This window comes from Neisseria subflava (assembly GCF_024205705.1).
GTDB lineage: Bacteria > Pseudomonadota > Gammaproteobacteria > Burkholderiales > Neisseriaceae > Neisseria > Neisseria subflava_D.
This window is the reverse complement of sequence record NZ_CP073115.1, coordinates 1152114-1205408: the sequence shown is the minus strand read 5'-3', so window position 1 is coordinate 1205408 and position 53295 is coordinate 1152114. Positions and strand designations below refer to the sequence as shown.

General features: G+C 48.7%; 72 protein-coding genes and 4 pseudogenes (2 of these 76 running past the window's edge). 23 read left to right on the top strand and 53 right to left on the bottom strand.

The window, feature by feature from the left end; translation table 11 throughout:
- Positions 1-1300 carry the 3' portion of a threonine ammonia-lyase, biosynthetic gene (ilvA, locus tag KCG54_RS05865; RefSeq protein WP_254324946.1) on the top strand. 224 nt of this gene lie to the left of the window's left edge, so only the last 1300 of its 1524 coding nucleotides appear in the window; its start codon lies beyond the left edge, outside the window; its stop codon occupies positions 1298-1300.
- A gap of 59 nt (positions 1301-1359) precedes the next feature.
- Here the strand turns inward: ilvA and trmB are convergent, their stop codons facing one another.
- The 3 genes from trmB to KCG54_RS05850 form a co-directional block, all read right to left on the bottom strand.
- Entirely contained in the window at positions 1360-2076 is a 717-nt protein-coding gene (gene trmB / locus KCG54_RS05860) for a tRNA (guanosine(46)-N7)-methyltransferase TrmB (RefSeq protein ID WP_254324945.1), read from the bottom strand.
- Positions 2077-2213: 137 nt separating this feature from the next.
- Positions 2214-2870 (bottom strand): response regulator, encoded by a 657-nt coding sequence (locus KCG54_RS05855; RefSeq protein ID WP_004520571.1) that lies wholly within the window; start codon positions 2868-2870, stop codon positions 2214-2216.
- Positions 2867-4627, bottom strand: a complete 1761-nt coding sequence (locus KCG54_RS05850; protein WP_254324944.1) for a histidine kinase — start codon at positions 4625-4627, stop codon at positions 2867-2869. Before KCG54_RS05850 ends, KCG54_RS05855 begins: the two co-directional genes overlap by 4 nt.
- A gap of 260 nt (positions 4628-4887) precedes the next feature.
- Here KCG54_RS05850 and mobA point away from each other — a divergent pair, with 260 nt between their 5' ends.
- Complete coding sequence (mobA, locus tag KCG54_RS05845) at positions 4888-5469, top strand: molybdenum cofactor guanylyltransferase MobA (RefSeq protein ID WP_101755441.1); 582 nt, start codon at positions 4888-4890, stop codon at positions 5467-5469.
- Positions 5470-5597: 128 nt separating this feature from the next.
- On the opposite strand, the gene KCG54_RS05840 is transcribed toward mobA, so the two are convergent.
- The 4 genes from KCG54_RS05840 to KCG54_RS05825 all read right to left on the bottom strand — a co-directional run bounded on the left by KCG54_RS05840 (position 5598) and on the right by KCG54_RS05825 (position 8127).
- Complete coding sequence (locus KCG54_RS05840; protein ID WP_254324943.1) at positions 5598-6437, bottom strand: NAD-dependent epimerase/dehydratase family protein; 840 nt, start codon at positions 6435-6437, stop codon at positions 5598-5600.
- A gap of 37 nt (positions 6438-6474) precedes the next feature.
- Complete coding sequence (locus KCG54_RS05835) at positions 6475-6957, bottom strand: DUF2269 family protein (RefSeq protein ID WP_254324942.1); 483 nt, start codon at positions 6955-6957, stop codon at positions 6475-6477.
- Positions 6954-7343 carry a DoxX-like family protein gene (locus KCG54_RS05830; protein ID WP_254324941.1) on the bottom strand — a complete coding sequence of 130 codons (390 nt, stop codon included), beginning with the start codon at positions 7341-7343 and terminating at the stop codon, positions 6954-6956. Before KCG54_RS05830 ends, KCG54_RS05835 begins: the two co-directional genes overlap by 4 nt.
- A 265-nt stretch (positions 7344-7608) precedes the next feature.
- Positions 7609-8127, bottom strand: a complete 519-nt coding sequence (locus tag KCG54_RS05825) for a GbsR/MarR family transcriptional regulator (RefSeq protein ID WP_049333867.1) — start codon at positions 8125-8127, stop codon at positions 7609-7611.
- 238 nt (positions 8128-8365) lie between these two features.
- Here KCG54_RS05825 and ygiD point away from each other — a divergent pair, with 238 nt between their 5' ends.
- Positions 8366-9151 (top strand): 4,5-DOPA dioxygenase extradiol, encoded by a 786-nt coding sequence (ygiD, locus tag KCG54_RS05820; RefSeq protein ID WP_254324940.1) that lies wholly within the window; start codon positions 8366-8368, stop codon positions 9149-9151.
- Between the two features lie 145 nt (positions 9152-9296).
- Here the strand turns inward: ygiD and KCG54_RS05815 are convergent.
- Positions 9297-9789 (bottom strand): annotated as a pseudogene (locus KCG54_RS05815) (hypothetical protein).
- Between the two features lie 217 nt (positions 9790-10006).
- Positions 10007-10993 (bottom strand): GlxA family transcriptional regulator, encoded by a 987-nt coding sequence (locus KCG54_RS05810; RefSeq protein ID WP_254324939.1) that lies wholly within the window; start codon positions 10991-10993, stop codon positions 10007-10009.
- Positions 10994-11090: 97 nt separating this feature from the next.
- On the opposite strand from KCG54_RS05810, the gene KCG54_RS05805 reads away from it, so the two are divergent.
- Complete coding sequence (locus tag KCG54_RS05805; protein WP_254324938.1) at positions 11091-11942, top strand: MBL fold metallo-hydrolase; 852 nt, start codon at positions 11091-11093, stop codon at positions 11940-11942.
- Positions 11943-12031: 89 nt separating this feature from the next.
- Here the strand turns inward: KCG54_RS05805 and KCG54_RS05800 are convergent, their stop codons facing one another.
- The gene (locus KCG54_RS05800) at positions 12032-12514 is read right to left on the bottom strand and encodes an SRPBCC domain-containing protein (RefSeq protein ID WP_254324937.1); all 483 of its coding nucleotides are present in this window, start codon (positions 12512-12514) and stop codon (positions 12032-12034) included.
- A gap of 239 nt (positions 12515-12753) precedes the next feature.
- On the opposite strand from KCG54_RS05800, the gene KCG54_RS05795 reads away from it, so the two are divergent.
- The 3 genes and pseudogenes from KCG54_RS05795 (at position 12754) to KCG54_RS05785 (ending at position 16419) form a co-directional block, all read left to right on the top strand.
- On the top strand, positions 12754-13098 hold the full coding sequence (locus KCG54_RS05795; RefSeq protein WP_254324936.1) for a hypothetical protein: 345 nt from the start codon (positions 12754-12756) through the stop codon (positions 13096-13098).
- Positions 13029-13550, top strand: a pseudogene (locus tag KCG54_RS05790) (LysR substrate-binding domain-containing protein). The gene KCG54_RS05795 and the pseudogene KCG54_RS05790 overlap by 70 nt, the downstream one beginning before the upstream one ends.
- 145 nt (positions 13551-13695) lie before the next feature.
- Entirely contained in the window at positions 13696-16419 is a 2724-nt protein-coding gene (locus tag KCG54_RS05785) for an ATP-dependent DNA helicase (RefSeq protein ID WP_254324935.1), read from the top strand.
- Between the two features lie 365 nt (positions 16420-16784).
- Here the strand turns inward: KCG54_RS05785 and KCG54_RS11975 are convergent, their stop codons facing one another.
- Complete coding sequence (locus tag KCG54_RS11975) at positions 16785-16910, bottom strand: hypothetical protein (RefSeq protein ID WP_283254585.1); 126 nt, start codon at positions 16908-16910, stop codon at positions 16785-16787.
- A gap of 19 nt (positions 16911-16929) precedes the next feature.
- Between KCG54_RS11975 and KCG54_RS05780 the strand changes: the two genes are divergently transcribed.
- Positions 16930-17373: a LysR substrate-binding domain-containing protein gene (locus KCG54_RS05780; protein ID WP_254324934.1), complete on the top strand. Its 444-nt coding sequence runs from the start codon at positions 16930-16932 to the stop codon at positions 17371-17373.
- 30 nt (positions 17374-17403) lie between these two features.
- Positions 17404-17544, top strand: a pseudogene (locus KCG54_RS05775) (IS5/IS1182 family transposase); the annotation flags it as partial.
- Between the two features lie 138 nt (positions 17545-17682).
- Here KCG54_RS05775 and KCG54_RS05770 read toward each other — a convergent pair.
- The 13 genes and pseudogenes from KCG54_RS05770 to KCG54_RS05710 form a co-directional block, all read right to left on the bottom strand.
- Positions 17683-18456 (bottom strand): annotated as a pseudogene (locus tag KCG54_RS05770) (DNA adenine methylase).
- Entirely contained in the window at positions 18429-18605 is a 177-nt protein-coding gene (locus KCG54_RS05765) for a Com family DNA-binding transcriptional regulator (protein WP_254322204.1), read from the bottom strand. The pseudogene KCG54_RS05770 and the gene KCG54_RS05765 overlap by 28 nt, the downstream one beginning before the upstream one ends.
- A gap of 179 nt (positions 18606-18784) precedes the next feature.
- Positions 18785-19210, bottom strand: a complete 426-nt coding sequence (locus KCG54_RS05760) for a hypothetical protein (protein WP_254321743.1) — start codon at positions 19208-19210, stop codon at positions 18785-18787.
- Positions 19211-19277: 67 nt separating this feature from the next.
- The gene (locus KCG54_RS05755) at positions 19278-20048 is read right to left on the bottom strand and encodes a hypothetical protein (protein WP_254324933.1); all 771 of its coding nucleotides are present in this window, start codon (positions 20046-20048) and stop codon (positions 19278-19280) included.
- 69 nt (positions 20049-20117) lie between these two features.
- Positions 20118-21578: a phage tail protein gene (locus tag KCG54_RS05750; RefSeq protein WP_254324932.1), complete on the bottom strand. Its 1461-nt coding sequence runs from the start codon at positions 21576-21578 to the stop codon at positions 20118-20120.
- The gene (locus KCG54_RS05745) at positions 21578-22156 is read right to left on the bottom strand and encodes a phage tail protein (RefSeq protein ID WP_254324931.1); all 579 of its coding nucleotides are present in this window, start codon (positions 22154-22156) and stop codon (positions 21578-21580) included. The genes KCG54_RS05750 and KCG54_RS05745 overlap by 1 nt, the downstream gene beginning before the upstream one ends.
- Before the next feature lie 3 nt (positions 22157-22159).
- Complete coding sequence (locus tag KCG54_RS05740; protein ID WP_349306439.1) at positions 22160-23302, bottom strand: baseplate assembly protein; 1143 nt, start codon at positions 23300-23302, stop codon at positions 22160-22162.
- Positions 23303-23304: 2 nt separating this feature from the next.
- Entirely contained in the window at positions 23305-23613 is a 309-nt protein-coding gene (locus tag KCG54_RS05735; protein WP_349306438.1) for a GPW/gp25 family protein, read from the bottom strand.
- A 195-nt stretch (positions 23614-23808) separates the two neighbouring features.
- Positions 23809-24420 (bottom strand): phage baseplate assembly protein V, encoded by a 612-nt coding sequence (locus tag KCG54_RS05730; protein WP_254324930.1) that lies wholly within the window; start codon positions 24418-24420, stop codon positions 23809-23811.
- Positions 24407-25549, bottom strand: coding sequence for a phage late control D family protein (locus KCG54_RS05725; protein WP_254324929.1), 1143 nt, complete (start codon positions 25547-25549; stop codon positions 24407-24409). Before KCG54_RS05725 ends, KCG54_RS05730 begins: the two co-directional genes overlap by 14 nt.
- Positions 25536-25748: a tail protein X gene (locus KCG54_RS05720; RefSeq protein ID WP_254324928.1), complete on the bottom strand. Its 213-nt coding sequence runs from the start codon at positions 25746-25748 to the stop codon at positions 25536-25538. Before KCG54_RS05720 ends, KCG54_RS05725 begins: the two co-directional genes overlap by 14 nt.
- Positions 25745-26644, bottom strand: coding sequence for a phage tail protein (locus KCG54_RS05715; protein WP_254324927.1), 900 nt, complete (start codon positions 26642-26644; stop codon positions 25745-25747). The genes KCG54_RS05720 and KCG54_RS05715 overlap by 4 nt, the downstream gene beginning before the upstream one ends.
- On the bottom strand, positions 26644-29073 hold the full coding sequence (locus KCG54_RS05710; RefSeq protein ID WP_254324926.1) for a phage tail tape measure protein: 2430 nt from the start codon (positions 29071-29073) through the stop codon (positions 26644-26646). Before KCG54_RS05710 ends, KCG54_RS05715 begins: the two co-directional genes overlap by 1 nt.
- Before the next feature lie 43 nt (positions 29074-29116).
- Between KCG54_RS05710 and KCG54_RS05705 the strand changes: the two genes are divergently transcribed.
- A complete protein-coding gene (locus KCG54_RS05705; protein ID WP_254321754.1) occupies positions 29117-29392 on the top strand; it encodes a hypothetical protein in 276 nt (91 codons plus the stop codon).
- Here the strand turns inward: KCG54_RS05705 and KCG54_RS05700 are convergent.
- The 29 genes from KCG54_RS05700 to KCG54_RS05565 form a co-directional block, all read right to left on the bottom strand.
- Positions 29389-29532, bottom strand: a complete 144-nt coding sequence (locus KCG54_RS05700) for a GpE family phage tail protein (RefSeq protein WP_254321755.1) — start codon at positions 29530-29532, stop codon at positions 29389-29391. The genes KCG54_RS05705 and KCG54_RS05700 overlap by 4 nt on opposite strands.
- 22 nt (positions 29533-29554) lie before the next feature.
- A complete protein-coding gene (locus KCG54_RS05695) occupies positions 29555-29851 on the bottom strand; it encodes a phage tail assembly protein (RefSeq protein WP_254324990.1) in 297 nt (98 codons plus the stop codon).
- 102 nt (positions 29852-29953) lie between these two features.
- Complete coding sequence (locus KCG54_RS05690) at positions 29954-30469, bottom strand: phage major tail tube protein (RefSeq protein ID WP_254324925.1); 516 nt, start codon at positions 30467-30469, stop codon at positions 29954-29956.
- Positions 30470-30480: 11 nt separating this feature from the next.
- Positions 30481-31875 carry a phage tail sheath family protein gene (locus KCG54_RS05685; protein WP_254324924.1) on the bottom strand — a complete coding sequence of 465 codons (1395 nt, stop codon included), beginning with the start codon at positions 31873-31875 and terminating at the stop codon, positions 30481-30483.
- Positions 31875-32378, bottom strand: a complete 504-nt coding sequence (locus KCG54_RS05680; RefSeq protein WP_070646946.1) for a Gp37 family protein — start codon at positions 32376-32378, stop codon at positions 31875-31877. Before KCG54_RS05680 ends, KCG54_RS05685 begins: the two co-directional genes overlap by 1 nt.
- A 2-nt stretch (positions 32379-32380) precedes the next feature.
- Positions 32381-32809, bottom strand: coding sequence for a gp436 family protein (locus KCG54_RS05675; protein WP_049322390.1), 429 nt, complete (start codon positions 32807-32809; stop codon positions 32381-32383).
- Complete coding sequence (locus KCG54_RS05670) at positions 32809-33063, bottom strand: hypothetical protein (RefSeq protein ID WP_254324923.1); 255 nt, start codon at positions 33061-33063, stop codon at positions 32809-32811. Before KCG54_RS05670 ends, KCG54_RS05675 begins: the two co-directional genes overlap by 1 nt.
- 2 nt (positions 33064-33065) lie before the next feature.
- The gene (locus tag KCG54_RS05665; RefSeq protein ID WP_254324922.1) at positions 33066-33398 is read right to left on the bottom strand and encodes a DUF2190 family protein; all 333 of its coding nucleotides are present in this window, start codon (positions 33396-33398) and stop codon (positions 33066-33068) included.
- The gene (locus tag KCG54_RS05660) at positions 33399-33665 is read right to left on the bottom strand and encodes a Gp49 family protein (RefSeq protein WP_254324921.1); all 267 of its coding nucleotides are present in this window, start codon (positions 33663-33665) and stop codon (positions 33399-33401) included.
- 45 nt (positions 33666-33710) lie between these two features.
- Positions 33711-34646, bottom strand: a complete 936-nt coding sequence (locus KCG54_RS05655) for a hypothetical protein (RefSeq protein WP_254324920.1) — start codon at positions 34644-34646, stop codon at positions 33711-33713.
- Positions 34647-34692: 46 nt separating this feature from the next.
- On the bottom strand, positions 34693-35826 hold the full coding sequence (locus KCG54_RS05650; RefSeq protein ID WP_254324919.1) for a 2-oxoacid:acceptor oxidoreductase: 1134 nt from the start codon (positions 35824-35826) through the stop codon (positions 34693-34695).
- Positions 35827-36041: 215 nt separating this feature from the next.
- Entirely contained in the window at positions 36042-36386 is a 345-nt protein-coding gene (locus KCG54_RS05645) for a Mor transcription activator family protein (RefSeq protein WP_079453739.1), read from the bottom strand.
- Entirely contained in the window at positions 36379-36858 is a 480-nt protein-coding gene (locus tag KCG54_RS05640) for a gp16 family protein (protein WP_049322384.1), read from the bottom strand. The genes KCG54_RS05645 and KCG54_RS05640 overlap by 8 nt, the downstream gene beginning before the upstream one ends.
- Positions 36859-37006: 148 nt before the next feature.
- On the bottom strand, positions 37007-37315 hold the full coding sequence (locus KCG54_RS05635; protein WP_283254590.1) for an HU family DNA-binding protein: 309 nt from the start codon (positions 37313-37315) through the stop codon (positions 37007-37009).
- A gap of 15 nt (positions 37316-37330) precedes the next feature.
- On the bottom strand, positions 37331-37456 hold the full coding sequence (locus tag KCG54_RS11970; protein ID WP_283254584.1) for a hypothetical protein: 126 nt from the start codon (positions 37454-37456) through the stop codon (positions 37331-37333).
- A 74-nt stretch (positions 37457-37530) separates the two neighbouring features.
- A complete protein-coding gene (locus KCG54_RS05630; protein WP_254324917.1) occupies positions 37531-38139 on the bottom strand; it encodes a DUF3164 family protein in 609 nt (202 codons plus the stop codon).
- A 10-nt stretch (positions 38140-38149) separates the two neighbouring features.
- Positions 38150-38422, bottom strand: a complete 273-nt coding sequence (locus KCG54_RS05625; protein WP_254324916.1) for a head morphogeneis protein — start codon at positions 38420-38422, stop codon at positions 38150-38152.
- Positions 38397-38849: a hypothetical protein gene (locus KCG54_RS05620; protein ID WP_254324915.1), complete on the bottom strand. Its 453-nt coding sequence runs from the start codon at positions 38847-38849 to the stop codon at positions 38397-38399. The genes KCG54_RS05625 and KCG54_RS05620 overlap by 26 nt, the downstream gene beginning before the upstream one ends.
- Complete coding sequence (locus tag KCG54_RS05615) at positions 38833-39333, bottom strand: hypothetical protein (RefSeq protein ID WP_254324914.1); 501 nt, start codon at positions 39331-39333, stop codon at positions 38833-38835. The genes KCG54_RS05620 and KCG54_RS05615 overlap by 17 nt, the downstream gene beginning before the upstream one ends.
- Positions 39330-39617 (bottom strand): hypothetical protein, encoded by a 288-nt coding sequence (locus tag KCG54_RS05610; protein ID WP_254324913.1) that lies wholly within the window; start codon positions 39615-39617, stop codon positions 39330-39332. The genes KCG54_RS05615 and KCG54_RS05610 overlap by 4 nt, the downstream gene beginning before the upstream one ends.
- On the bottom strand, positions 39614-39808 hold the full coding sequence (locus tag KCG54_RS05605) for a hypothetical protein (protein WP_049322378.1): 195 nt from the start codon (positions 39806-39808) through the stop codon (positions 39614-39616). The genes KCG54_RS05610 and KCG54_RS05605 overlap by 4 nt, the downstream gene beginning before the upstream one ends.
- Positions 39805-39981, bottom strand: a complete 177-nt coding sequence (locus KCG54_RS05600; RefSeq protein ID WP_254324912.1) for a hypothetical protein — start codon at positions 39979-39981, stop codon at positions 39805-39807. The genes KCG54_RS05605 and KCG54_RS05600 overlap by 4 nt, the downstream gene beginning before the upstream one ends.
- Positions 39978-40118, bottom strand: a complete 141-nt coding sequence (locus KCG54_RS05595; RefSeq protein WP_160311361.1) for a hypothetical protein — start codon at positions 40116-40118, stop codon at positions 39978-39980. Before KCG54_RS05595 ends, KCG54_RS05600 begins: the two co-directional genes overlap by 4 nt.
- Positions 40119-40128: 10 nt before the next feature.
- The gene (locus KCG54_RS05590) at positions 40129-40362 is read right to left on the bottom strand and encodes a hypothetical protein (RefSeq protein WP_049351482.1); all 234 of its coding nucleotides are present in this window, start codon (positions 40360-40362) and stop codon (positions 40129-40131) included.
- Position 40363: 1 nt separating this feature from the next.
- Positions 40364-41509 carry an ExeA family protein gene (locus KCG54_RS05585; protein ID WP_254324911.1) on the bottom strand — a complete coding sequence of 382 codons (1146 nt, stop codon included), beginning with the start codon at positions 41507-41509 and terminating at the stop codon, positions 40364-40366.
- Positions 41510-41549: 40 nt separating this feature from the next.
- Positions 41550-43328 carry a transposase gene (locus KCG54_RS05580; protein ID WP_254324910.1) on the bottom strand — a complete coding sequence of 593 codons (1779 nt, stop codon included), beginning with the start codon at positions 43326-43328 and terminating at the stop codon, positions 41550-41552.
- A 3-nt stretch (positions 43329-43331) separates the two neighbouring features.
- A complete protein-coding gene (locus tag KCG54_RS05575; protein ID WP_070822345.1) occupies positions 43332-44174 on the bottom strand; it encodes a hypothetical protein in 843 nt (280 codons plus the stop codon).
- A gap of 35 nt (positions 44175-44209) precedes the next feature.
- Positions 44210-44488: a winged helix-turn-helix transcriptional regulator gene (locus KCG54_RS05570; RefSeq protein ID WP_070822344.1), complete on the bottom strand. Its 279-nt coding sequence runs from the start codon at positions 44486-44488 to the stop codon at positions 44210-44212.
- On the bottom strand, positions 44488-44688 hold the full coding sequence (locus KCG54_RS05565) for a DNA-binding protein (protein ID WP_070822343.1): 201 nt from the start codon (positions 44686-44688) through the stop codon (positions 44488-44490). The genes KCG54_RS05570 and KCG54_RS05565 overlap by 1 nt, the downstream gene beginning before the upstream one ends.
- Positions 44689-44830: 142 nt before the next feature.
- Between KCG54_RS05565 and KCG54_RS05560 the strand changes: the two genes are divergently transcribed.
- The 13 genes from KCG54_RS05560 to KCG54_RS05500 all read left to right on the top strand — a co-directional run.
- Positions 44831-45502 carry a LexA family transcriptional regulator gene (locus KCG54_RS05560; RefSeq protein ID WP_070822342.1) on the top strand — a complete coding sequence of 224 codons (672 nt, stop codon included), beginning with the start codon at positions 44831-44833 and terminating at the stop codon, positions 45500-45502.
- Positions 45503-45517: 15 nt separating this feature from the next.
- A complete protein-coding gene (locus KCG54_RS05555) occupies positions 45518-46597 on the top strand; it encodes a nucleoid-associated protein (RefSeq protein WP_254324909.1) in 1080 nt (359 codons plus the stop codon).
- Positions 46594-47601 (top strand): GTP pyrophosphokinase, encoded by a 1008-nt coding sequence (locus KCG54_RS05550; RefSeq protein ID WP_070822341.1) that lies wholly within the window; start codon positions 46594-46596, stop codon positions 47599-47601. The genes KCG54_RS05555 and KCG54_RS05550 overlap by 4 nt, the downstream gene beginning before the upstream one ends.
- 76 nt (positions 47602-47677) lie before the next feature.
- Positions 47678-48181: a glycoside hydrolase family 108 protein gene (locus KCG54_RS05545; protein WP_070822340.1), complete on the top strand. Its 504-nt coding sequence runs from the start codon at positions 47678-47680 to the stop codon at positions 48179-48181.
- Between the two features lie 110 nt (positions 48182-48291).
- Positions 48292-48621, top strand: coding sequence for a hypothetical protein (locus KCG54_RS05540; RefSeq protein ID WP_070712790.1), 330 nt, complete (start codon positions 48292-48294; stop codon positions 48619-48621).
- The gene (locus tag KCG54_RS05535) at positions 48602-49000 is read left to right on the top strand and encodes a hypothetical protein (protein WP_254324908.1); all 399 of its coding nucleotides are present in this window, start codon (positions 48602-48604) and stop codon (positions 48998-49000) included. The genes KCG54_RS05540 and KCG54_RS05535 overlap by 20 nt, the downstream gene beginning before the upstream one ends.
- A complete protein-coding gene (locus KCG54_RS05530; RefSeq protein ID WP_254324907.1) occupies positions 48981-49199 on the top strand; it encodes a hypothetical protein in 219 nt (72 codons plus the stop codon). Before KCG54_RS05535 ends, KCG54_RS05530 begins: the two co-directional genes overlap by 20 nt.
- The gene (locus tag KCG54_RS05525) at positions 49192-49401 is read left to right on the top strand and encodes a TraR/DksA family transcriptional regulator (RefSeq protein ID WP_254324906.1); all 210 of its coding nucleotides are present in this window, start codon (positions 49192-49194) and stop codon (positions 49399-49401) included. The genes KCG54_RS05530 and KCG54_RS05525 overlap by 8 nt, the downstream gene beginning before the upstream one ends.
- A 2-nt stretch (positions 49402-49403) precedes the next feature.
- The gene (locus KCG54_RS05520) at positions 49404-49724 is read left to right on the top strand and encodes a hypothetical protein (RefSeq protein WP_254324905.1); all 321 of its coding nucleotides are present in this window, start codon (positions 49404-49406) and stop codon (positions 49722-49724) included.
- Positions 49721-50038 carry a hypothetical protein gene (locus tag KCG54_RS05515; protein ID WP_049322364.1) on the top strand — a complete coding sequence of 106 codons (318 nt, stop codon included), beginning with the start codon at positions 49721-49723 and terminating at the stop codon, positions 50036-50038. Before KCG54_RS05520 ends, KCG54_RS05515 begins: the two co-directional genes overlap by 4 nt.
- A gap of 3 nt (positions 50039-50041) precedes the next feature.
- Positions 50042-50587: a DUF3486 family protein gene (locus KCG54_RS05510; protein WP_049322363.1), complete on the top strand. Its 546-nt coding sequence runs from the start codon at positions 50042-50044 to the stop codon at positions 50585-50587.
- Positions 50584-52098 carry a terminase large subunit domain-containing protein gene (locus KCG54_RS05505; protein WP_254324904.1) on the top strand — a complete coding sequence of 505 codons (1515 nt, stop codon included), beginning with the start codon at positions 50584-50586 and terminating at the stop codon, positions 52096-52098. Before KCG54_RS05510 ends, KCG54_RS05505 begins: the two co-directional genes overlap by 4 nt.
- Positions 52099-52119: 21 nt before the next feature.
- Positions 52120-53295, top strand: partial view of a DUF935 domain-containing protein gene (locus KCG54_RS05500; RefSeq protein ID WP_254324903.1) — the 5' portion only. 297 nt of this gene lie beyond the right edge of the window; only the first 1176 of its 1473 coding nucleotides appear in the window; its start codon is at positions 52120-52122; its stop codon lies off the right edge, out of view.

The following is a 53295-nucleotide window of genomic DNA, read 5'->3' as shown; positions in this document are numbered from 1 at the left end:
CGTGATTGCAGCAAGCGCGGGCAACCATGCGCAGGGTGTGGCTTTATCGGCGCAGTATTTGGGTTGCCGCGCCGTCATTGTGATGCCGGAAACAACGCCTAAAATCAAAATCGATGCGGTCAAGAGCCGAGGTGGCGAAGTGGTATTGAAAGGCGTGTCTTATAACGACGCCTATGATTATGCGATGGAGTTGGCAGAAAAGGAAAAACTGACTTATATCGCGCCGTTTGATGATCCTGACGTAATTGCCGGTCAGGGAACCATCGGCATGGAAATTCTCCGTCAACACCGTAATATCAATGCGATTTTTGTTCCGATTGGCGGCGGCGGTTTGGCAGCGGGTGTAGCGGCGTTTATCAAACAAGTTTGCCCTGAAATTAAAGTCATTGGTGTGCAAACCGATGATTCTTGCTGTATGAAGCAATCGGTAGAGGCAGGGAAAATCATACATCTGAAAGATGTCGGCCTGTTTTCAGACGGCACGGCGGTCAAGGTTGTCGGTGATGAAACCTTCCGCCTGTGTAAAGAGCTGCTGGACGAGATTATTACGGTCAATACGGATATGTTGTGCGGCGCAATTAAAGATATTTTTGACGATACGCGCAGTATTACCGAGCCTGCGGGCGCATTGGCACTTGCCGGCTTGAAGGCTTACGTTGCGAAAAACAATATTCAAGGCCAAAACTTGGTTGCCGTCACCAGTGGCGCCAACATGAACTTCCACCGCTTACGCCACGTTTCAGAGCGCAGTGAGCTGGGCGAGGGCAACGAAGGCATTTTCGCCGTTACTATTCCCGAAGAAAAGGGCAGCTTCCTGAAGTTTATCAATTTGTTGGGAAGCCGGAACATTACTGAGTTCAACTATCGCTACGGCAGCGATAAAAATGCGCATATTTTTGTCGGTTTGCAAACCGCCGGTGCGCAAGACTTGGCCGTCATCAGTGAACAACTGACTGAAGCAGGCCTGCCCAATGTCGATTTGACCAATGATGAAATCGCCAAAATCCATATCCGTTACATGGTCGGCGGCCGTACGGAAAAAGTAGCCAACGAACGCTTGGTCAGCTTTGAATTCCCTGAGCGCCCCGGCGCATTGTCCCGCTTCTTGAACCATATGCGCGCCGAATGGAATATTACTTTGTTCCATTATCGCAATCATGGTGCGGACTACGGCCGTATTTTGGTCGGTATTGATGTACCGGAAAGCGACAATGAAGCCTTTACCGACTTTTTGGAGAGCTTGGGTTATGTTTATAAAGAAGAAACCGATAATCCGGCTTATAAACTTTTCTTGGCTTAATTAGTAAGATAAAAGGCCGTCTGAAAAATTTCAGACGGCCTTGTGTTTTATGTTCGGCTTTATTTCTTACGGAACACCAAGTCCCAAACGCCATGACCCAATCGTTTGCCTCGGGCTTCAAATTTGGTTTCAGGACGATAATCAGGCGTAGGGGCGTAATCGGCAGCTGTGTTTTGCAAAGAGTCGAAACTGCTCAAAACTTCCAGCATTTGCACAGCGTATTCTTCCCAGTCGGTTGCCATATGGACATAGCCGCCGCTTTTGAGTTTGGGCAGCAGCTTTTCAACAAACGGCACTTGTACCAAGCGGCGTTTATTGTGGCGTTTTTTGTGCCAAGGGTCAGGGAAGAAAATATGAATGCCGTCTAAAGACCCGTCTTCCAGCATCTTTTCCACTACTTCTACTGCATCATGACGCATTACGCGGATATTGGAAATGTGTTCTTCCTCAATCAGCTTCAAGATATTGCCGACGCCCGGGCCGTGAACATCAATTGCTAAAAAGTCGGTATCGGGCAGACGTTTGGCGATTTCCACCGTTGCGACGCCCATACCGAAACCGATTTCCAAAACTTTAGGGTTGTCCCGTCCAAAAGCATGGTTCAAATCCAAAGGGGCTTCTTGGAAGTCCACACCAAATTGCGGCCACATCGTATCAATGGCGCGCTGTTGGGCCGCGGTCATATGGCCTTGGCGCAAGACGAAACTGCGGATGTTGCGTTTGTGTTCTTCAGGAACGGTATTTTCGGGGGTATTTTCTGGAATGTTTTCGGACATATTGTTTTAAATCAGTGAGAAATCAAATAAAAAGGCCGTCTGAAAGAATCAGACAACCCTGCATATAAATCGGCGTGATTATAGCGAATAAACGCTCTTCCCGAAACCTTTTAAAAAGAAGGTTTCAGACGGCCTGATTAAGACAATACTGGTTGCGGTACTTTGTGTTGCACCGCATAAACCGCTGCTTGAACGCGGCTGCTTAGGTTTAACTTACGCAACAGGTTTTGCACATGCACTTTGACGGTTGACTCTGCCAAGTTCAAATGGCGGGCAATGATTTTATTGCTGTGTCCGGCGGCAAGGTAGCCTAAGATTTCCATTTCGCGCGGGGTCAGCTGCGCCAGCAGGTGGTCGGAGCGGGAAGGAGAAGGGGAAATCAGCGATTGCACCAAGCGGCTGGTCATTTCTGGAGAGAAGACATTGTCGCCATCGACGGCTTTGCGGATGCTTTCTAAGAGGAAGTCGGCATTGATGTTTTTCAGCAAAAAGCCTTTTGCACCCATACGCATACATTCGGTCAAATCGTCGCTGTCTTCGGAAACGGTAAGCATGATGACGGTCAGCTGCGGATTGATACTTAAAATTTGAGCCAATGCTTCGCGGCCGTTCATGACCGGCATATCCAAGTCCAGCAAAACTACGTCAGGCTTGAGCTGCTCAACCATTTTTACGCCGGCCAGGCCGTCTGAAGCTTCGCCGACGACTTCAAAATCAGGCTGGCGAGAAAGCAAGGCCTTGATACCGCTGCGAAATAGGGTGTGGTCGTCAATAAGGGTAATTTTAATCGTCATGATGCTGTTCTCATTTGTTGCGGCAAAGTCAGCATAACCGCCGTACCTTGCCCAATCTGCGATGTAATGGCCAGTTGTGCGTTAATCCGTTGGGCACGTTCCTGCATAATGCCCAAGCCGACATGTTCGCCTGAAGGCCGGTTTGATAGGTGTTCTTTATTAAAGCCTGCGCCGTCGTCCCGAATCGTCATGACAAAATCGCCGTGGTTAGCAATTTCGACACTGACATGTTGCGCACGCGCGTGCTTCCGGATATTGGACAGGCTTTCCTGCAAGATGAAGATGATTTGCAAATGCTCATCATAATTCAAAGCCTGTCCGTCGTCCTGCCATTTTAAATCAACTGGAATACCGGTTTGTCGTTCAAAACGCGCCAGCAGCGATTCTACCGCTTCAGGGAAATCTTTATTACTGATTTTGGTGCGGAAATTCATCAGAAGCTCGCGGACGTCTTCATAGCATTCCTGCACGCCGTCTTTAATAAAGCTGATGTTTTCTTCAGCCTGCTCGCGTTGGTTTGAAGCAAACGCGCTTTCCAACATTTGCACCTGCAAATTCAAAAAGGTCAGGGCTTGTGCAATACTGTCATGCAAACCTTGCGCAATCAAGTTACGCTCCTGCAAGACGGCAAGCAGGCGGCGTTCTTGTTCCATGCGGTTGTTGGCGATGGAAATCCCCAGCTGCCCGCTTAAAGTCTGCAACAATTTTTCATCTTGCTCATTGGGCATATGGCCGTCTGAAAAATACAGGGCCAATACACCGAGCTGTTCGTCTTGGTAAACGATTGGGAATTCTACACGATTTCCCTCTTCGGTTTCACCGACACTTGCCGCCAAGTCAGAGCGTTTGCGTTCTTCATCGGAAAGATATACTGTACCGCCCAAAGCGGAAAACGCCGGCAGAATCTGAGCCAAAAATTCTTCTGCGGCCTGTTGCGGCGTAAAGGTTTGGTGCAGGTTGCGCGTAGTCTGGTAGAGCAGAGTCAAGTCACGATTTTGCCGGGCCAAGTCTTGGGTTTGTTGGGCAACCTGTCCTTCTAAATCCGTATAAAGCGTTTTCAGACGGCGGCTCATTTGGTTGAAGCCCTTGCTGACTTGGGCGAATTCACGAATTTGGTCTGTATCGATTTGTACCCCGAAACGACCTTCGCTGATGGTTTCTACCCCGTCGCGCAATTTTTCCAGCGGCCGGATGATCCACGAATAATGCCAAACAATCATCAAGCCGGCAGCCACTAAAATCATCAACATCATCGCCATTTGAAAACGGCGCAGCCACAAAGTATTTTGCTCGTTGGCGTTTTCCATCGCTTGTAAAAACAGCTCGATATTGCCGGCAAAACGGTATAAGCCGATTTGGGTCGGCCGCTCGTAATGTTGCAAAGAAGGCTTGATGTTGGATTCCCAATCAATTAACAGCATCGATTGGATCAAATCGTAAGCCAGCGGCATTTGTGACGGAATCAGCGGATGAATGGCATCGCTTTGTGTTACATTGGCCAGCGTACGTTCAAATTCTTTGATTTGGTTGTCAATTTGAGCATTGGGCGTACGGACGCTTGCCATATAAGCCAAGCGATACACCTGCATTTTCAAGCTGCCCGCATCTTCAATCGTTTTAGCCGCGCTTTCCAAACGCCAAGAAAGCAGTAGGGTAAAGGCAATCGATAAAAAAGCCGAGCCGACCCATAACATAGTCAGTAGTTTTAAACGCGAGGACAGGCTCAGGCCGTCTGAAGATCCGGAGAATAAACGCATAAAGCACGCAGGAAGACTAATCCGATAATCTTATAAAAATATCATTCTTTCGACCTATAAACAACCTATCTAAAATAATTGTATGGTTATGATAAGAAAAAACAGGGGTTTAATGTAAAATCATGTTATGATAAAATTCATCTTAAGTGAATTAAATCACAAAATCAGGTTTCAGACAGCCTGAATACTTAAAAACTTATTCCATAAATACAACATCGCGAATAACACTTACACACTCTGCTTTGCAAAGGACTACCAAAATGAAAATTTTTGCACTGATATTGGCCGGCGGGCAGGGAAGCCGGATGGGAGGTGTCGATAAAGGGTTGGTGCAATGGCACAATAAAGCCTTGATAGACCACGTTATCGAAAAAATCCGCCCGCAAGTCAGCCATATCGCCATCAGTGCCAACCGCAATCTCGAATCCTACGCTCAACGCAGCGCACACGTTTTCTCCGATGCGCGCCAATGGCAGCATTACGGCCCTCTAGCCGCCTTATGTACTGCCGCCAACGATTTACAAATTGCTACTGCCGATTGGCTGCTCATCGTATCTTGCGATATGCCGCGGTTGCCGGAAAATTTGGTGTCCCAATTTGAAACCATCGCGCGGCGCACGCCATTGTGCAATGCGTTTTATGTAGAGACCTCTGCCAGGCCGCATTACAGCGTGATGTTTATCCGACCGCAAATCCTACAAAGCACCGTGCCATACCTTTATTCAGGAATGCGCAGCATCCGTGGCTGGCTGCAGCAACAGCGCGCGCGAGTTGTCCATTTCCCTCATGAGCAGGATTTTATCAGCTACAACACGGAAAACGATTTGGCTCAGCCTTTGTAGTTGGGTAGGTAGAAGCAATAAGACAATAAAAGTATGAATTGTTTTGCAATAAAGTATTTTATAAAAGCTTTAGGCCGTCTGAACAACAAACAGACGGCCTTTGTTTTGTCATTTTAAAGTTAACTGAATTATAGGCAAGCGGCAAAGTTTTCTGCTGCCAATGGTTCCCTGCCTAGTAAAGCCGCAAAATCAGAATAGTCGGCGCATGAGCCTTGCTTGAGTAGGGCAAAGCTGTCGCGGCTGATAATGCCGTTGCTGAGGATGTTTGCCAACGGTAGCGTTGGCTCAAGCAGGTGTAGGGAGAAAGGCAGAATACGTTGCGGCGGTTTATGGTGCAGGGTTTGACGGATGGTGGTCAGGTATTCCGCCAAGGTTAGAGTTTGGCTGCCGGTCATATTGATGACGCTATGGTCGGTGTCGGCTTGGACGGCAAGTTTTGCCAAACCTTCGGCAACATCGGCAAGGTGTACGGGCTGCAAATGAAAGCGACCGGCTTCCGGTAAGGGAAGCAAAGGGAGGCGGGTTAGTTTGATAAACAGTTCGCAGCTGGTTCCTCCTCGTCCGTAAACGACGGATGGTCTGGCTATGGCAATCGGTATGCCGCTTTGAGCAATGGCATCATCGCCACGTCCTTTGCTGCCGACAAAGTTGATGGATTGAGATGGGTCGGCACCCAACGCGGATAGTTGCACCCAGCGTTTGATGCCTGATGCTTTTGCCCATGCGGCGAGCTGTTTGGGCGTGTGGTGGTGCACGGTTTCGAGTATTTCGGCATAACGGCTCATGATGCCGATACAGTTGATGAGGACGTCTTGTCCTTCCAATAAACGGCGTGCGGCTGTTTCATCGGGATGAAGAAAGTCGAAGGCGCGGCGGTTGGGCGTGCAAACTTGGTGGCCTTGTTCTTTGAGGATTTGAACGGTACGCTTGCCGATAAATCCGCTGCCTCCGAAAATGATGATGTTCATGGTTTTTCTTTATGTTGTTGAGGCCGTCTGAATACCTTTAAATCGGTTTCATCACCATCAGGAAGTAAATCACGATAGTGGCGCAAAAGGCAGGGTAGCCGAGCAATTCCCAGCGTCTGGCATAACGCCAGTAGGGCTCCGGAATGGTGTCTGCGTTTTCTTTATGCGCTTTTTCGGCAATCTTGGCCATGCGGATTTGCAGCCAAACAACAGGCAGCCAGCAAATGCCTGAAAAAATGTATAAGGCCAGCGTCATCCATACCCAATTTTGTTCCAGCAAGGTGGCAACAGTGTAGCCGCGTTCATACAGCATCCATAAGCCGGACAAGGGTTGGAAAATGACGGCGGGCGTGGTAAACCACCAATCTGCTTTGATGACCCAATGCGAGACGATCGACTGAGCGGCAACCGAACCGCTGCGGTTTGCCCAAAAGAGGTAAAACGCTGTACCAAAACCGGTGCCGACCATTAAGGTAGCCGAGATGATGTGCAGGGTTTTAACGATTAAATAGGTGTTCATTTTTTATCTCCTACGGATTGATACAGGAAAAACAAAGTAGCCATAATTGGCAGGTTTTTTACCAAAGGTGCAAATGGATGTGCCCACATTTCGGGCAGTCTGAAGGCAATGATCAGGCTGTATGCCGCGACGGTTATAAATTGCAGCAGCCATATTTCGGAACGGGAGCGAAAGCGGCTGAAGCATAAAAAGGCAAAACCGATATCCAATAGTGAGGCGGCAATTAATGTCGGCCATTGCAATGGATTGGGAATACCGACCGAATGCAGTAAATCCAATGACATTTCAGGCATGAAAAACAGAGGCTGGGTACCGCTCCAGAGCCATAGCAGCCCCATCGAGTAAGGTAGGTAGTCGGGGAGGGTATGTGCAGTGTGGTCGGACATATTGGTTTCCTAATTTCATTTCAGTTTAAAAATATAATCAGTCTGAAATTTCTATAATTTCTGTCAAGAGAGAAATTATAGGATAAAAAATTTTTAGATACTCTTTTGGATTGTTTCTTTAGGAGGGAAATCCATATCCAGTGATTCAAAATCTACCAAGGGACATTAAGCTTCAGATAAACATGCCCATACAAGGACACTATGAGCATGTTTCCATATCCTAAAATAATATTGGCTGTGTTTATTGCTTACAAGCCCATTGCCATCAACGGAAAAATTTTTGTATTCCTGCGCCAATTTTCAAAATTTTTACCATGGTTGAAGTAGAAAGCTTCAACATTTCATTTGCCCACATGGTTAGCGTACTGATGAAATCATGGGTTTGTTGGATTCGCTGCTTGGCAGTTTCATTTTCCTGGCTAAATTCAGGGCTGTCGATCAGGCTTTGCAAAAATTGCCGTGTCGGTTCGATTTCACGCTGCATACGCACTTCTGCGATGGTGCGGAACAAAGTCCAGACGTCATCCGAAGTTTCAAAATGATCGCGCCTGTCACCCAGAATATGCACGGTATGCACCAGTCTCAGGTTTTGCAGCTCTTTGATGCTGTTGCTGACATTGGAGCGCGCTACGCCGAGCGTTTCGGTAATTTCTTCGGCGTTCATCGGTCTGCCTAAGATGTAGAGCAGGGCATGGATTTGTGCAACGGTACGATTGACACCCCATTTGGTACCCATTTCACCCCAATGGAGGATAAATTTTTCAGTGGTCGGATTCAGTTTCATAGTGATGGTATTCTATTTTTATCTTTTATTTCTGTCAATACAGAAATGAAGAAATTTTGGCGTATGAAGTAAAAATGTTCAGACGGCCTTTTAATGCATTTTTCTAAATACATCAATGGTACATCCAACTTTGTCAGCTATTATTTCCTATTAGTAAAAGATATTGTTCGTAAACCGGTATTTTTTGAATAAAAATTTATCCGTACAATCTGCTGGATCAGATAACGAAGAGCAGAACATGAAAAAAATGCCTGTATTGTTTGTTGGGCATGGTAGCCCGATGAATGCATTAGATACAGAGAACCCGTTCAATCAGAATTTCAGCCTAATTACGCAAAAGTTTGCCAAACCAAAAGCCATTTTGATGATTTCAGCGCATTGGTACAGCAGCCGTTTGCAGGTGACATCAGGTAAACACCCTGAAATGATTTACGATTTCTACGGCTTTCCTGAAGAGCTCAGCCAAATGCAATATCCCGCGCCCGGGTCGCCCGAGTTGGCGGAGCAAGTGAAGTCATTATTACAGCCGGAAAATGTCGAGCTGAACCCAACGCGTGGTTTTGATCATGGGGCATGGGCGGTGTTGAAATTTCTCTATCCCGATGCCGATATTCCCGTGGTACAACTTAGCCTTAACCGTTTGCAATCGGCAGAATGGCATTTCAACTTGGCGAAAAAATTATCTGCCTTGCGAGAACAAGGCGTGCTGATTATCGGCAGCGGCAATATTGTGCATAATCTGAGGGCGTTAAGTTGGGAACATATTGACCAAATCGGTGCAGGGTATGATTGGGCGTTTGCTTTCCGTGAAACGGTCAATCAGGCGATTGCAACACGAGATGATAAAACTTTGGTGCATTATGAGCAGTTAGGTGAAAAAGCCGAGCTTTCTGTGCCAACGCCGGATCATTACTTGCCCTTGCTGTACATCATGGCATTACGCGAACCGGATGATGAAGTTACGTTTTTCAATGATAATTTGATTGCGGGATCGCTCAGTATGACGTCGGTTTTGGTGGGGTAAAAAGGAAAAAAGTTGATTCACTTTGTGAATAATGTGATATTGTTTCAGACGGCATCTTGTGTCCATATAAAAGCTGCGATCTACATTGGCGAGGATAAGATTGAGCTTGTAATCTTTGAATATATCAGACGGTCTTAAAACTCAATTAAATAATGTCTGGATTTAGCACTAAATCATATTCGCCGAATTTTGGAAATAGAATGACCTTATCTTTTGGGGGATATAATTCTGTTTTTTCATATCGCTCATTATTAATAAAATCTTCTTTCAAAATATAGCAGTCATCCGTATTTTCATTGAAGAAATAAGTATACCCTTCTGCTAAGTCATGAGATTCCGAAGTTATATAATCTCTCCATACAGCCATAGAAAAAAAATAATATTGCGAATTAGAATATTTTTGAAATTGATGGGTTAAATAATCCCTTCCAAATTTATCGAAAAAATTTACTGAAAAAAACCTACTTCCTCTCGCAAAGTAATTACATATTCAGGTTGTTTCACCGAACCTATTACGGCAGTATATAACTCCCCTTTAATATAATATGTTTTTCCTCAGCTTGTTTCTCAGAAAAAGGCTTATGAAGTTCCTTATAACCATAAGACCACTGCTCACAATAAAAAATATCTTTCTTCATTTGTAAATCCTTCCTATTGTATCCCTGATGATAACATTTTCTTCTAATGATTAGAATAGAACAAGCGTTTGGATTTTGAAGATGATTTATAAAAACTCTTTGAAATCTCTCTACTCTTTGAAAAAGAAAAAAGGCCGTCTGAAAAGTGCAGGCTGCTTTTTGGGATTTCAGACGGCCTTTAAAAGCAGCCTGCGCTTGGAGGGGGTATTGTGTTTAGCTATCTGCCAAATACTTTCCGCCAGGCATTTGGATTGATTTTAAATTTGGCTTTGAACTGCAAACGTAGGTTTGCCGCACTGCCGAAGCCGCTTTGTTCGGCGATGCGTTCTATCGGCAAATCCGTATTTTCCAACAAATCCTGTACCTGCCATAGCCGCTCTGTTGTGAGCCACTCACCGAAATTCATGCCTGAGGCTTGAGAAAAATGGCGGATAAAGGTACGGCGGGAAACGGCTAATTTTTTTGCCAAATCGTCCAAGCGGTATGGGGTGGCAAGGTTTTGGCGCAGTTCGTCCAATAAGTGATTCATTTTGTCATCGGCGGTACGACGTTCGACAGGTCGGTGGATAAACTGTGCCTGCCCGCCTTCGCGGTGTGGTGCCGTAACCAAGGTACGGGCAAGGTCGTTGGCAACGGTTGCACCGTGGATTTTGCGGATGAGGTACAGACAGCAATCCAGCCCGCCCGCCGCACCTGCCGATGTTAAAAAGTTGCCGTCTTCCGCATATAGGCGGTTAGTATCCAGATGAATTTTAGGGAAACGGCGGATAAAGTCGTCTTCGGCAAGCCAGTGGGTTGCGGCGGTTCTGCCGTCTAAAAGTCCTGTGTAGGCAAGGGCGTAAGTGCCGTAACATAGGGCGGTGATATGCGCACCACGTTTTGCTGCCCGCTGTAAATTCTCAGCCAGTTCCGGCGTCGGGGCTTCTTCAATATTGCGCCAGCCTGCGATGACGATGATGTCGGCTTCTTCCGTCACATCCAAGCCACCGTGTACGGGAATGCTTGCGCCCAGTGCCGTGATGACGTCTTTGCCGTCATCGGAACAGATTTTCAGGTCAAAGAGCGGATTGTCCCGATAGGTTGTCTGAAAAACAGAAAAGGGAATGTTGAAGACAAAATCATTCATGCCCGATTGAGCATATAGCACGATTTTGGGGACAGTTTGATTTTGGCGAAACTCGTTACGCTCGTTTTCAGACGACATTTTGGCACTATCCTTACGTTTATTGGCAATATTGCCTATTTTAGCCGATGCACCTGCTGCTTAAAATACGCTCCATGATTTTTTAAGGAGCAACATCATGAAATTCAAGAAATTTATTCTTGCCACTGTTTTGGGCGCGACAGCTTTTTCCGCTTGGGCAGCCGATTCATACCAACATATCCGTAACGCTACTGCCAAGGTCGAATATGCGGGGCAGACGTTTTTGATTGACCCGTTTTTCGCACCCAAGCACTCCATGAACGGCTTTGCCGGCACGTTCAACAGCCAAGCCAAAATGCCGCTGGTCGGGCTGCCGATGAGCGTGAATAAAATTTTGGACGGTGTGGATGCAGTTATCGTTACCCATACTCACGAAGACCATTGGGACGAAACCGCCGCACGTTCCATTCCGAAAAAACTGCCCGTATATGTGCAGCACCAAGCCGACGCAGTAAAAATCCGCAGCCAAGGCTTTACTGATGTACGCGTGTTGAACGGCAGCACTGTCTTCAACGGCGTAACCATCAGCAAAACCGGCGGCGTACATGGTACAGAAGCTATGTATGCCAACCCGCAGCTAGCCGAAATCTTAGGTGATGCAATGGGTGTGGTATTCCAAAGCAACGGTCATAAAACCGCTTATATTATGGGTGATACTGTGTGGACGGCAGATGTAAACAAAGCATTGAACCGCTACAAACCCGATTATCTGATTATGAACACGGGCTACGCACTGATTTCAGGTATTTCAGACGGCATTATTATGGGGATGGCTGATGTATTAAAAGCCAGCCAAGTCATGCCTAAAGCCAAAATCATCACCGTACACATGGATACCGTGAATCATACCGCCGTCAGCCGCGCCGATATGCGTAAATTTATACGCGGTCAAGGCATTGAAAGCCGTGTGAACGTTCCGGAAGACGGAGAAATCGTAAAACTGGATTGATAAACGGCTTTTACCTTAAAGCAGCCTGCACCTTGCTTTTCAAAGTGCAGGCTGCTTTATTTTTTTGCCGCTTTTGTTAAACCGTCCAACTATGCTTGATGGCCGTTTACCATTAGATTGGGCACGGTTTCTGCCAAGCCTTTGGCGAGTTTGCCGATTTGGCTTTCTTCGGTTAATACACGCACGCGGTTGTCCGGCAGGTTTTCTAAAATCCAAGCGTGATACACATCGCTGAAATTTTCGCCTTCGCCAAACGTGCCAGACCCTGCAAGGTGAACAAGATTGCCATCTTCGCTGATATCAAATTCTTCTACTTTGCAGGTAACGTGAAAGCCGAAAGTATCAAACACAAAATCGGCATCCACTGAAAGCTTAGTCGTTGAACCGTCGCCCACCACGATATTTTCCGCATTGTGATAATAAGTGCCCCATGCTTTGGTATCCGCTAAATAAGGCAGCACATCCGCCACGCTTAAGCCTTTTACAATTACTTCATTGGAAACGTAGTTGTCGGTTTCGCCCGGAGTATATTTTTCTGGCCAAATGATTGCAGGTTGTGAATAAGTTTTCATAGTAAAATCCTCTTAGTTAATGGTTAGTCGCGTTTTGCTATGTAAGCATTATAGGGTGGGGTTAGATATTAAGTGAAATCGCTATTATAAATAATTAATATCAGATAAAATGATATTATAAGAATAAAGTGAGCTAAAAATGAAATCCTTACAAACCCTTGATTTAAACTTATTGAAAGCCTTTTCGGTGTTAATGGACGAGCGTAACGTAAGCAAAGCCGCCGAGCACGCAGTCGGCCATGAGCGGCGTGTTGGCAAGATTGCGTGATAGTTTTGATGATCCGCTGTTTGTGCGGGTGCAACGGGGCGTTGGGCCGACCAATCGGGCGTTAGAATTTGCCCCGCAAGTGAAAAAGGTGCTGAATGAAGTAGAGCAGTTATTACAGCCGCCGCAGTTTGATCCGACAACGGCAGAATTAACCGTACGCATCGCCTGCACCGATTATGCAATGCGTGCCGTGATTGTACCGTTTCTGCATTTGCTGAAAACCAAGCCCCGAAAATTAAAGTCGCAGTGCTGGCGATTAACGAAAGTGAGGTTCAAAATCAGCTCGAACAGCGGCAAATCGATTTTGCACTGGTGACACCGGACTTCCAAGTACCGGATATTCACGCAAAAAATTTGTATGACGAGCGCTATATCTGTGCCGTTCGCCACGATCACCCAATAGCCAAACAATCATAACTGACCCTTGAGCAGTTTTGTCAGTTAGAGCAAGCCTTGATTTCCTATCATGGCGGCAGCTTTAGCGGTATTACAGACCAAGCCCTTCAAGTGATGGGATTACAAAGAAACATCAGCCTGTCGGTACAAAATTTCATCGTTTTGCCCGAATTACTGGCGCAAAGCGATCTATTGGCAGTCGTGCCTGAGCGTTTGATTGCTAACTTGCCCAATCTCAAGCGTTTTGAGCCGCCCCTTGAAATTCAAGGCTTTACCAAAACCGTGATTTGGCACGAACGGACATATAAAGATCCTGCATATCGCTGGGTAAGGGAGCTGATTGAAAAGGCTTGTGCAGCAAGCGCAGCATAGGCAACGGGATGGATAGATAACATGTGGGGAAAAGGTTATCTGAAAAATCTTTGCAACAATTATATTGCTCCTTAATTCACTAATTTTCTTAACGTAATTTATTATGATTAAATCACATTTAATGTAATTGCATAAGGAGAAAACTATGCTAAAAATAGATATTGCAATAAAAGAAACTGCTTCCGTTATTTCTAAGAATATTGATAGATTTGATGATTCAGAAAGAGGCTTACTTTCACAAAATATTCTTGCCCAGTTAAGAAACTTAGTCGAATATATTGCACAAAAAATATATAGTAATGGTCAGGATATTGATCCTAACAACTATTCAGATAAAAAAGAAGCATGGGAATATATTAAATCACAAGGCAGCTTTGATTTCCTACATAAATTCCATAGCCTATTACAAAAATCCGTATCACACTATACTATAGATGAGAATGGATCTGAAAGGTTAATGCTAAAATATTATGAATACTTACTAAGAATAAAATCATTTTTAAGAAAAAAATATGGGTTAGATATTTTATATAATATAGAAGAGTTTCCTTTAAATTTAGATGAAAAACTAACTGAGTATTATGAAAAAATATCATTAAAAATAAACGCAGACCATATCAATGATACCTATTCTGATTATAATGATAGATATTATATTCAAAAAATAAAACCTTTCTTTGTGAAACAAGAAATATATTATGAAGTTACATTTACTATTGCAAATGATAAAGTAAGTAAATTTGATAGAATTATCGCCTTTACACGCCATGATATACTGGATAATTATGCAGTAAAATTAAGAATAAGAGAAGATTATATTGATATACTAAACAGTAGGATGTCAATTAAAATTATTGATAACTGGGAAGTGTCAATACGTAATTGTGAATTTAAGAATTTCTCAAAAATTTTCAACATGCAATCAGTTCATTCTAACAGTAATGAATATTCTTTAATAATGAAGTATTTAACTTATAATAAAATTGACTTTGTCGATATTATACGATTATCAGACAATTATTTTTATGATTTTAAAAATCAAATAACTTCACAAGTAAGAACTACTAATTTTATCAATATATTGGAAGTTTGTAGAAACCTTATAAGAAATAATTTAGCAGGAGGAAATGTTATCAGTTATTTGTTGTATAAATTAAATAACAAAGTAATTAAAAGTCAGTTTAATAATGATTCATGTCATAAGTTATCCAACTTAAATCTTAACTGGGGGTGTATTCCATTTGATAAAATGCCATTCACGACATCTTTAATAAGTCACAACCCTAAAGTGCATGATTTATTTAATTGTATCAATCTATCGAATCGTGAACATGAGTTCCTAGCAAGATTCATTAAGAATAACGCAGAGAAAAAAGGAATCTTATTTACAAAATTAGAAGAAATATCTGGCTTCTCTAATATTCAAGAATTAATGAAGAAGTATAATTCCAACGTATATCACAAACACACCAATCGTAACTTGGTTGAATATAAAGGATTTATCTATATAAAAGAATATGTAGATAATTGCATTGATATTATCCTGGAAATAAAAAAATATGAAAATGAAAAGATAGAAGGTTATACTAATTCAGTTATTTCTTGGCTAAATGATGGTTCATATAAAATTGATTGTAATGAGAAATTAGAATTACTAAAAAATATGTTTTCTCAATCTAGAGTTGCATTAATCTACGGTGCAGCAGGGACAGGTAAGTCTACAGTTATAAACCATATATCTAACTTTTGGAATGACAAAGAAAAAATATATTTAGCTAATACTAATCCTGCTGTAAACAACTTAAAAAGAAGGGTAACCACTAAAAACAGCTATTTTATGACTATTTCAAAGTTTCTATCTAAAAGAAATAATCATATATCCTGTGATTTATTGGTTATTGATGAGTGCAGTACTATTAGTAATCAAGATATGGTAAGTATTCTAAGGAAAGTAGATTGTAAGATGCTTGTTTTAGTTGGCGATGTTTTTCAAATTGAATCTATTTTGTTTGGGAATTGGTTTGACATTATTCGTAGATTTGTCAATCAATCTGCAATTTTAGAATTGAAAACACCATATAGAACGACTAATGAAAATTTATTAACGATTTGGAATAGAGTTAGAGAGTTAGATATAGCGATATTAGAACCGATGGTAAAAGAAAACTATTCTGTTAGATTAGATAAATCAGTACTGGATCAGCCAAATGATGATGAAATCATTTTGTGCCTAAATTATGATGGTATTTATGGTATTAATAATATTAATCATTTTTTGCAGAGTAATAACCCAAACCAGCCTGTTTTATGGGGAATACACGATTACAAGGTAAATGATCCTATTTTGTTTAATGAGTCAGAAAGATTTACTCCACTTATTCATAACAACATGAAAGGAAAAATTGTTGATATTAACAAAACAGAAAGTGAAATATTTTTTACTATTGAATTAGATATTAGCATAAATGAAATTGATGCAGATGGATATGATTTTGAACTTTTATCAAATAAAAATAGTAAAAATTCAATAATTAAATTTTCAGTTAAAAAATATCCAGATACCGATGAAGATGATGATTCATTTGATAAATTAGTTCCATTTCAAGTTGCTTATGCTGTATCTATCCATAAATCACAAGGTTTAGAATACAAGTCTGTTAAAATCATTATTACGAATGAATTGGAAGAATTGGTAAGCCATAGTATTTTTTATACGGCTATTACAAGAGCAAAAGAAAATTTGAAAATTTATTGGTCTCCGGAAACAGAAAAGGTCATTCTATCGAGTTTTGAAAAGAGAGATTTTTCTAGAGATATTGGGTTATTAAAGGGGATGATAAATTCCCAAGGCAACAGTAGAGAATTATAGACATCATCTACGAATAAGGTCAGCATGGCAGGTTTTTAATATGGCTTTGCTTTATCTTTTCAGTCGAGGCAAGAAATCTGGAATTTGAATGTGGTGGATGAATAAATCGACACTGGTGTATATTTGGGCATATTGCTTGCTATGTTTATTTAGCAAGTGGCGAATTGGTGGAGCTTTTCTCTGAACTCCCCTATAAGCAGTGGACAGCGTACGTTTTACCTCCCGCAAAGAAATATAATTCACACCCGTGTAAAGTATAGTCAGTAAGCACAGTCGGATTCTAGAATCCGACTGTGCTTACTCCGTTTTCAGACAACCTAAAACCATGTCCGTTTTATTATAACAGCTCTAAGCCGCACGATTTTTCATTTCACCAACAACCGTCCCTGTCTCGCCAAATTCAAAGTCGCCAGCAACAGCAACATCACCAAGCCGGAGCCTGCGATGGCGAGGAAATAGCCTAAAAACAGTAAACGCTCTTCGGCAATCAAATGAAAACCGCAACCCGTCTTGCATTTGCTGAAAATCCAAGCCCCCAAAATCAAGGTGGCGGTGCAGGCGATTAACGAAAGCATCGTACAAAATCAGCTGGAACAGCGACAAATTGACTTTGTGTTGGTAACACCTGATTTCCAAGCACCGGATATTCACGCCAAAAATTTGTATGACGAACGCTATATCTGTGCCGTTCGCCACGATCACCCAATAGCCCAACAAACAGAACTTACCCTTGAGCAATTTTACCAGTTAGAGCAAGCCTTAATTTCCTATCATGGCGGCAGCTTCAGTGGTGTTACCGACCAAGCGCTGCAAGCGATGGGGCTACAAAGAAATGTCAGCCTATCGGTACAAAACTTTATTGTCTTGCCTGAATTGCTGGCGCAAAGTGATTTACTGGCAGTCGTGCTTGAGCGTCTGATTGAGACCTTTGCAAAATTCCCCAAAATCCCCTAAATTCCCATCAAGACATTTAGGGGATTTTCCATGAGCACCTTCTTCCAGCAAACCGCCCAAGCCATGATTGCCAAACACATCGACCGTTTCCCACTATTGAAGTTGGATCAGGTGATTGATTGGCAACCGATCGAACAATACCTGAATCGTCAAAAAACCCGTTACCTGAAGCCGCGCGCGAAAAATCGGCGCGTTTTTTGAGATAAATCGGATTTAAATTTGTTTCACTGTGTGAAATACTTTTGCAAATTATACCGAACTCGGGAAAGCAGAATGACAAAAGCGACTACATCGTCGCTTTTGTTTTTTCTACCAGTTGCAGATGACCAGCTCGCCGCTGGTCTTTTGCGTTTTATCGCGCCCGACCGAATAGGCCAACTCTAAACGATCAATGCGGAAGTCTTTAAACAGCTCGAGAATATCCGGGTGGTCGTTGATGGACAGCATGACCTTGCCTTTACACTCACCCATCATCTTGGCCAGTAGTTCGTACTGTGCCCAATCAAAGGCGCGGTCGTAGCCGGCAAGCTGCCAATAAGGCGGGTCGGCGTAGAAGAAGGTGTGTTCGCGGTCATAACGTTTGAAGCACTTTTCCCACGGCTCGTTCTCAATGTACACGCCGTTGAGCCGCTGCTGCGCTGCTTTCAGACGGCCTGCTATATCGGCTGCTTTAAAGCCCGCACCCGTGGTGGCGGTGCCGAAATGTTGGTCGATGGTTTTGCCGCCGAAGGCAGTGTGTTGAAGATAGAAGAATCGGGCAGCGCGTTGGATGTCGGTCATGCTCTCGGGCGGTGTTTACTGTAGGCGGGCAAATACTTCGCGGCTGGTCAATGTCCATTCGAACTGGCGCACGAACTCGTCGAAGTGGTGCTGTACGACTCTATATAAGTTGATGAGTTGGCCGTTGAGGTCGTTAAGCACTTCGCACTTGGCGCGTTTCGGCCGAAGAAAAAACAGGGCTGCTCCGCCTGCGAACAACTCCACGTAGCATTGGTGCTCAGGAAACATAGGGAGCAGGTGTTTGGCCAAGCGGCGTTTGCCGCCCATCCACGGAACTAACGGCGCGGGTTTGTTGGTGGGCATATACTTTCCTTTCGGATTGGATGCTCACCGGCATTCTGAGTTGTTAAAGAACTTATGTTGTTGAGCGTATGGCATCGCGGACACTTGATTTCAAAGCGGCCGATGCCGATTGCCAACAGCTTGTTACAATTTTTGCAACGATGTTTCATTTTTTGCATTCATCCTATGCGTTAGTGATAAAATGCCGCTGCCTCGCGAGGTGGCGGCTTCGAAGCTAACGCAGGATATGTCCCTGCTTGGCCGGCGTGTCGGTGTTCCCGCACCGGCACGTCGCCGTCTTTCAATATTTCTTCATATTTGGGCCGTCTGAAATTTCAGACGGCTTCTTTTATTTGCGTATCAAAAACAACGCGGCCAACATATTGGGGCTGATGCGCCAAGCCTCGCTGACACCCAAAGAGGCGGCAACGGCCTCGCTGCAAAACCAACGATTTTGACGTTGGCGGAACGGGCGGCACACCACACCCAAACTGCCCGGCAAGTCGTAGCGGCTGCCTTTGCGTTGCTCGAACCAATCCCTTACCAGTGTTTCAGGCGGCCACTGGGAGCCGATGTCGATAAAATCCCAATGATCAGGGTTGAAGTTGATTTTTTTGAAGCGCACGCCCCCATCAAGCCAGCTGGCCGAGGCACACATGCCGTCTGAAAACACCACCTCACAGTGGCTATACGGCCCTCGGTCAGCAAAACGCACCAAGCGGCTAATCCAGCCGCGCCATCCGGACAAAGTACCTTTATATAACGCTATTTTCATAAAAAAATCCCCACATAAAGATGCAGGGATATTAAGGCGGGAGTCTACTGCGGGCTATTAAACGGGTTTAAAGATTATCTACATCAGATGATGCCTGTACGGGATGGGTGGGCAAATGATAAACAGGGCTGATGGCCTCAACCTTGTCGACATCTTGAGCCTGCTCCAGCCGGTCTGCATAGGCTTGACGCTGACCTGCGACCGATGCGGACAAGGCGGCAAACTGCTTGGCTTTTTGCAGCGTCTTTGCACGGAGGCCGTCTAAATCACACCCGCGGTCGGCGGCAATTTGTGCCAATAGCGGTGTAGGGGCAGACGGGTTTTGCTCCCATGCTAATGCCTCGGCCGCCTGCATTGACCATGTTTGGCGTTCAAATTCCGGCACTTCGTAAGCTTTAGATACTTGCCAAACAAACTCTTGAGCTTTGCCATTGATTTCATCTAATTTGACAGCTTTGACTTGATTCAGCTGCTCAACCTTAGATTCCTCGCTAATCATCCATTTTTTGCCGTCCCATGTGTGCCACAAGCTCGGGCGCTCTTCAAATGTGAGGCCGTCTGAAAGCTCGCCCACAGTATCGATGGTTACGGCTTGACCATCGGCGGTTTGATAAGCGGTTTTGCCTCGATGGTCGGGTATGTACTCCCACGCCTCGCCCGTCCAGCGGGCGGCGTGGCCGTCGCGGTTTTCGGGCGGCTCTACGTCGATACAACCGCCGGGGATGAGGTAGCTGCCGTCGCGGGCATATACGTCCAAATCGGCATCGGTTTGTCCGATATAAAGGCTGTCTGAATCGAGTTGACAGACGGGTTTTGTCCATTGGATTTTTTGGCTCATTTGTTTTTCCTTGTCGGGTTTCTGTTTGGGCGGCGGGCAAGGATGCCCGCCCTACGGTTTCAGACGGCCTTAAATTTTGATGCACGCGAGTAAGGCGATATTTCTAGGACGGGTTTCAATGCCGCCAGCCGGGTCGGTTTGGCCGACAGTGTCAACCGAGACGGTTGATGAATTGCTACCCCTGTCGGTGTCGGGCATGCGGTTGACGCCGATGCCGTGGCTGTGGCTGCGGAATTCATCCGCCTGCCATGAGCCTAGGGCACGATTTCTATCAATGGCTCTGCCGTCATCCCATGATCGGATAAATTCGCCGCGTAAGTCGGGCAGGTTAAATGTGGTACGCCCGTCGCCCGCGCCGTAGGTTGTGCCGATGGCGGCAAACAGGTCGGCATAGGTAGTGCGGGATACGGCCGCACCGTTGGCTTTGAGCCAGCCTGCGGGTGCGTTGCGTCCGGCAAAGTAGGCAACCTCGCCGGAGGGGGCTGCCTGCTCTATTTTGTCGTTGACGATTTTTACGGCTTTAGACGTAGCGATTTTGTCGTCTCTATCCAAATTTACGGCGTTGCTGCGGTGGGTGTACAACAGGATTTTGTCGCCCGACAAAGCTAGCGTGCCATCGTCATTAAATTGCAGTGCTTTACCTGCGATTGGGTTGTTCCAATACCAGTCAGCGTTGCCGCGATAAAACCCTGACCATTGCTCTGTGTTGTTGCCCGATATGCGTAAACCACCTGCAAAGTCGGTACTTTCCGAAAAGGTTTTTTTGCCGCCTACAGTTTGGTTGCCTGTAAGCATCACGCCGTTTTCTTCGGTTAGGATTTCCTTGTATCCCCGGTAGTTACCTGTCGCGTCCCAAGCGGTTGTGTAGATGCCCCAGCCCGTCCCGTAGGCAAACCCGATACCGCGCGAGTATGCACCATTGGCATAGCTGGGATGACCGACATGTATCTCCATGCTGGGTAGACTATTACCGTTCAAGCTACCCCCGTTTGTACGGACAAATCCGCTTTTACCGGGATTAAACTCGCCCAATGTACGCATAAAGTCTTGTGTGGTATTTGGTATTTTTTCTTCTGCTAATTTTCTTCCCATTGCGGCCGACAACGCACTATTGGCATCGTCCGTAGTTAAGTTATTAATCAACTTAGCCACACCCGCCACGGTCGGCGATGCGTCGGCAAGCTGATGGGTATGGGTGTCGCTACCTGCCCAGTTTGTCGTACTGCCCGAGCAAGTGCCGGGCGTACCGAGCGCAAGCGTCATGTTGTCACGAAATACGCCGCCGCCTGTTAAGCCTGCGCCTGCAGTAAGGGATGTGGTCTTGAGTGCATATAATTGAGCGGCCTCATTTTTGTTTTGGCCGATGGACTGTACGGCTTTGGCTATTTCGTTTTTTAACCATAAGGTGCGGTTGGCCAACTGACGGGTAGGCTTATTGTCGATGCCGTTAGGGCCACCTTGAACAGGGTCTGAGGTTTCCCATTGGTAGATGCCCGCTTCCCAAGTAGCGGTTTCGTTTAGGTTTGCCATTATGCGGTTCCTCGATTAAATCTGCCGTCGCGTAAAGCACGGCCGTTGTGTCTCAATGCGCTGGCTTGGTAATCCAACGCAACCAATATGCAGCGGGCGGGCGCAAATGCTCTTAAGGTGCGCCGCAGCAATGCTGCTTGGTCATTGGTAATGACGTTATTCATTACAATTCGGTAGTGCGCCCAACGGTCGCTGTGGCCGTGGCTGTAAGTGCCGTCGCGGGTAATCTCGCCGTTATGGTGCTTATTGCCCATGCCTTCGATAATCTGTACTTCGCCGAACCCGAGCCGCCGCACGATTTCGCGAATGGCCCAAGGCGTGCCTTTGTAGCGGTGCAGCTCGTAGGCACCTTTAATCAGCTTGCGCCGCGCGTCGTCGGATTCGGCCAACCAGTAGCCGTCGGCACCCAAGATGCTGCGGCTCTCGGCCAAGAGCGGCAGGTGTTCGGGGGCGACCAAATCGACCAGGCGCGGCATCAGCTGCGGCAGATCGGCCAAATCCAAACGCAGTCCCAATTCAGCTAGGGCGCGGGCGCGTTGGTCGCGCTCAATGATGGCGGCGTAGGAGAGTTTGGCCATCGTCTAGCCCTCCGACGTTTGTGCGGCAATGCGGATGGTGGTACTGGTGCAGCGTGCCCACTGGTCGGGCTTGACCACGGTCAGCGGCAGGTTATGCAGGACCACGTTATAGACACCGGCCACTTTCAGCGCACTCATGATGTCCAGCGGCACAATGTCCAAGCCTAGCCGGCTGCGGTGGGCGGCTTCATACACCGCCCATGCCTGCTCGGCCGCCGCTTTGGCAGTGCGGGCATCGGTGCCGGTAAACAGGGTCAGCTCGGCATCCAGCGTGTAATCGACGGCGGTCGGTGCTTTGACCACTACGGTGTCGCACAGCGGGCGGCGTTTTTCTGCTGAGAGTGCGGCCTGAATCTTGCCAATCAGCTCGGCATTGGGCAGGCCGTCTTTGGCCAGCACGGTCACCGCCACCCGTCCACCTATAGGCTGGCCGCCGCCGTCGGTATCGTTGGCCACGTGCACGTCTACCACCGCCGGGCTCGCCTGCCGCGCCCAATATTGGTAGGCACCCACCGGCCCGGCTACCGAAAAACTCTCCGGTGCCAGCAACACGCGCTCGCGGTAGGCTTCGTCGTCTTCGATTTCGACGCCGCCGGCGGAGACGGTGGTGTTGGCCACGGTTACTTCAATCGTCGGATGCAGCCGCTCGGCCGGGCTGTTGATTTGTCCGACCGACCAGCCGTTGCCGACTGTGCCGGTTTCGGTGCATTCGGCGGCCACTTCGGCGCTGCTTTGGGCGGCAGTCAGCAGGGCGGCTTCAGTGGTGACAAAGCCGGTCTGCCCGGCATTGACCCGCGTGCCCTTGGGTATGGTGATTTGTTCCAAACCGCTCAATACCGCAGTAAAGCGCAGAGTGGTCAGGGCAGGCTGCGCCTGCAGGCGCGGGGTAGACACGTCATCACCGCACAAGTCCAGCATCAGCCCCGTTGCAAAGCGCGGGTGCTGCTGGCGGTAGGCTTCGTTGACCTGCTGGCGCAGCAGGTGCTCGCGGTAGGCAAAGGTGTTGATCAGCAGGCGTTCGATATGCGCCGGCTGCAATACCTTGCCCGCGCGTTGCTCGTAGTCGGCGATGGTGGCGGCTAGGGTTTGTGCCAAGTCGTCATCGACAATCTTGACCTCTTCGCGTTTCAGTTTGCTCAAATCCATTTTCAGGTAGCCTTTATTGCAATATCAGTGCGGTAGATTTCACCCGCCACTTCATCCGCCACGCGCCAATGTACGGTCATGGTGATATGCGGGGCGTGGCCGGCAAACGTGACCTGCTCGACCAGCGCGCGCTTTTCCCATGTTTGGATGGCGAGGATGACCTCGCGCACGGTATTGGGGATAAATTCGTCTTCCGGGTAGTCCACATAATCAAACCAGTTCGAGCCGAAATCCGGCCGCAGCACGTCGCTGCCCTTGCGGGTGGCGAGGATGTTTTCGATGCACTGGTTGATGTCGTCGAGGTCTTGCACGATGTCCTGCCCGCTCGCGAGAGGGCGGGCTGCCAGTGGCGGCTGCGCGGGGTGGTCTGGGTAGTCATGGGCTTATTCTGCCTGTGCGGTGGCGGCGGGTCTTTTAAACGGGTCTAAAAAACAATCCCCGTATCGGCGGGATACGGGGATTGTGCTGCGGGGCTTGTCCGCGATCTTGTAAAACGTTTTCAAAAATCAGCCGGCCTGCATGCTGCCGGTGGTGCCGCCGGAGTCGCCGGGGTGGACGTGGCCGGAGACACTGATGCCGTTGAGGATGATGTCGCCGTTGATGCGCACGGTGCCTTCGATGCTGGCGGTATCGCCTCCGCCGCCGTTGGAGGCGGTCAGGCCGGCGGTGTAGGTCAGCATGCCATTGACCGTGGCGTTGCCTGTGATTTCAGTCTCCGGCGACTGAATCTCTACCTTGGCGGCAGCCTTAATTACCACCTTGCCCGGCGTGTCGACGGTTACCTGGCCGTCGGCGCGGTTGTGGCTGATAACGGTACCGTTGCTGAATTTCCGCAGCCACATATTGCCGTCCGAAGCGGGCGTGCCGTCCTGCTCGTTGTAGATGACGCCGAGGCACACACCGCCCTCGCCGCGTGCGTCCAGCAGGCAGACGGCCAAAGCGCCGGGGTCGGGTAAGGCATAGAACTGGTTACCACCCGCGCCGAGGCTGACCACCGGCAGCCAGTCGGTTTGGATGTCGTCCAAAGTCGGCACGGTCACGCGCACCGCGTGTTTGGCCGCGTCCACGGCCGAAACCGTGCCGAATTGCAGGGTGGCGGTAAAGTCATGGGTTCGCATTTTCGGCTGCCTGTTTTTTGGGTTGGGTTGCGGCGGTTGCCTGTGGTGGCTCATCCGGCACGTATTCGACCATCTTGACCTCCAAATTGCTGGTAAAGCCGCCGCCGCGGCGGATTTCGTGCCGCGCCTGTTTGACCAGATACTTGCCCGAAAACTTCCCAAACCCCTTGAGCTGTACCACCTGCCCGGCCACCAGCTTGGCGTTGCCCACCATGGAAAAATTACCCGCCACTTGGCTTTGCTGCGCATTGGCCAGCGCGGCATCGGCACGGGCATTGACCTGCGCCTGGCTCTCGCCGCGGTTGGCCACGATTTTGAGCGTGTCGCCGCTGCTGGCGCGCTTGCTGCCCGGGCGCAGTGCGCGGCTTTGGCGGCGGGTGCGGCGCGTGGTCTTGCGTTTGGCATCGTAGCCGCTCACCACCGCTTCCTGCGGTACGCCCTTAATCAGGTCGCGCAGCCTGAAGTTTTTGATGTCTTCCGGCAGCAAGACCGCCACCGGCTTTTGCTCGGCCAGCGCGTCGTTGGCTTGGAAGACCAATTGGCGGCCAACGATTTTGAAGGTGTGGCCGTACTCTTTGGCCAGGCGGGTTAAAAACTCTACATCACGCTCCTGATACTGGGTCACGCGCTCGATCGGGATGTGCCGGATGGTGCCGGTTACCTTCAGGTGCAACCGCCGGGCAATGCGGCGCACGATGTCGGCCAGCGTGGTGTGCTCGTAGGCACGGCCGCGCTGGGTACGGTTGGATTTGGTGATGCCGGTGGACAGCGCTTTCAGGGTAATCACGGACGGCGGGTGCTGGTACTCAATCTCGGCCAGCTCCATGCTGCCCAGCTTGAGCATGCCGTTAATCTGGTCGCCGATTTCCAGGCTGATTTTGTCGCCCTGCTCGGGATACCACTGCTGCCGCCAGCGGCCGTCCACGTCTTCCAGCTCCACCTGCACTTCGTCCGATTGGCCTTCCAAGTAATCGGTATAGCTCACCGATAACAAATAGGGCTGGATGTCGCTGGTAATGTCCTTCTGCTCGTATTTGATGATGACCTTGGGTAGGGTCACCGGATGGCTGGCCGTGCTGTTCAGGCTACCTGAAAGCAAGGCACCCAGATGGAGGTTAGGCATCTGCATCGTCGTCTCCGTTATCGCCGCGCAGCCACGGCGGCATGTCGGCTTGGGTTTGGGGTTTGGCCGGAATCACCGGCACGAACACGGTTAGGTTGGCGGCAATCAGGCGGGAGATTTCCAAAGGGTTGCCGTAGTATCGCCAAGCAATCAAATCCCAGCGGTCGCCCTCGCGTGTCAGGTGTCTTAATACCGATTCGCTCATTTCGTCCTGTCCTTTCTGCCGGCCAGCCACGCGGTCAGGCTTTGCGCACCGCGTGCGCCGTTGTTCAGGCTGTCGGCGGCCGAGGCAATAGCCGCCGCGCCGCCTTCCAGCCAGCCGCCCACCGTGCCGCTTTGCGCACCGTTGCGCAGCGCGGCCAAACCGCCGGATAGTTCGCGCGCCGCCTGGCCGCCGTAGGCCAGCATTTCGGCCGCACCGGACAGGTTGCCGATGTATTTGCTGACTTCAGGCAGCCTGTTCAATTTACCCAACGCCGTGCCGCCAAGATTGACCGCATCGCCCACCACGCCGAGTAAAGCGAGCGGGTCGTGTTTCAGCTCGCGGGCATGGGCAATCAGAGTTTGCAGCTGCTCCACCTCTTGTTCCACACTGCGGTAGATGCGCACGCCGGTCTGCACCGCATCGGCCACTTTGGACAAAGGGGCACGCACTGACTCGGGCAACATGGCAAGCAGCGGGTTTTGGCCGTTGGCCACGCCTGGGGTCGGCAGCGGGTTATTTGGGTCGCCGACAAATTCAGTCAACTCAACGTCCAACTCACGCGCGGCGGTACGGCCTTTGCTATCCTGAATCAACGTGCGCTCGGTCAGGCTTTCAATTACAAACCAGCCGACAAATCGCCCTGAACCATAAACCAACGACACCGCCTGCTGCGCCTCCAGAGCGGCCAGCAAGCCCTTGTAGGCCGTGTCAGGATTGCCCAACATCCAATGCAGCTTTAACCCAAATCTCAGCGTGGTCAGCTCATTTTCCATCGCCTGCAGGCGTGGTCTTCCCTTAAGCACTTCATGCTTGGCAAACTTGGCCGAGTGCTGCGCTTCCAGGCTGGAAAAACTTTGCAAGGTTTCAAACCGTACATCGCCCAACATTGCATACATCAGAAAGCCCTCCGTTCACGGTCGGCCATCATACGTTGAAACAGCGTTTCAAATTCGCGCAAACCCATTTGCAAGGCCGTCTGAATTTGTGCAGGGTTGCCACCTGGCGCGTTGATGGTCGGATTAAAATGGATGGTCACACCACCAGGGGCGGACGCAGCCTGCCGTGCCTGCTCGAAATCTGCACGATGACCGGATACACGCGCAGCAACATCAGCACGTAACTGACCGACACGGTTCGTAAAACTGTCTTTCAGACGGCCTGCCCATGTGCCGATAGTACTGATTGGCTGGCTGGCCGTACGGCGAATACCGATATCCAAACCTTGGGTGATAAAACCACCGAAACGGCGGAATTCACGACTTGGCGAATGGATATCCATTACCGCCTGGAATTTAGCCTTAATCGAATTACCGATAGATGCAATTGTGTTATATACAGCTGCCGCCGCTGATTTAATGCCATTGATCAATCCCTGAATCAGCATCCGACCAAAGCCGGAAAAGGTTGATGGTAGGGTTACTCCAAACCAGCTCATCACACCGGCAAATGCCTGATAGAACAAACCGAGTGGTGAAAAATTGAGAATGGTTTCTGCAATATTGCCTATACCACTACTGAAGAAGGCTGTGATTTTTTCCCAAAGTCCACTGAAAAATGTTACTAAGCTTTGCCATAATGCCTTTGCGCCACCAACGACCTCTGACCAATTGTTGTAGAGCAGATAGGCGGCAACGGCTAACAGGCCAAGCGCAAGAAAAATCGGATTGGCCATTAAAGCCATACCCAACTTAAGGAAGCCAGAAGCCAACATAGGAAGGAAGCGAAGAACAGACATGATGCCGGAGCCGAAAACAGAAAAAACTGTTTTTAATAAGCCAAAGCCTTTAGCTAAAAAGCCAACACCTGATTTAAATCTCAAGACCGTTGCCATCCAGTCTGCACCAAGCAAGGTTTTAGCCAAACGAAATGATGTCATTAAGCCGCCAATTTCATTGCTGAGAAAACGGAAAACAAAACTGCCGGCTTTGAGTGAAGCTAAACCTGCAACCACATAAAAAAGAGAATTTGCAAATTCAGGATTCTTAGCTGCCCAATCAGCAAAACCGTTTACAAGCGGCTTAATAGCGTTCATTCCTTGATTCAGAGCAGGCAGCAGAACGCTGCCAATGGTGATGCCAATTTCTACCAAACTGTTTTTTAAAAGTTGCCAGTTATTGGCTGTTGTGGCCGAACGTGCAGCGAACTCCTTTTCCATACTGCCCATGAATTCAGGAGTTCCGCCTTTACCTGTTTTTTTTAGTTCTTCGATAGACTTCTTATATGTGTCCAAACCGCCCACAAGCGCGGCCACATCATCGGCATATTCCAAACCGAACAAATCAACCAATGCACCCATTTGATTTTCTTTAGGCAGCTTTTCAATTTGCTTCAAAAAATCTATCAAGGCTTGTTCACCATTTTCGGCAATCGCTTTTTTCAAGGCTTTGGAATCAGTACCCATGCCTTCCAGAACCGCCTGGAATTTCTTGCCCTGCTTATCAGCTGTCATCAACTTGGTCAACATACCGTTGATGGCTGTACCTGCTACTTCCGGCGTCCTACCCAAAGCGATAAAAGCACTAGAAAGCGAGGCCGTCTGAAGTTCGGTCAGACCGAACTGCTTAGCCACGCCACCAACACGACCGAGTGCATTGACAATTTCCGAAGCTTTGGCCGGGCTGCTGTTAGACAAATGGTTGATGGCGTCACCAAGTTTCCCTATTTGGGTAATTGGTATTTGGTAAACATTCGCCAGCTTGGCCATGCTCTCGCCAGCTTGTTCGGCAGACATATCGAAAGCTACCGACATTTTGGCAATGGTTTCAGTAAAAGAGGAAATGTCTTTACGCGCAATCCCTAACTGACCTCCCGATGCTGCGATTTTGGCCAGCTCACTGCCAGCCATCGGAATGGTTCTGGTCAACCTTAAGATGTCCTGCTCCATTTCCTTGAATTGCTGCGGCGTGTCAAAATCAATGACTTTTCGTACATCAGCCATCGATGACTCAAACTCTACTGCCAACTTTACTGGGACGGCGATTGAACCAGCAGCAGTAGCTGCACCTAAGATTTCATCTTTAAAGCTATTACGCTTATCGTAATGCTGCTGGCGTTTTTGCTGCAAAAGAGCAACATCGGTACGCTTGGCATCAATTTTGGCAATCGCACGTCCAAGTTGATCGTATTCCCGTTTTAACTCTCCAACACGACTACGAGTCATACGCAACGGGTTTTCCAAGGTTTGTCCAAGCATTTTTTGACGCTTAGCCAAATTCGCACTGGCTTTATCCAGTACATCTAAAGAAGATTTGACAGATTTTATTCCGGCCACCGCCGCACCGACGGATGCGCCGACGGTAATACCCAGCGTTAAACCGTTTGCCATTTTTATTACCAACCTTTATGATAGAAGCGTTAAGGAGAGGGCTATGTACGCAACTAAAAAATACGAACAAATTTTCAATCACGTCAGCGATACTACTTTTAATGCCTGCTTTGTTTTGTATTTGACTGCAGTAGCTTTTACAGTAGTCGCTTATTCATCTGCGCCTATCATTGAATTGATAGTGCCACTGATTGTTGTCTTAACTGCTGCCGTTGTACTTTATTTGCTACTTGGCGGATTGCCAGTTCTACTTATCAGTTTGGCCGTTGGTGGCTTGGTCGCTGGATGTGTCTTTATCAAAGACAAACTGACTTCTTAAATACCCCCGATTCTTCCGTAGCCCGCCTTGATTTGGCGGGCTGCTTCTTTTTGCCAGTCTTCAAACTCATCAAGCGGCATGGCATACACTTCTTGAACACTCCAGCCAAACCACCAAGCCAAATCAGCAACAGCATTCAAAAGCTGCTCATCGGCTTCTTTATTACTCAGCAGCGGCTTCGTCTTCTTGTGAGCGACGAAACCAGTCTTGCACCTGTTTGTAGTCATACAAATCCAGCTCGTCCAAATCTTCAGGCACCAAACCTGTGATGCGCGCGAAAATCGTCAACTCCTGTTCGGCATCGCTGCTCAAGTGCGCCACAGCACGCAAATCACCCACACGCGGACGGCGCAGTTTCAGTTCGGTCAGGTTTTCGCCCGTCGCCAAACGTACAGGATATTTCAGCTTTACAGTTTTAGTTGCACCCAAGTTGTCTTGCAGTTTTTGCGCTTCAGTCATCATTTAATCCTTTTGAAAATCAATAAAAAATTGCTGTACCCAAGAAAGATACAGCAATTCTGCCAAAGGCCGTCTGAACCAGCTTTTAATGTGTTTTAATACTTATGCGCCGATGTTTTTACGCATCTGTGCCAATACATCTACGCCGTCCACGCGCAGAATATTATTGAAGAAGTTGTAGTAGAAGAGCTCTCGGCCATCAGCTACTTGGCGTACTTCATTTACCTGGAAGGTGCTGGAAAACGCTGCCTTTTCTTTTGGTTTAAAGCCACCCAACGCATCTTTGCCGAATGTGCCGGTCATAGTAGTGACCATTGGCACTTCTTTCTGCAAACCTGCTGCGTCGAATGTTTGCAGGTTGGAACGAATCATCAGCTGCACCGCTTTAAACGGATTCTTGCTGCGTGAGGCCACTTCGGGATAAAAGCTGTTCCATGTGATTTCGGATTCCAAAGCCTCCATGCCGCTTGGCAGCTTGATCGTACCGAAAAGACCCAAGCCGGTGACTTCATCCATAGTGAACTCGACTTCAGGCGCGGTAATTTCTGCCGCCTTGCCCAGTAGATTGTTGCCGTCGATATAGACGTTGGCATTGTAAATTGCATTTAATTGCGCCATGTTTCAGCTCCTTAATTGCCGCTGACCAAGTTGGCCAGATATTTGCGGGTCATTACCGAGGTATTGGTCAGACGTTCGGCCGGGATTTTCGGTGTGTAGGAATAAACGATGGGGACTTGGCCTTTGCTGAATGCGTCGACCAAATCGTAGTCGTAGTCCAAACTCAGAGAGAAGCCGACGATGGACGGCAACGTACTCATGTAGGTACGGACGGTTTCCAGCAGGCTGTCGAGCAAGGCTTCGTCAATCGGGCGGTCGACATATTGCAACTCGGCGCGACGGATGGACTCGTCAATCAAGTCGCCGGTACGTTGGGCTACCTCAAAGTTCTTGATGTGAGAAGTAGTTGGGAAACAGGCAAGACGGTTGCCCCACATACGGTACCCAGTACCGTAGCTATTGAAGACGGTAGTAATGCCTTTTTCATTGAGGCGGTTGGTTTCGGACTGCGGGTCGTCGGCGCGAGCAGTCAGACCGATTTCCACGCCGGTTACACCCAAGAGTTCGCGGTTGGATTTGCTGAACCAATAACCCTGCTCAACATCGGTCTTCATGCGCAGACCAGCAGCGTGGGTAGCCAGTGATTCCATACCCAACAGACCGATCACATGCGGAAAAAACAGCTCGGCACGGTCGCTTGATGTCTGAAAATTAATCGTACCCAATGGTCCACGGCCTTCGAGAGCTTTGCTCAAGGTCGTGCCTTCAGGTGCGTTGATATAGGCAATTGCATTCAGGTTGTCGGCCACAGTAATCATTTTGGCGGCGACGGTAGCCGTTTTGTCGTAATTCGGCACAATAATGATTTTGGCATCTGCGCCTTGGCGATTGTAGCCTTCTGAGAGCAGCTCCAAGCCCGTACGCTTTCCGGTAGCCGCGACATATGCACCGATGATGTCGGCCTCTGTTACTTTGGTCGGGTCTACGTAGCTGTAACTGATTTTCGGGGCGGTCGGTTTGGTTTTATACACAATCTCGCCGGTTAGCGTGTTGATGGTGTAGTGCTGGCCTTCGGTCAGTGCGGATGCGCCGTCAGTCAGGGCATAACCGGCAAGCAGTGCAGGTTTGGCGGTATAGGCCGTCAAGGTATTGCTGTCGACGGTCAATACTTCGTTCTGTACTTGGGTCTTATGGCGTGCGGGATCGCACACGTTAATCACATAAGCCACACCAGAAGCATAACGTGTCCAAATATTGGCCGCATCAGGCAAAGTAAAGCCTTTACCGGTCAGCTCACCGCCAAATTGTGCAAAGTCTTTCTTGGTTTGACACACAGTCAATTCGTTGACCGCACCGACTGGTGCAGTACCGACAATAGCCGTAATCGCACCGTCAACGGTATAGACAGGATTAGAACCACCGTCAATACGGATGGTCTCCGTACCATGATGATAGGCTGCTGCCATTATGAATTCTCCTTAGGTTTTAAATCAGGGTTTAATGCATTTCCATTCAAGCGGCCATGCACCTTAATGAGCAAGGGATTGGTATTGGGCTTACAAACTTCGACTTGTTGAGTTTCCGTCTGAACGGTCAGCTCATACTGCCATGCACCGGCATCTTCGTTTAAAAAACGCTCTTGCAATAAATGACACGGCAGACAGTTTGGAGGGCGGAAGCCGACAATCGCCAACCGGGCTTCGTCTAAAATCGCCAGCGTGCCTTCATCGCCGTGCAGATTGCTGCCGATAACGGTTAACACCAGCGTCATGTCGCGCTGCTGGGCAATGTTGCCCAAATGTTCCAAATCAGTGAACTTACTGCCACCGTAGCCCACCAAAATCGCACCGGTCGGGTGGATAAACTGGTATTCAGACGGCCTTTCGGGGAACGCTTCCACGATGACCCATGGAATGGCCGTCTGCAAATGCTCAACTACCGCGTCAATAACAGGACGTGTCGCACTCACAATCAATACCCCGTCATGTCAATACGCGAACCGCCACGCGTGTGATACGCGCCTGGCTCCGGCTGCGCCTCTTTGTCCAAAGTATCAACGCCGATATGGATTTTGCCGTCGCGGATGGCTTCCAACGTTTTCAGAGTCGCGTTGTAGGCAGTCTCCAACGTCTTCGGGAAATCCGCCCGATTGATGCGGCGCGAGTGCAGGAAATGGCGGGCAATGTTGATACACAATGGCGGCAACACCGTCGGCACCGACTTAAGAGGCAGCGGATAGCGTCCGCGCAAATAGCCGTCAACCAAGTCGCTGGCATAGCGGATGGCTTCATCTACCACCGCCATATCCGGCTCAGTCGCACGCGGCTCATCGTTGGTCAACTGCACCAATTCCGGCTTACTCATAGCCTTGAGCATATTCTCGGCGTTGATGTAGTACATTACGCGTCCGCCTTTGTTTTGCGTTGCGTTTTGGTTTTGGACTCAGGCTCTTCTTTAGACGGCGTTTTCTCTTGAGCTTCTGCCTGTTGTGCATCCAGCTCTTCGCCTGTAGTTACCGTCGGCGTTACATGAGCGGCCACTGATTCGTATTGTTCAGGTGTCAGCTCAATAGCTTCGCCTGCTTCCACACGGAATTGCTTACCGGCTTCGTCTTCAAGAATCAATGCAGTGTTTGCGATATAAACCTTAGCCATGATTAACCTCTCAACAATACACGAACAGTTTCACCTGCAGCGGTTGCAGCAGTCAGAGCCCTACCGACATTTCTTAATGCATCGGGTATTGCACAGCCTTGTTCGTCTGCGCCTACTTCGGCACCGATAGCCACTGCGCCACCTGATTCGACAACAGCGATACCGACCACATCGACTGTAGCAGTATCACCAGTTTCAACATCATATGGAGCGACACCCAAAATGGCCTCGCCGGCTCTAGCCTGTGCGCCTTTAAAATTAACAAAGCGGTTTTTCACAATCGCGCCTGTTGCGGTAATGGTGGTTACCAGTACCACTTGTTTGGTTTGAGCCATTTAAACCTCTACTTTCTGCATAACTGCATTTTCTTTCAAACGATAAGCTTCCAATTCACACAGATGGCGAATAGCATCTTGGTATGCCAATTCACAGCCCATCTGTTCGTCAAAAATATCGTGGCTAAAACAAGCCGCCTTACCAATCACGACAAAACCTGATTTCAGGGTCAACGAGCAAACGATTGCAGTTGTCTCACCCACACGGTGATAATCAGCCTTATCAATCTTGTTTTCGATTTCTTGAGGTGTAATCTTTAAGCTCATATTTTTTCTCCCTAGCCGTCTAGGCACTCCAGACGGCCTTGCCAATTAATCTACTGCGTTTTCAAACAAGAAACCGCACGCACTACCCACCACAGCCGCTTTGCGGATATCGGTATAACGGGCATATTCGACTTTGCCGCCAACTTCTTCATAACGGTCGACCACCGGCATGCCACGGCGGCGGAAGGTATAGCCGAATGCAGGTTCGCCTTCGTCATTGCCGTCTGAAACCAAATCTGGTCGAACAATCAGGCTGGCAAATTTACCCCAAACATCTTTGGTAGGTTTGCCGGTTGCAACAGATGAAACAGCCTGACCGACAATGATGTCATCCAGTTCCAGCAGGTTTTTCAACTGCTCGACAGTCAACAGAGATTTACGATCATTGGCGGACAGAGAGGCGAGGAGAGCCTTATTGTGCTTGAGTTGAGACAACACGCTGGCACCTACTACCAATACGCCGGGGCGCACACCGCAAGCTGCACGGACGGTTTCACGTGCACTTTCAATATCGGCCAACGGATCTGAATTATCGGCACTCCACTTTTTCGTGGCCGCCAAATCTTTAGTGTGACCACTCTGATAAGCAGATTTCGCCTGCAGCAAAGCAGCCGTTTCGATTTCTTGGCGCAGTTGCACACCCTTGGTAGCGCGACGGGTAGCTTTGGCTTGCTCGTTAAACAGCGATTCCGCTTGCTCACGGTAATCCACACCAGCCGCTAAATCGTGTTCTTCCAACACAATCGGCAGATAGTTCGGCGCATCCAACGTAATCACATTAGACGCCGCACCGACGGCACGCTTTGTGTCGTATTCGACAAAAGAGCCTTTGCCGAACACCGGCACCTGTACGCCTTCTTTATCAGTGAATACTTGAGGGAAAATTTTCTCAGCAATAAATTCCGCGTTTTTATAACCGACTGCCAGATTGGTTAAAACTGGATCGACCTGACCGCGAAGGCGGCGCAAATGAGAACTCATCGTTCATCCTTTCAAATTGAAATACGACGACATCGTCGCTTTTGGGTTAAACGGCGGTACGGCGTGCCGCTTCTTCGTAGCTGATGCCTTCTTTGGCTGCCAAAGCCACAGCACGTTCGTGATGGCTCAGCGCATCAGGATTAGCCACTTCGGCAAAATCGGCTGGCAGTCCGGAGGAAGCCATAGGAGTAGTCCCTTTGGTATAGTGGCCGCTTGGCAATACTTCCGGCAGGTTGCGCAAGAATTGGCGCAACGCTTCGCCAATGGTGCTGCCTTCGCCAAAATCGACGCTGGTATGTTCGGGGTATTCTGCGAAGTCCAATACCTGCACCACCAAATCCTTATCAGCGGGTTTTAGACGGCCTTCTTTTACCAAGGCTTCGGCAAATTCGGCATTCTGATCATGTTGACCTTCACGCAAGGCTTGGTCTTGCTCGTCTTGCAAGCGTTTCAGCTCTGCTTCCGCAGCGGCTGCCTTAGCTTCGGCTTGTTCACGGGCGGCTTTTTCGGCTGCCAGTTGTTCTTCGGGCGACATAGAGGTCTCCTTGTTTTCATGGGTTTGAGATTCGTTTGGGGTTACAGGGTCGGCAAATGCCGGTGTGGGCGGTTCGGGCTGCCAGTCTGCCGATTCTTCAATGTCGCGAATTTCCCAATCGGCAACTACTTTATCGGCGGTGGCCGCGTCGTACTGCTCAATCAGCCACTCACGCAGACGACGGAAAATCAAGGCCGTGCGGCGGTGTGCATATTCGGAAAACTCGACATACTCATCGTCTTCAGCAAAATTAATGGCGGATAAACCTTTTACCGCAGGTGGTTGCGCACCGAGAAAACCGACATGGCGCAGATACCAAGAGCCTGGCTTCGGATTGCTCGGGCTGTCGGGCGGATAGAAACTGGCCGACACTTTTTTGTAGCGGCCGCTTTGTACAAGACTGACAAAATCATCGTCCATTTGCGCAAAATCGGCAGACAGCACACCACCATCGGCTTGCAGACTGCCCACCCAGCCATAGGCCGGAGCATCGGTCTTCGGATGGCCGATAACCAGTGGTGCTTCATGCAGCTTTGGATCATATGCAGCAGCTGCCTGAGCCACATCCGCATCGGTAATCGTCACTTTTCGGCCGTTATTGTCAGTACGCGTGCCGGATTTAAAAATTTCAAACAACTTTTTCACAAAAAAAGCCCCATCGGATTGATGAGGCTATTTTGACAAAGGCCGTCTGAAACGGCTTTTAATGCGGTTTAAAACATGTTTTACTCAAAATGCGCAAAAACGGCATTTTTAGCGAGTTTATGGCTCAGGGTAGGCAAACCCCCGACCAAGACGAGAAACGCAATATAAAAGCGGTCAGGATAAAACCTGACCGCCATTCCGTTTTATTACGAGACTTATCCAAACAAATCAGTCTGTCTTTTCGACCTTTCCGCATCTCCGACTGCTTTCACAATTCGATAGATTTGCTGAACAGTTAAATCAAATTTCTTACTTAACGCCGCATGATTCTTACCATTAAATTCCCGATATACCTGTTGGTCTCTTTCCGATACCTTGCCGATATGGTTCTTCGGGATATAAATCAATTGGCCTCCCCAGTTGTCCGTAATGAATCTTGCCACCTTCTTACTTACCACCTTCGCCTGAGTTTTATCCAACATCGGTAGCTCAGAACATAAACAGGCAGACATTTGGTCTTCCAAATCGGTTACCAGCTCGGGTACACGCTCATCAGCCACTTAGCACCTCCAATTTTCTTTCCTCGCGTAACAACCATTGTTTCAAGTGTTCAATGACCTTCTGTGCATTATCAATATCAAGCCAGCCATGATAATCAACGCCGACCATACGCTTTACAAACCTGCCCAAAGCCAGCTCGGACGGATTTCTTACTGCACCGATACCGTGTAGTTCAAGCCATAACGCACGTATTTTTTTAATTTGGCCATCAACCGCAGGATGGGCAGGCCGGACTTTAATATCCGGCTTGTCACTTTTAGCCTGCGCTTTTGTCGTTACTACAAAACCACGCGCCTTCAGAGCCGTTACCACCAGTTCTAACTCATCGACCGACAACTTAGTGCTGCTCGTTTTCCCGCGCGAAATATTGGCCAATAGCGTACGGTACTCGCTATCGGCCATCATCAACTGCGTTTTACCGACGTGAATCAGACGGATTAAACGCTGTTTTTTCGCTTTTGCCGTTTCCATGCTAATCCTTTCTTTTCACATACTGAAACGCTGTTTCATATATTTAAATAAATCAATATATTATGCCTGATTCTACATTTGCCGGTAGTCATTTGGCAAATAAAAAAGGCTGTCTGAAACTTTCAGACGGCCTTTTTTTATAGCCTGGCTATGGATTGACTGCTTTTTTCAACGCCTTTCCAGAGCGGAATTTAGGCGTTTTACGTGCAGCGATAGTCAGCGGTTCGCCCGTTTTCGGATTGCGGCCTTTACGCTCGGCAGATTGGGCGGTGTGGAACGAGCCGAAGCCGACCAACGTAACGTCTTTGCCGTCCTTCATCGCCTGCGTTACCACGCTGACAAACGCATCGACAAATTCTGCCGCATCGCGTTTGTTCAATTCCGCCTCATCGGCGATGGCTTGGATTAATTCGGATTTATTCACTTTTTGACTCCTATTTAGGTTTAAATGCGGCAGACCGTGCCGCGCGGTTTATTGGATATTGGCTAACTCCAGCTCTTTGCCGGTTACCTGTCGAATTTCTCGGTTAAGGATGGCCAGACACAAAAGACCCACACTTTGGGCGATGCTGTTACCGCTTTCATCGTCCTTCGGCATCGGCTCGTCCGATATCAATTTAATAAATAACCCGCCAGGCTGGTCGCTAATAAGGATGTTTACCGTCGCCATTTTCACACCTTCGCCACATCCAAATTCATCAGCTGATACTCCCCATCCTCGCCGCGCTGATACACCCGCACAAACGGCTTGCTGATATGCACCTGCAAACTGTCGGAGAGCGCATCCATCGCCCGTTGCCATTTTTCATCCGTGATTTGCAGGCGGCGCAGGCCGAGTACGCGGGCGGTGCTGATATTGCCTTCTTTGTCCACTTGGAAGGCCGCGTTAATCAGCGTTTTCAATTCTGTGCGGCTGCCTTCCGTCCATTCGTTGATGCACTCGTCAATCAGGGCTTTGGCGGCAATCAACCCCTCGTCAAATACCAGCGTGTCCTGCATGGCAAGGTTGACGCGGTACGCGCCATCGAAGCTGTGCAGGCTGATATTGCCTTTCTTGCCGCCGACATTCACGTCGTATCGGTCGGCACTCAACTGTACAAACGCCGCAATATCGTCCATAGCCTCGCGTTTGAAGGCGATTAAGTTATCCTGTACCGCACGTGCCTTAGTCGCAATTTCCTGCACCAGCTCGTCGCGCAGCAAGTCGATTTCTCGGATATTTTCCAGAGGCACGAGATTGCCTTTGGCATCCTGTTTGTATTGGGTTTTATCAATATTCATCTTTTTTCCTTTAAACTTTTACTACCTTCAAATCGCCTTCTTGGGCTGCTCCGATACGGTAAGACCATGTTCGTTCACGTTTTTCTTTAGGTCTAACATAGGCAACTTTAAATTCACTTACATCTGCATACACAACTCCACCCCGCAGAGGTTCGTGAGTTATTGGCAAGTTGCCATGCTCTGCCTTCAAGTCTTCCAATCGCCTGATTAAGTCTGATATGCGTGGATTACTCGGCCAAATTCCATTTTCCATTTTTTTATTTACCTTTCTGCCTTGCAGCATTAATCCTTTTACACTCATCCACCGACCGGTGGCGTGGCCCGTGTATCCAATCCCTGTCCATGCAAGGGGAGCTTCCCAGCAGGCTGAGTGTCTGTTTGAGTTTGGCGACCTGCGCTTTGCCGTATTCGGTCGGGTGGTGCTTCTTTTCCAGCCTCGGCACCATTCTGACTTCGGGCGGCGGCAGGTGTTTGATAAGGTCGACAGGGTTGGGCCACTCTGACGAGGACGCCGCGATAGCCCTAAAGGCTGCCTGTATCCTGATCCCGTCATGCTCCGGCTGCCACGACCGGCCGCTTAGTATGCCCAACCAAAGTTCGGCGACTGCCGTCAAATCCGCCGAGGCAGGGCGACCTTTGAGGTTTAGGGCGGCGAGCATCATAAAACCCTGCGCGATTGCTTTTTTAAGCCAGTTATTGTTCGCCTCCATTTGACCACTCCATCAAACCGCCCAACCCGCTCCTCAATTTGGTGTTTGCCACCTCTCCTGCGGGAGAGGGTTGGGGAGAGGGCAAAACCGCCGTTCCCGCCGTCTTTTCAGGCGACCAAAACGTAATGTTTTCCAACAAATAACCGTGGCTGGTCAGCGGCGGCGTTAGCTTTCCTGCGTCCCGTGCCTCAAGGCATCGTGTTGCCGCCCAAATCCAAGCCTCGCGCGGAGCCGGGTAAGTTTTACGGTTACGGACGATTTCACCCTCCCGTATCATCGGCGCAATCTCGCCGACGAGCTTTGAAACCCGGTTAAAACTTAAATCCTTTTCGGCGAGGCGAAACAGCGTCAGATACCGCAATACCGCCTTAAAAAGGTCGTCTGAAATGCCGGTCAGGGCAATCAGGGCCTCACGGGCATCGTCATGGGCGATTAATACATCCAAGCTCATCACCGCACCGCAGGTAGGGCAGCGTACTTTCATGTTCTCGCCTCCATCAGACTTTTGAGACTGCAATAAACCGAGTCGGAAAAATCAATAGCTGCATCACATGCCTGATCTCCATCTTCTACATCCACCGGAGGGAAATAAAATAACCCGTTTTTCCAAGATGTATTTGCAGCGACAACCGCATAAACTTCTTCAAGCGTACAGCCCTCATTCAGCTCTTTACTCAGGTAATCTGTATCGCCTTCTTGGTTTCCCAAAGCAACATCCTGAGTAACCTTGATAATGCCGTCACGGGCGATATTTAGATAAATTGTCATCTCACCATCTCCAAATCCTTACGGCTCAAACACCGCAATGCCGTCTGAACCACATCCTCAATTTCATCCGATAGCCGAGATGACACATACATCATCACAAACTTACCCGACACCGTTGTCAGCTCAGTGACAAGATGGCCGCCTTTTTCGCGCCATACCGACACTTTGATTTTGCTGTAATCCCTGTTCATTTTTCTTCTCCCGCGGGCTCCAAAACCACGCCTGTTATTTTGTCTGTCTCGCTCATCCCGCCGTAAACTGCCTCCCAGTTTTTATCGGCTTCCAGAGCATCTCTTTGATCTGCCGTTGCCGCGACCGGCTGGCAGGCGGCAAGCATGGCGGTCAGTATCCATAACCCCCTCATTTGTACTGCCCCCTGTCATAGACGTTGATCTGCATAGGCTGTTTTTGGCGGCAAGGCTCGGTCAGCATTGCCTGTATGGCTACGACGATGGACAGCAGCACAATTACAATGGCAAATTCGATTTCATCTTTTTTCATGATTTCCCCTTTATTTTTCAGACTCTTCCGATTCGTTGATACCGGCCAGAACGGCTAACTCCACTATGTCCTGCCAAGTCAATACAAACCGCTTCCCAGTAGCTTTACTGACGACCATCGGCTCACATCCCACAGAGATTTCCATCGTGTATTCCATGCTGCCGACTTTCCCGGTAGCTACCTGTTTTCTAAGTGGGAGCAGCAAGTGATTGGGGTCAATAAATTTTCCGAATTTGTTATCCATCTCACACCCCCCGTACCACATCGCCGTCAACAAGCTCGAACCCCAATTCCGCCGCCTGATTCATCGCCGCAGCCACAAGATTATTGACGGCCAGAGGATAGAGCAGGCTATTCTGTTCAATCCCTTTGCTCGTTCTGCTCTTCACAGTTAAACGTTCCGCTACTGCATCCACTGCACTTTGGTTCAAGATTTTTGAAACATCTGCACCGACCCGGGCAAACTTGTGTTTCAAATAACCTTCCAGCTTGCCGTCAGTCAGAGGCAGGAGGGTAACCACCTCGCAACGTTGCACCACCTCGCGCACAGCAGGATTGTTTTCGCTGAGCTTTTGCGCCAACTCCGTCTGTCCGATTAAGACGATGCCGAGCAGGCGTTCAAACCCGTTCTTCAGCTCAAAAAAGCGTTTCAAGTGTTTCAGGGTCGGCAGAGGCAGGCCATGAGCCTCTTCAATCAGCAGCAGGTGCTTGTTACCGGCTTTTGCGCTTTCAGTCAGAGCGCGATGAATTTGGCGGAAACGAGCTTCCGGACTGCGTTTCGGACTTGTTCCGGGCGCAACCGCCTCCAAAATTGCCTCAGCGATATGTACCGCTTTGAGTGTCTTGCCCTTTTGGTCGTTGTCTTCCATTGCCAGCACATAAGGCTCAATCAACACAATCTGATGGCCTTCGCGGTTGATACGGTCTTGCAGGTCTTCGCGCAGTGTAGATTTACCCGCGCCGCTTTCACCGACCACCGCCACAAAACCGCCATGACAGGCCGTCTGAAACATTGCCTCACGTACATAACGCACATCTGACGTCATATACACATCGTCTGCCGACTGGATTTCATCGTTGAACGGGTCGCGGAATAATCCAAAATGCTGTTTTGCGGCTTGGTTCAGGGTTGCTTTTCGTAGTAACATCTCATTGTCCTTGTCTTCGTAAGTTGCTTGGGCAGGTGCGGTTTCCGGCTCGTTTCTCAGGCTCGCAGGAATATCCGCACCATTTGTTTTAAAAAACACTTTCAATTTTTCACGCAGATTGTCTGCATTTTTCTTCGGCCACTGCCCATGGTTGATGACCGCCACCAACATCGGCTTACTGCACCCGATTTCCGCAGCGGCGACTGCATAGGATTTGCCGATTTTTTGAAAACTTTGTTTCATCGTTTCCTTTCCGCAAATGCGACGACGTCGTCGCATTTGCCTAACCGGTTTTATGTAATTTCAGACGGCCTGCCGTTTTCAGCTTGTCAAAAACCGCTTCCAACTGACTGGCGGCCACACCGTCCGGATAATGTTTGGTAATGAGCGCAACAGCCTGTTTCCAGTCTCCACCTTCGGCTTCGATACGCGGCTTCAACAGCTTCGCTATTTCCACCTTGCTCAATACCTTCTCGGCGACCTCCATCCGGTTGTATTCCATCTGCTGGCCGCCACGCTCCAAATAGAGCGTATTGCGTGTAGCGAGCGTATCTTCCTGGTGTCTGAATGGATCTATAGATCCACCGAACGGTACAGCCTTGCCTTTTCGATTGACTGCGGCCTGTTCCAGCGTTTCCGCACCCATAGCCATCTTGTCGAGTTCCTTCGCATGTTGCTGGGTAGCAGTATTGCCCGGTGCCTTGTACTCCTCACCGATGACTGCCGAATCGGCTCTGAAGCCCATATCGTCAAACACCACTTCCGGCACAGCCACCCATGTTTCGCGGCCGTCTGCATCAAACGTTGCTACTCGCGCTCCGTTTTCTTCCCAAGGGTTTTTGGCTACTAAAACCTTCTGCCCAACCAATATGCCCTGAATGGCTTTCACACTGTAGAAACGACCGCCGAAGCGTATTTCCAAATCAGCCGATACCTTGGCTTCTTTTGGCGCACTGATTGCCAGCTCACGACAATATTCCGCAGGAGGCGGCAGGATCAACTGCTCCGGTTTGATTTTGTTCCACGCCTGATAGCGGGTCATACCGTGACGGCTGTGAATCTGCGTACCGTTGTAGTAACGCATCCAACGCTCTGCCAGGGCATTCAGTTGGTCGATATCGTGCACCTCAGTAAAGCGCAAACCGCTTTCAAAAGATGTTTCCACAATGTCATTGGCTTTCTCTACCTGACCTTTGGCACGGGGGTTGCCGGGTTTATTGATCTGCACATGCACATCAAGCGACTTGCACAGCGTTTTAAAAGCAGACGACGTATTCGCACTTCCCGGGTCAAGCATGACCATGCGCGGCACACCGCGTATAGGATCCTTATGTACATCCTCCTTGGCTTGCATCATGAAGATGAAGAAATCGCACAAGTTCGCACTCGTCTCGCCACCGAAGTAGTACCGGGCGACAATCGTTCCACTGGCATGGTCGGTGCCGGTGTAACGCCACACGCGGTCTTGCTCAATCTTCACAACATTTTTAGGTTTGTTTTTGTAAAATTCCTCCTCTTTCATCACCCTAAGCCCCGTATCCTTGCCGTGTCGCGGCAGGTAATACAAAACACACAAACTAGGGTCGATTTGCCAGCAATGATTCGGATGTTCAGATTTCATACGGCTGACAGGATCAGGCTGAAGTAATTGGTCGGGATGTAGCTTGTACTCTCGTAAAGCCCGGGTAATGGTGTTTTCAGAAAGAGGACTTACTTCCCCCGTTTCCTCATCAATCCGCGCCGCCTCGATTTTGCCGTTGGCTCGCAGCATCTCCACTGCTTGCTTGACCGACATCAACCGCTTGCCGTTGCGCCTCATGGCCTCCACCAGTACAGCCGAAATCAGTTTGGCTTCTTCCAGCTTCAGTTCCGTTTTACCGGCATCGCTTCGCCGTTTTCGGCTCGGCTTAACACTCACAGACTCCAATTTCCGATAGAGCGTAGCGAGCGATACCCCTAAATCCTGTGCCGACCGTTTCAGATACTCCGACCGTTCTCCCCGTCCAAGCAAAGCGGCTTGAGCCTCGATTTCAGTCAGTCTTTCTACCAATCCGGCGTTCATGATTTATTCTCCCAACCACTCCGGCGTCTCATCTTGAGGGGCTTCCATCGGTAGATCGTAGCTCTCGCGGATGATGTTGCAATCCAAAATAATCTGATTCAACGCCCCGACCATTTTTGCCTGATGACTAATCCCGTGCGCCTCACTGTGCGCATTAAGTTGGTCGAACAAATCTTTCAGACGGCTCACTTGACTGCGGATACCGACCTCAAGGCTTGATAACTGCATCGTCAATTCACTGCCCACATCTTCCGCCTTCGGCTCTCTTACACCGGCTTGCTTCTTAGCCAGCTTTTCCGCCAGCTCATCGACCTTTTTGTTTTTGTCGGCGATGACTTTGTCTTTCGCTTCGGCGGTTTCACGGCTTTCGCGCAAGGCGGCGCGCAATTCGTTGCGTGTCATACGGTCGATGTCGTCCAATGTGTGGCCGTTGATGTCGCCGCCTTCTGCCAGTTCGATGAGTGAATCGTCATCTTCAACTAAAAGTTCGAGCAGCTTGGATTTGCCTAAATCCATCAATTTGGGTTGGGCTGCTTTCATTTTCGGATCGATAAAACGCAGCGTCGCATTCATCAAGCGTTGGGCTTCGCGTTTATGCAGACCAAACTCTTTTTCAGTAATCTCCGCAAACCGGCCATGCGGTGTATGCTCTTTAATGATGATGAGTGCGCGGCCCAGCTCAAACATACCTTCCATGGTTTGGCGTACCGCAAAACGTCCGCGTTCAATCCAAACCGCTTCGTTGTAGGCTTCGCCGCCGGAATACTTCTCCATTACCGCCATACTGTGGATGGCCAGCTCGTTTGGCGTTGCGCCGACTGTGTGTCCCAATACTTCTGTTGCCATTTTTCTCTCCGTCAAATGCGACGCCAGCGTCGCATTTAATAAATTCGTTGTTCAAGTTCCTGCAAGCGTGCTTTCAGGCGTTCGTGTTGCTGGCGGAATCCTTCCGCAATCTGCAAGGTCTTCACGCTGTAAGCAAAATTGCCGTTATCCAGCTTTACCACCAAGCCCTCGGCAATCAGGTCATCCAAATCACGGCTTACCTGCGTGGGTGAGAGGCCGAGGCCGTCTGAAATTTCTTTGTTACTGATACCGATAATCGGGTGGGCTTCCAAGGCTTTAAAAACCCGCAGCAGTCGGATGCCTTTGGTACTCATCACGCGCTCCGTTTCTCTGCTTCCGATTTGGCCTTTATTCCCAGCTCCACTGCGATTTCATGCGCTTTGCCGCGATTGGCTTTAATCGTGCCGTTTAAAATCCGCGACACATATGTCGGGTCGTACCCCCGCTCGTCGCACCAAGATTTGATGGTTTCGCCTCGTTTGCGGAAACCTTCCTTCACTTTTTCTGCATTCACGGAATATCTCCTATTTCCATCTCGTGATAGAATGTTGAATATTTAAAGATTTAAACAATCTTGCTTAAATGTTGGATAAATATTAACTGGATTATTTCCATAATGCAAGATTATTTCTAGGATATTTTTCGAGATTAATTCTATGAGTTTGATTTTTACTGGAAATATTCGCAAGTTGATAAGCGAAAAAGACCTGACAATTGCAGAATTTGCTGAAGCGATTAATGAAAAACTGTCGCGTGTGAATGATGTTTTAAGCGGAAAACAACGTCCGCCATTTGATATGGTAGAAAAAATCCTGACAACTTTTGATATTGACGCAAATTGGTTGATTACAGGAAAGAATAGTTCTTCTAAAAATCCAGATGAGCAAAAGAATTATTCCGAAGAACATGAATACGACTACGTCCCGATGTTTGATGTTGAGGTGTCTGCAGGCAACGGTGCAGCCGCCTATGGCGCAACCGAACCGGCCATGCACTTGGCGTTCCGCAAAGACTGGCTCAAATCACGCGGCCTGTTTGCAAAAGACCTCAACTGCGTGGTGGCACGCGGCGACAGCATGGAGCCGACCATCAACAGCAAAGACACGCTATTGGTCGACACCAGTAAAAACAACCCGCGCGACGGCCATATCTACGTCATCCGCAGCGGCGACGTGTTATGGGTAAAGCGTGTCCAACGCCAAATCGACGGCAGCCTGCTCTTAATCTCCGACAACTCGACCTATCCACCTATGCCGCTGATGCTGGCAGACCACCCCGACATACAGGTCATCGGGCAGGTGGTTCAGGTTTCAAAAGACTTTAATTAACTTACAATAGGAAAAATGATGACAGAAACGAATTACTCTTTTGAAGGGCTGGTAATTGAAAAAATTATTACCCATCGTATTTATCCGAAAAATGAAAATAGAGAGCGTGTAGAACCTAAAATCAGTACGCAGTTGATTGATTTGCCTATTATGGCAAGAAGAACATTGGAAAACAGGCTGACCAAAGCTTTGGGTAATAAATCTCATGGCATTGAAATGTCTATTGCCAATACGGCTGAAAATAGTTTTTTTCAGATAGCAGCAGCCATACAACTCAAAGAGGAAGCAGAGTTTATTGAAGATTCCGCACAATTTGCTCACATGTTGACCGATGCACAACTGAATACGAATGCACCGGGTGGTATTTTGTTGGTATTAAAAGGTAGGGTTGGAGATACCGGCAAACCGTTTTTATGTGTGATTAAGGCTGAGCCTCAAGATGGGTTCAGGACCAAAGAAGAGGATGACTTTATCACGATTGAATTCTTAGAGGAATTATTGCTGACCGATTCAGCAAGACTATTCAAAATAGGTTTTTTGGTAGCCGAAACAGTAAGGCCGCAGGAGCAAATACAATCTGGGAATTATCGGGCTTTTTTGTATGACCATCTGATGACACAAACGGAAACTAGGCCAGCAGCTTCCTATTTCTACCAAGTGTTCTTAGGCATGAGTATAGCTGCTTCTTCCCGTAAGCTGACACAGAATTTTTTTGAATGGACACGTAATTTTATCGATAACTCTGATTTGAGTGATGATGAAAAGTTAGATACACATGAAGCATTGCGTGTCACATTGAAAAGTGCAGCAGCAACCATCAGCGTTAACGATTTTGCTCAAAATTATTTACCTGAAGACAAGCAAAAAGCTTATACAGAATTTATGATAGCTAAGGATTTTCCTCAAAATGCTGTAAGTAAGGATATTGAATATATTAAAACTCGTTTACGCAAACGGAGGTCTTACGGATTTAGTAACGGTGTAGTTATCTTGACTCCTCCCGAGCATACTCAAGACTATATGGAAATTGCGCCAACGGAAGATGGGGAATATACTGTTGTCACAATTAAAGGACAGTTACAACAACAAAAATGAGCGATATTGATGATTTCAAAAGCTATTTAGAAAGCCACCAAGCGGCATTTGCCGCTTGGGGTAGATTTGTGGCTGAAGAAATTCAAAATCAATTATCCAATGTCATTTCTCCTGTTCCGGTTGCCAATTTTCTAAAAATTGAAGCAAAGCCTAGAGTCAAAGAGATTTCTTCAGCTCTGGCCAAGATTGGCCGAAAAAATTACACTTCACCTCAAACTCAAATGACTGACTTGGTCGGCGTACGTTTTGTGGTATTGCTTGCGGAACATATTCAAATAGTTTGTGAAATCATTGAATCCTCATCACAGTGGAATGCTAAAGTTTCGAAAGATTTTGCAGATGAAATTCAGCAAAATCCCAAAGCATTTGACTATCAATCCAAACATTACGAGATTCGTCCTAAACAAGCATTCATTACACCCGAAAATGTCAGCATCCCTGCTGATTTGTGCTGTGAAGTTCAGGTGCGTTCTTTACTCCAACATGCTTATGCAGAGCTGGTTCATGACAATATATACAAGCCTGACGGCAATGTTCCAAAGAAAGCAGAGCGCGAAGTCGCGAAGAGCATGGCTTTGATGGAAACTACAGATGACTTATTTAGTCGTACTCTGGCAATTTTGAAAGAAGCAAATCAACCACAAGAAGAACTTCTTCCCCAATTATCACAGCTTTATCAAGAGGAAATAGGGCTTGTTCCTGAAGTTGATAAAAAAACCAATATGATTTTTCTAGAAACATTTCAATCCAGCATTGACCCTTCAAATATTCTTGCTAATATCCGGTCACTTTTGAATGAGAAGAAATATCTTGCTAATCGGATAAAAGAAAATGCTGAAGAAATGTATTTTTTCAGTCAGCCAGCAGCTTTGTTGGTTTATTGGCTGATTGAGAAAGTTGGTGCAGATGAAGTATGGAAAAAATGGCCTTTGCCTGCATACAACAAAAACCTGAAATTCATTTGTACTGATTTGGATAAGCAACCATCCCATGAACTCTTTTAACCCCCTTTAAAAGCCCATTCAGACGGCCTTTTCTAAAATCCCTGTATTGATTTCAACCTCAATACAGGGATTTTTTATGTCCACCAAATTCAATCAATTCATTGAGCGCGTCCTCTCCCACGAGGGCGGCTATGTCAACCATCCCAAAGACCCCGGCGGCGAGACCAACTGGGGCATTACCAAACGCACTGCTCAGGCAAACGGCTACAACGGCTCCATGCGTGCCATGACCCGTGAGCAGGCGATCGGCATTTACCGTCAAGCATTTTGGGAACGCTATCACGCCGATCAAATGCCGGAAGCGGTTGCGTTCCAATTCTTCGATGCCTGCATCAACCACGGTCATGGCAATGCTGCCCGTATGCTGCAACGCGCCGCAGGCGTGCCGGACGACGGCGTTATCGGAGCATTCAGCCTCAAAGCCATCAATTCACTTCCTGAAAATGACCTCCTGCTCCGTTTCAACGCCGAGCGTCTGGTCTTTTATACCAAGCTGGGTACGTTCACATCATTTGGCAAAGGCTGGATTCGCCGCGTGGCACAAAACCTGATTCATGCGTCTGCAGATAACACCGATTAAAGGGAGAAAACCATGTCAAAAAAGTCACTCATCGCCCTAATGACCGCAGCCATGCTGCCCGATTTCAGCCACAGCGACCTGGGCATTCGCTACGCCATGCCGACTCAGGGGTGTTGGACGCAAGCCCACCGCAAGAGCGGGGTAGCCGCCGCGAAACGCGCAGCCAAAAAAAAGCGTCGCAAATAACCGCCTTTTTCAAATGGTTGGGCGGCTTGGTATCCAATCCGGCCACAGGGAAAATCAGCCATACCAAACTATGGGCAAACGTGGCAGCCGCCTCTATGACCTATAAGTTCTCGCAAACAGCGGATGCACCGGAATGGCTCTGGTGGGCTTATGGCGCATTGGTTGGCGGGTATGCATTAATCAAACGCGGCATCGCGGCGATTCCGCAGGTCGCTGAAATCCATAAAGGAAAAGATGATGTGGAAAACGCTTAACCCTATTTGGCAGACCCTGATTCTGATTTTGCTGATAGCAGGTGCAGTACCAACGATTTATTTCTGCGGCTATAAGTCCTCAGCAAAGAAGGCGGAAGCTGAAAAAGCCGAAGTCATTGCTACTTATCAGGCTTCAGCCTTGGTCGCCGAGCAGCTCTATACCGAAAAGCTCAAAGCGGCTAATGAAGAAAAACAGCGTTGGTTTGATTTCGCACAAGCACAAAGCCGCGATTTGGCAACCGCCTATCAACAAATCGGCCGCCAAGCGGCTCAATTGGAGAAGCAGATTGATGAAACTGTACAAAAAGACGGCAACCGTTTTAACGGCCTTGGCACTAACAGCGTGCAACTCTACAACCGTGCCCTCGGCCACGATTAAAACCGTTTCCGTTGCGGAAATCCCCCCCGTCTCTTCCGAGCTGCTGCTCGTTCACGAACGCCCCGAGCGTCTGAGTGGTGGCTCTCCCGAACAACTTTTAAACCACGCCGTCCGCTATGGCGAATACTGCCAAAAACTGGAAAAACAAATTTCCGGCTGGCAGACATGGTACAAGAAAGGCCGTCTGAAAAATGACTGATTTTGCCGACCGCGCATCCGAACGCGAAGCCATCTTTCTCGCAGAATCCCTGGCAAAGCATCGACTGTCGTCTGAAACCACCGCCAGCCTCAGTCATTGTGAAGATTGCGGTGCGCCGATACCAAAAGCAAGACAACAGGCAGTCAAAGGCTGTACACGCTGCGTTGTCTGCCAAGAATATTTTGAACACGGATGGCCTTAAAAATGGAAAAAACCTTTATTCACATCGAGTTTTGGCAACTTGTCGGCTTTTTACTCTCATTCCTCGGCATCTGTTTCACCTTCGGCAAAATGCTGCTGGCTCAATTCCGCGAGCAGCAGGACGAACGCCAAAAACAGCAGGAACGCCTACAGGGTAAAGTCGAAATCATGGAAAACAAACTGGCGGAATTCAATGCCGGCCTGCCGCTCACATACGTCCTACGCGAAGACTACATCCGTAATCAAGTCGTCCTCGAAGCCAAACTCGACAACGTCGCAGAAAAACTCACTGAAATCTACAAAATGGGAAGCGTAAAAAAATGATTAGCCAGGAACTGATCGCCAAACAACGGCGCGAGGGTATGCGTTGGAACATTATCAACACCCTTAATAAAGCCCGACCGCACACGACAAGCGAAACCTTCTTGTTGGACATCATGAACGCGATTTATCCGCAAACCACCGCACTGGAGCTACGCCAACAACTTGATTATCTGGCTGACCGCAAAATGGTAGACCTCAATAAAGCCCCGCACGGCCTGTGGTTTGCCGACTTGACCAGTTTAGGTGTCGATATTGCCGAATATACGGTGGAGTGCCGTGCCGGTATTGCACGGCCTGAGAAAGTATGGAGCTAGGGCATGGCGCAACGCAGCAGCATTGAAAAACTCCCCGAAGCCGTCCGACATGAATTTGAACGGAAGCTGGTAGAAAACGGTTTTTCAGACTACCAAGCCATTGCCGAATGGCTGCAAGACCAAGGCTATGAAATCAGCCGCTCAGCCGCCCACCGCTACGGCCAAAAAGTGCAACGTCGTTTTGCTGCCATCAAATCCAGCACCGAAGCCGCGCGACTGATTGCCGAAGGTGCAGCCGATGAAGGCGATACCCGTAGCGAAGCCCTGATGGCCATGCTGCAAACCGAACTGTTCGACGCATTGGTAGCCATAGGCGAGATGGACAGCGAAGAATTAAACGCGCTCGACCGTTTCGGCGTGATGGCCGAGGGTGCGAAGAAAATTAGCGGTCTGATTTCCGCCAGCACACGCCTGAAAGAGTATCAGGCCAAGGTCAAAGCCAAAGTACAGGCGGCCGCCGAAGATGTAGCCAAGCAGGCCAAGAAAGGCGGCTTGTCTGAAGAATCGGTCGAGGCCATCCGCAAGCATATTTTAGGGATTGCATCATGACGCCGTCTGAAATCCGAAATACCCGCCCATCAGAAGACCGTACCCCTACGGTCTTATTGCCGTATCAGCAGGCTTGGTGCGCCGACCAGTCGCCTGTGAAGCTGTGCGAAAAATCGCGCCGTATCGGTTTGAGCTGGGGAGAAGCTGCCGATACCGCCTTGCTGGCCGCATCCGCTAAAGGCATGGACGCATGGTACATCGGCTATAACAAAGACATGGCCTTGGAGTTTATCCGCGACTGTGCAGGCTGGGCGAAGCATTACCAGCTGGCGGCAGGCGAAATCGAAGAAACCGAGGAAGTGTTTGTCGAAGGCGACGACCGCCAGGCCGTGTTAGCCTTCGTTATCCGCTTTGCTTCCGGCTTTCGCATTACCGCCTTATCCAGCCGGCCTTCCAACCTACGCGGTAAACAAGGCCGCGTGATTATTGATGAAGCAGCGTTCCACGAACAGCTCGGCGAATTGCTTAAAGCGGCAATGGCCTTGCTGATGTGGGGCGGCCAGGTGCATATCATCTCTACGCATGACGGCGTAGACAACCCATTCAACGAGTTGATTAACGATGTGCGTGCAGGGAAAAAACCTTATTCCGTCCACCGCATTACCTTTGACGAAGCGGTTGAACAAGGCTTGTACCGCCGTATCTGTCTGCGTTTGGGCAAGGATTGGACACCCCAAGGTGAATCCGCGTGGTGTAAGGAAATTCGTGATTTCTACGGTGAAGATGCCAGCGAAGAGTTGGACTGTATCCCGAAAAACGGCGGTGGCAAATGGTTGAACCGTGCCTTAATTGAAAGCCGTATGACCCCATACACGCCGGTTATCCGCTACGACCAGACCGACGATTTCGGCCTGCTGCCCGAACCGCGCCGCGCAACGGAGGTGGCCGACTGGATAGCCGACACCCTGCAACCGCTGCTCGACGGTTTGGACAAGACCCGCGTTTCTTTTGTAGGCGAAGACTTTGCCCGCTCGGGCGACCGCACCGTGATTGTGCCGCTCTTACAAAGCAAAGACCTGATTTTAAAACCGGCGTTTGTTTTGGAACTGGGCAATATGCCGTTTGCCCAGCAGGAGCAAATTATGCAGCACCTGTTGGCCAATCTACCTAATCTGCGCGGCGCGGCCTTGGATGCGCGAGGCAACGGTCAATCTTTGGCCGAAGCCATGCGCGATGCGTTCGGCGCAGAAGTGGTGGAAGCCGTGATGCTGTCGGAAAACTGGTACCGCATCCATACCGCTCCGTTCAAAGCCGCCCTCGAAGACGGCACACTCGACGGCCTGCCGCGAGATGAAGACATCCTCACCGATTTACGTGCGTTCGAATTAGTCAAAGGCGTGCCTCGTATTCCGGACACCCGAACCAAAGGTCAAGACGGTAAAAAACGCCACGGCGACGCAGCGATTGCCTTTGTCCTTGCCCATTACGCCAGCCGCGAACTCAATGCCGGACCGGTACGCGTGGCCAGCCGCCGCGTGCGTCGAATTAGCAGAACAACGCATGGCTTTTAGGCCGTCTGAAAAGAGAATCCCATGAAAAAACCGCATTTCAAGCTCAAAACCAATCATGGCAACATCACCTTCAAACCCGATGACCTGACCGGCCATATCGCCGTCTCACGCCAATTTTTAGGCGGTTTCGGCGGTTGGTTGCCTAATCCTGACCCGATTCTGCGCAAGATGGGCAAGCAAATCCATGTTTACCGCGAATTGTTGCGCGACGAGCTGGTCGGCAGCTTCGTGCGCCGCCGCAAAGCCGCTGTGGCACGGCTGGATTGGAAACTCAGCGGCGATGAAGTCGAAGATCGTGTATTGGATTTTGTCGAAAATTGGCTGGCCGCTGATGTCGATGTTTATAAGATCTGCAAAGACATCATGAATGCCTCATTTTTCGGCTATCAGCCTATCGAAATTATCTGGCAAAAAGGCAGTCAATGGCTGCCGTCTGAAATTGTGGCCAAGCCGCAGGAATGGTTCGGATTCAATGATGAGCGTGAGTTGGTTTTTACCGAAAACGGCTTGAGCCAAGAGCCGCTACCGCCTTATAAATTTCTGTGTCCGCGCCATGAAGACGACTATCTTAACCCTTATGGCCTAAGTGATTTGGGTTTGGTGTTTTGGCTGGTAACTTTCAAACGCGGCGGCATGAAATTTTGGGTAAGTTTCACCGAAAAATACGGCGCACCTTGGCTCATTGGCAAAGAGCCACGCTCCAATACCCATAGCGACACTGAAAAGCTGCTCGACGCATTAGAAGCCTTAATAAGCAATTCGGTCGGCACGATTCCGAATGATTCCAGCGTCGAAATCCACGAAGCCAGCGGCAAGTCATCATCAGTAGATGCATTCGACAAGCTGCTGAAAGAGTGTAAGTCCGGCATCAACATTGCCTTACTTGGCCAAGACCAAACCACCGACAAAGAAACCAACCATGCCAGTGCCAGCGCGGGCTTGGAAATTGCCGACGATATCCGTGACGGCGACCGCCGTATTGTTGAAGCAGCGTTTAACGAATTGATTGAATGGGTGGTGGAACTGAATTTCGGCGATGTGGCTTGTCCGAAATTCGAGCTGTTTGAAAACGAGGAGGCAGGCACGAAAGAGCGTGCCGAGCGCGACAGTATGCTGTCCGGCGCGGGTGTGAAATTCACTCCGCAATATTGGAAACGCACTTATGGTTTGGAAGACGGCGATATCGTTGAAGAAGAT

Excerpts from the sequence above, each read along its gene's own strand:
- KCG54_RS05825 (WP_049333867.1), bottom strand. The coding sequence starts at position 8,127 with ATGAAACTGAATCCGACCACTGAAAAATTTATCCTCCATTGGGGTGAA.
- KCG54_RS05620 (WP_254324915.1), bottom strand. The coding sequence starts at position 38,849 with ATGGAGGCGAACAATAACTGGCTTAAAAAAGCAATCGCGCAGGGTTTT.
- ygiD (WP_254324940.1), top strand. The coding sequence starts at position 8,366 with ATGAAAAAAATGCCTGTATTGTTTGTTGGGCATGGTAGCCCGATGAAT.
- KCG54_RS05515 (WP_049322364.1), top strand. The coding sequence starts at position 49,721 with ATGATTAGCCAGGAACTGATCGCCAAACAACGGCGCGAGGGTATGCGT.
- KCG54_RS05760 (WP_254321743.1), bottom strand. The coding sequence starts at position 19,210 with ATGAAAATAGCGTTATATAAAGGTACTTTGTCCGGATGGCGCGGCTGG.
- KCG54_RS05545 (WP_070822340.1), top strand. The coding sequence starts at position 47,678 with ATGTCCACCAAATTCAATCAATTCATTGAGCGCGTCCTCTCCCACGAG.
- KCG54_RS05800 (WP_254324937.1), bottom strand. The coding sequence starts at position 12,514 with ATGAAAACTTATTCACAACCTGCAATCATTTGGCCAGAAAAATATACT.
- KCG54_RS05550 (WP_070822341.1), top strand. The coding sequence starts at position 46,594 with ATGAGCGATATTGATGATTTCAAAAGCTATTTAGAAAGCCACCAAGCG.
- trmB (WP_254324945.1), bottom strand. The coding sequence starts at position 2,076 with ATGTCCGAAAACATTCCAGAAAATACCCCCGAAAATACCGTTCCTGAA.
- KCG54_RS05705 (WP_254321754.1), top strand. The coding sequence starts at position 29,117 with ATGTACGCAACTAAAAAATACGAACAAATTTTCAATCACGTCAGCGAT.
- KCG54_RS05725 (WP_254324929.1), bottom strand. The coding sequence starts at position 25,549 with ATGCAGATGCCTAACCTCCATCTGGGTGCCTTGCTTTCAGGTAGCCTG.
- KCG54_RS05535 (WP_254324908.1), top strand. The coding sequence starts at position 48,602 with ATGATGTGGAAAACGCTTAACCCTATTTGGCAGACCCTGATTCTGATT.
- KCG54_RS05525 (WP_254324906.1), top strand. The coding sequence starts at position 49,192 with ATGACTGATTTTGCCGACCGCGCATCCGAACGCGAAGCCATCTTTCTC.
- KCG54_RS05720 (WP_254324928.1), bottom strand. The coding sequence starts at position 25,748 with ATGAGCGAATCGGTATTAAGACACCTGACACGCGAGGGCGACCGCTGG.
- KCG54_RS05785 (WP_254324935.1), top strand. The coding sequence starts at position 13,696 with ATGCTAAAAATAGATATTGCAATAAAAGAAACTGCTTCCGTTATTTCT.
- KCG54_RS05755 (WP_254324933.1), bottom strand. The coding sequence starts at position 20,048 with ATGAGCCAAAAAATCCAATGGACAAAACCCGTCTGTCAACTCGATTCA.
- KCG54_RS05765 (WP_254322204.1), bottom strand. The coding sequence starts at position 18,605 with ATGAAACATCGTTGCAAAAATTGTAACAAGCTGTTGGCAATCGGCATC.
- KCG54_RS05670 (WP_254324923.1), bottom strand. The coding sequence starts at position 33,063 with ATGGCTAAGGTTTATATCGCAAACACTGCATTGATTCTTGAAGACGAA.
- mobA (WP_101755441.1), top strand. The coding sequence starts at position 4,888 with ATGAAAATTTTTGCACTGATATTGGCCGGCGGGCAGGGAAGCCGGATG.
- KCG54_RS05740 (WP_349306439.1), bottom strand. The coding sequence starts at position 23,302 with ATGGATTTGAGCAAACTGAAACGCGAAGAGGTCAAGATTGTCGATGAC.
- KCG54_RS05595 (WP_160311361.1), bottom strand. The coding sequence starts at position 40,118 with ATGAAAAAAGATGAAATCGAATTTGCCATTGTAATTGTGCTGCTGTCC.
- KCG54_RS05575 (WP_070822345.1), bottom strand. The coding sequence starts at position 44,174 with ATGGCAACAGAAGTATTGGGACACACAGTCGGCGCAACGCCAAACGAG.
- KCG54_RS05855 (WP_004520571.1), bottom strand. The coding sequence starts at position 2,870 with ATGACGATTAAAATTACCCTTATTGACGACCACACCCTATTTCGCAGC.
- KCG54_RS05660 (WP_254324921.1), bottom strand. The coding sequence starts at position 33,665 with ATGAGCTTAAAGATTACACCTCAAGAAATCGAAAACAAGATTGATAAG.
- KCG54_RS05830 (WP_254324941.1), bottom strand. The coding sequence starts at position 7,343 with ATGTCCGACCACACTGCACATACCCTCCCCGACTACCTACCTTACTCG.
- KCG54_RS05665 (WP_254324922.1), bottom strand. The coding sequence starts at position 33,398 with ATGGCTCAAACCAAACAAGTGGTACTGGTAACCACCATTACCGCAACA.
- KCG54_RS05655 (WP_254324920.1), bottom strand. The coding sequence starts at position 34,646 with ATGAGTTCTCATTTGCGCCGCCTTCGCGGTCAGGTCGATCCAGTTTTA.
- KCG54_RS05625 (WP_254324916.1), bottom strand. The coding sequence starts at position 38,422 with ATGCTGCAAGGCAGAAAGGTAAATAAAAAAATGGAAAATGGAATTTGG.
- KCG54_RS05570 (WP_070822344.1), bottom strand. The coding sequence starts at position 44,488 with ATGAGTACCAAAGGCATCCGACTGCTGCGGGTTTTTAAAGCCTTGGAA.
- KCG54_RS05745 (WP_254324931.1), bottom strand. The coding sequence starts at position 22,156 with ATGGCCAAACTCTCCTACGCCGCCATCATTGAGCGCGACCAACGCGCC.
- KCG54_RS05710 (WP_254324926.1), bottom strand. The coding sequence starts at position 29,073 with ATGGCAAACGGTTTAACGCTGGGTATTACCGTCGGCGCATCCGTCGGT.
- KCG54_RS05795 (WP_254324936.1), top strand. The coding sequence starts at position 12,754 with ATGAGCGGCGTGTTGGCAAGATTGCGTGATAGTTTTGATGATCCGCTG.
- KCG54_RS05805 (WP_254324938.1), top strand. The coding sequence starts at position 11,091 with ATGAAATTCAAGAAATTTATTCTTGCCACTGTTTTGGGCGCGACAGCT.
- KCG54_RS05505 (WP_254324904.1), top strand. The coding sequence starts at position 50,584 with ATGACGCCGTCTGAAATCCGAAATACCCGCCCATCAGAAGACCGTACC.
- KCG54_RS05520 (WP_254324905.1), top strand. The coding sequence starts at position 49,404 with ATGGAAAAAACCTTTATTCACATCGAGTTTTGGCAACTTGTCGGCTTT.
- KCG54_RS05850 (WP_254324944.1), bottom strand. The coding sequence starts at position 4,627 with ATGCGTTTATTCTCCGGATCTTCAGACGGCCTGAGCCTGTCCTCGCGT.
- KCG54_RS05750 (WP_254324932.1), bottom strand. The coding sequence starts at position 21,578 with ATGGCAAACCTAAACGAAACCGCTACTTGGGAAGCGGGCATCTACCAA.
- KCG54_RS05510 (WP_049322363.1), top strand. The coding sequence starts at position 50,042 with ATGGCGCAACGCAGCAGCATTGAAAAACTCCCCGAAGCCGTCCGACAT.
- KCG54_RS05810 (WP_254324939.1), bottom strand. The coding sequence starts at position 10,993 with ATGTCGTCTGAAAACGAGCGTAACGAGTTTCGCCAAAATCAAACTGTC.
- KCG54_RS05840 (WP_254324943.1), bottom strand. The coding sequence starts at position 6,437 with ATGAACATCATCATTTTCGGAGGCAGCGGATTTATCGGCAAGCGTACC.
- KCG54_RS05715 (WP_254324927.1), bottom strand. The coding sequence starts at position 26,644 with ATGTATGCAATGTTGGGCGATGTACGGTTTGAAACCTTGCAAAGTTTT.
- KCG54_RS05730 (WP_254324930.1), bottom strand. The coding sequence starts at position 24,420 with ATGCGAACCCATGACTTTACCGCCACCCTGCAATTCGGCACGGTTTCG.
- KCG54_RS11970 (WP_283254584.1), bottom strand. The coding sequence starts at position 37,456 with ATGCCGAAGGACGATGAAAGCGGTAACAGCATCGCCCAAAGTGTGGGT.
- KCG54_RS05835 (WP_254324942.1), bottom strand. The coding sequence starts at position 6,957 with ATGAACACCTATTTAATCGTTAAAACCCTGCACATCATCTCGGCTACC.
- KCG54_RS05605 (WP_049322378.1), bottom strand. The coding sequence starts at position 39,808 with ATGAACAGGGATTACAGCAAAATCAAAGTGTCGGTATGGCGCGAAAAA.
- KCG54_RS05585 (WP_254324911.1), bottom strand. The coding sequence starts at position 41,509 with ATGAAACAAAGTTTTCAAAAAATCGGCAAATCCTATGCAGTCGCCGCT.
- KCG54_RS05630 (WP_254324917.1), bottom strand. The coding sequence starts at position 38,139 with ATGAATATTGATAAAACCCAATACAAACAGGATGCCAAAGGCAATCTC.
- KCG54_RS05590 (WP_049351482.1), bottom strand. The coding sequence starts at position 40,362 with ATGGATAACAAATTCGGAAAATTTATTGACCCCAATCACTTGCTGCTC.
- KCG54_RS05640 (WP_049322384.1), bottom strand. The coding sequence starts at position 36,858 with ATGGAAACGGCAAAAGCGAAAAAACAGCGTTTAATCCGTCTGATTCAC.
- KCG54_RS05690 (WP_254324925.1), bottom strand. The coding sequence starts at position 30,469 with ATGGCGCAATTAAATGCAATTTACAATGCCAACGTCTATATCGACGGC.
- KCG54_RS05580 (WP_254324910.1), bottom strand. The coding sequence starts at position 43,328 with ATGAACGCCGGATTGGTAGAAAGACTGACTGAAATCGAGGCTCAAGCC.
- KCG54_RS05600 (WP_254324912.1), bottom strand. The coding sequence starts at position 39,981 with ATGAGGGGGTTATGGATACTGACCGCCATGCTTGCCGCCTGCCAGCCG.
- KCG54_RS05555 (WP_254324909.1), top strand. The coding sequence starts at position 45,518 with ATGATGACAGAAACGAATTACTCTTTTGAAGGGCTGGTAATTGAAAAA.
- KCG54_RS05695 (WP_254324990.1), bottom strand. The coding sequence starts at position 29,851 with ATGACTGAAGCGCAAAAACTGCAAGACAACTTGGGTGCAACTAAAACT.
- KCG54_RS05560 (WP_070822342.1), top strand. The coding sequence starts at position 44,831 with ATGAGTTTGATTTTTACTGGAAATATTCGCAAGTTGATAAGCGAAAAA.
- KCG54_RS05615 (WP_254324914.1), bottom strand. The coding sequence starts at position 39,333 with ATGAAAGTACGCTGCCCTACCTGCGGTGCGGTGATGAGCTTGGATGTA.
- KCG54_RS05675 (WP_049322390.1), bottom strand. The coding sequence starts at position 32,809 with ATGTACTACATCAACGCCGAGAATATGCTCAAGGCTATGAGTAAGCCG.
- KCG54_RS05610 (WP_254324913.1), bottom strand. The coding sequence starts at position 39,617 with ATGACAATTTATCTAAATATCGCCCGTGACGGCATTATCAAGGTTACT.
- KCG54_RS05685 (WP_254324924.1), bottom strand. The coding sequence starts at position 31,875 with ATGGCAGCAGCCTATCATCATGGTACGGAGACCATCCGTATTGACGGT.